At 58.8% G+C, this 48,201-nt stretch carries 36 protein-coding genes; 20 read left to right on the top strand and 16 right to left on the bottom strand.

Annotated features, from left to right (window positions below):
• Nucleotides 1-63 precede the first annotated feature (63 nt).
• Entirely contained in the window at nt 64-468 is a 405-nt protein-coding gene (locus tag FXV83_RS37505; protein WP_148744797.1) for a hypothetical protein, read from the bottom strand.
• Nucleotides 469-779: 311 nt separating this feature from the next.
• Between FXV83_RS37505 and FXV83_RS37500 the strand changes: the two genes are divergently transcribed.
• A complete protein-coding gene (locus tag FXV83_RS37500) occupies nt 780-1,880 on the top strand; it encodes a glycosyltransferase family 2 protein (protein WP_148744795.1) in 1,101 nt (366 codons plus the stop codon).
• On the opposite strand, the gene FXV83_RS37495 is transcribed toward FXV83_RS37500, so the two are convergent.
• Nucleotides 1,870-3,186: a hypothetical protein gene (locus FXV83_RS37495; RefSeq protein ID WP_148744793.1), complete on the bottom strand. Its 1,317-nt coding sequence runs from the start codon at nt 3,184-3,186 to the stop codon at nt 1,870-1,872. The two genes, FXV83_RS37500 and FXV83_RS37495, sit on opposite strands and share 11 nt — an antisense overlap.
• A 141-nt stretch (nt 3,187-3,327) precedes the next feature.
• Here FXV83_RS37495 and FXV83_RS37490 point away from each other — a divergent pair, with 141 nt between their 5' ends.
• The 6 genes from FXV83_RS37490 to FXV83_RS37465 all read left to right on the top strand — a co-directional run bounded on the left by FXV83_RS37490 (nt 3,328) and on the right by FXV83_RS37465 (nt 10,880).
• Nucleotides 3,328-4,452 carry an acyltransferase family protein gene (locus FXV83_RS37490; protein ID WP_148744792.1) on the top strand — a complete coding sequence of 375 codons (1,125 nt, stop codon included), beginning with the start codon at nt 3,328-3,330 and terminating at the stop codon, nt 4,450-4,452.
• Between the two features lie 210 nt (nt 4,453-4,662).
• Nucleotides 4,663-6,012 (top strand): glycoside hydrolase family 16 protein, encoded by a 1,350-nt coding sequence (locus FXV83_RS37485; RefSeq protein ID WP_148744790.1) that lies wholly within the window; start codon nt 4,663-4,665, stop codon nt 6,010-6,012.
• Between the two features lie 181 nt (nt 6,013-6,193).
• Nucleotides 6,194-7,294, top strand: a complete 1,101-nt coding sequence (locus FXV83_RS37480) for a glycosyltransferase family 61 protein (RefSeq protein WP_148744788.1) — start codon at nt 6,194-6,196, stop codon at nt 7,292-7,294.
• 13 nt (nt 7,295-7,307) lie between these two features.
• Complete coding sequence (locus FXV83_RS37475) at nt 7,308-8,864, top strand: lipopolysaccharide biosynthesis protein (RefSeq protein WP_148744786.1); 1,557 nt, start codon at nt 7,308-7,310, stop codon at nt 8,862-8,864.
• Entirely contained in the window at nt 8,861-9,943 is a 1,083-nt protein-coding gene (gene gmd, locus FXV83_RS37470; RefSeq protein ID WP_148744785.1) for a GDP-mannose 4,6-dehydratase, read from the top strand. The genes FXV83_RS37475 and gmd overlap by 4 nt, the downstream gene beginning before the upstream one ends.
• Nucleotides 9,924-10,880 carry a GDP-L-fucose synthase family protein gene (locus FXV83_RS37465; RefSeq protein WP_148744783.1) on the top strand — a complete coding sequence of 319 codons (957 nt, stop codon included), beginning with the start codon at nt 9,924-9,926 and terminating at the stop codon, nt 10,878-10,880. The genes gmd and FXV83_RS37465 overlap by 20 nt, the downstream gene beginning before the upstream one ends.
• 85 nt (nt 10,881-10,965) lie before the next feature.
• On the opposite strand, the gene FXV83_RS37460 is transcribed toward FXV83_RS37465, so the two are convergent.
• Nucleotides 10,966-11,766 carry an FkbM family methyltransferase gene (locus FXV83_RS37460; protein WP_148744781.1) on the bottom strand — a complete coding sequence of 267 codons (801 nt, stop codon included), beginning with the start codon at nt 11,764-11,766 and terminating at the stop codon, nt 10,966-10,968.
• A gap of 417 nt (nt 11,767-12,183) precedes the next feature.
• Here FXV83_RS37460 and FXV83_RS37455 point away from each other — a divergent pair, with 417 nt between their 5' ends.
• Nucleotides 12,184-13,314, top strand: a complete 1,131-nt coding sequence (locus tag FXV83_RS37455) for a polysaccharide pyruvyl transferase family protein (RefSeq protein WP_148744779.1) — start codon at nt 12,184-12,186, stop codon at nt 13,312-13,314.
• 10 nt (nt 13,315-13,324) lie between these two features.
• Here the strand turns inward: FXV83_RS37455 and FXV83_RS37450 are convergent, their stop codons facing one another.
• Nucleotides 13,325-14,992: a putative Ig domain-containing protein gene (locus FXV83_RS37450; protein WP_148744777.1), complete on the bottom strand. Its 1,668-nt coding sequence runs from the start codon at nt 14,990-14,992 to the stop codon at nt 13,325-13,327.
• A 276-nt stretch (nt 14,993-15,268) separates the two neighbouring features.
• On the opposite strand from FXV83_RS37450, the gene FXV83_RS37445 reads away from it, so the two are divergent.
• Entirely contained in the window at nt 15,269-16,087 is an 819-nt protein-coding gene (locus FXV83_RS37445) for a glycosyltransferase family 25 protein (protein WP_148744775.1), read from the top strand.
• Nucleotides 16,088-16,148: 61 nt separating this feature from the next.
• On the opposite strand, the gene FXV83_RS37440 is transcribed toward FXV83_RS37445, so the two are convergent.
• Nucleotides 16,149-17,198, bottom strand: coding sequence for a glycosyltransferase family 2 protein (locus tag FXV83_RS37440; RefSeq protein WP_148744773.1), 1,050 nt, complete (start codon nt 17,196-17,198; stop codon nt 16,149-16,151).
• 110 nt (nt 17,199-17,308) lie between these two features.
• Here FXV83_RS37440 and FXV83_RS37435 point away from each other — a divergent pair, with 110 nt between their 5' ends.
• Nucleotides 17,309-18,505, top strand: coding sequence for a glycosyltransferase (locus tag FXV83_RS37435; protein ID WP_148744771.1), 1,197 nt, complete (start codon nt 17,309-17,311; stop codon nt 18,503-18,505).
• Here the strand turns inward: FXV83_RS37435 and FXV83_RS37430 are convergent.
• A complete protein-coding gene (locus FXV83_RS37430) occupies nt 18,494-19,492 on the bottom strand; it encodes a glycosyltransferase family 2 protein (protein WP_148744769.1) in 999 nt (332 codons plus the stop codon). The two genes, FXV83_RS37435 and FXV83_RS37430, sit on opposite strands and share 12 nt — an antisense overlap.
• 257 nt (nt 19,493-19,749) lie before the next feature.
• Here FXV83_RS37430 and FXV83_RS37425 point away from each other — a divergent pair, with 257 nt between their 5' ends.
• Nucleotides 19,750-20,136 (top strand): hypothetical protein, encoded by a 387-nt coding sequence (locus FXV83_RS37425; protein ID WP_148744767.1) that lies wholly within the window; start codon nt 19,750-19,752, stop codon nt 20,134-20,136.
• 361 nt (nt 20,137-20,497) lie between these two features.
• Nucleotides 20,498-25,756 carry an Ig-like domain-containing protein gene (locus FXV83_RS37420; protein ID WP_148744765.1) on the top strand — a complete coding sequence of 1,753 codons (5,259 nt, stop codon included), beginning with the start codon at nt 20,498-20,500 and terminating at the stop codon, nt 25,754-25,756.
• Nucleotides 25,757-25,945: 189 nt separating this feature from the next.
• Here the strand turns inward: FXV83_RS37420 and FXV83_RS37415 are convergent, their stop codons facing one another.
• Nucleotides 25,946-27,409: a lipopolysaccharide biosynthesis protein gene (locus FXV83_RS37415; RefSeq protein ID WP_187436439.1), complete on the bottom strand. Its 1,464-nt coding sequence runs from the start codon at nt 27,407-27,409 to the stop codon at nt 25,946-25,948.
• Nucleotides 27,410-27,846: 437 nt separating this feature from the next.
• Between FXV83_RS37415 and FXV83_RS37410 the strand changes: the two genes are divergently transcribed.
• Entirely contained in the window at nt 27,847-29,496 is a 1,650-nt protein-coding gene (locus FXV83_RS37410) for a hypothetical protein (protein WP_148744761.1), read from the top strand.
• Entirely contained in the window at nt 29,477-29,869 is a 393-nt protein-coding gene (locus FXV83_RS37405) for a DCC1-like thiol-disulfide oxidoreductase family protein (RefSeq protein WP_187436438.1), read from the top strand. Before FXV83_RS37410 ends, FXV83_RS37405 begins: the two co-directional genes overlap by 20 nt.
• 122 nt (nt 29,870-29,991) lie before the next feature.
• Here the strand turns inward: FXV83_RS37405 and FXV83_RS37400 are convergent, their stop codons facing one another.
• Nucleotides 29,992-31,155 carry a glycosyltransferase family 2 protein gene (locus FXV83_RS37400; RefSeq protein WP_148744757.1) on the bottom strand — a complete coding sequence of 388 codons (1,164 nt, stop codon included), beginning with the start codon at nt 31,153-31,155 and terminating at the stop codon, nt 29,992-29,994.
• 571 nt (nt 31,156-31,726) lie between these two features.
• The gene (locus tag FXV83_RS37395; protein WP_148744755.1) at nt 31,727-32,068 is read right to left on the bottom strand and encodes a hypothetical protein; all 342 of its coding nucleotides are present in this window, start codon (nt 32,066-32,068) and stop codon (nt 31,727-31,729) included.
• Between the two features lie 843 nt (nt 32,069-32,911).
• On the opposite strand from FXV83_RS37395, the gene FXV83_RS37390 reads away from it, so the two are divergent.
• Both FXV83_RS37390 and FXV83_RS37385 read left to right on the top strand, forming a co-directional pair.
• On the top strand, nt 32,912-34,153 hold the full coding sequence (locus FXV83_RS37390) for an acyltransferase family protein (protein ID WP_187436437.1): 1,242 nt from the start codon (nt 32,912-32,914) through the stop codon (nt 34,151-34,153).
• Nucleotides 34,154-34,342: 189 nt separating this feature from the next.
• Nucleotides 34,343-35,233 carry an aldose 1-epimerase family protein gene (locus FXV83_RS37385; protein WP_148744751.1) on the top strand — a complete coding sequence of 297 codons (891 nt, stop codon included), beginning with the start codon at nt 34,343-34,345 and terminating at the stop codon, nt 35,231-35,233.
• A gap of 14 nt (nt 35,234-35,247) precedes the next feature.
• On the opposite strand, the gene FXV83_RS37380 is transcribed toward FXV83_RS37385, so the two are convergent.
• The gene (locus tag FXV83_RS37380) at nt 35,248-36,429 is read right to left on the bottom strand and encodes an acyltransferase family protein (RefSeq protein ID WP_148744749.1); all 1,182 of its coding nucleotides are present in this window, start codon (nt 36,427-36,429) and stop codon (nt 35,248-35,250) included.
• Between the two features lie 424 nt (nt 36,430-36,853).
• Nucleotides 36,854-37,651 (bottom strand): lytic transglycosylase domain-containing protein, encoded by a 798-nt coding sequence (locus FXV83_RS37375; RefSeq protein ID WP_148744747.1) that lies wholly within the window; start codon nt 37,649-37,651, stop codon nt 36,854-36,856.
• Between the two features lie 260 nt (nt 37,652-37,911).
• Between FXV83_RS37375 and pgm the strand changes: the two genes are divergently transcribed.
• The 4 genes from pgm to FXV83_RS37355 all read left to right on the top strand — a co-directional run bounded on the left by pgm (nt 37,912) and on the right by FXV83_RS37355 (nt 42,639).
• Nucleotides 37,912-39,558, top strand: a complete 1,647-nt coding sequence (pgm, locus tag FXV83_RS37370) for a phosphoglucomutase (alpha-D-glucose-1,6-bisphosphate-dependent) (RefSeq protein ID WP_187436436.1) — start codon at nt 37,912-37,914, stop codon at nt 39,556-39,558.
• A 284-nt stretch (nt 39,559-39,842) separates the two neighbouring features.
• Nucleotides 39,843-40,892, top strand: coding sequence for an aromatic ring-hydroxylating dioxygenase subunit alpha (locus FXV83_RS37365; protein WP_148744743.1), 1,050 nt, complete (start codon nt 39,843-39,845; stop codon nt 40,890-40,892).
• 4 nt (nt 40,893-40,896) lie between these two features.
• On the top strand, nt 40,897-41,649 hold the full coding sequence (locus FXV83_RS37360) for a GntR family transcriptional regulator (protein ID WP_148744742.1): 753 nt from the start codon (nt 40,897-40,899) through the stop codon (nt 41,647-41,649).
• A 9-nt stretch (nt 41,650-41,658) separates the two neighbouring features.
• Nucleotides 41,659-42,639 (top strand): PDR/VanB family oxidoreductase, encoded by a 981-nt coding sequence (locus tag FXV83_RS37355; RefSeq protein ID WP_148744740.1) that lies wholly within the window; start codon nt 41,659-41,661, stop codon nt 42,637-42,639.
• A gap of 124 nt (nt 42,640-42,763) precedes the next feature.
• Here the strand turns inward: FXV83_RS37355 and FXV83_RS37350 are convergent, their stop codons facing one another.
• The 5 genes from FXV83_RS37350 to FXV83_RS37330 all read right to left on the bottom strand — a co-directional run bounded on the left by FXV83_RS37350 (nt 42,764) and on the right by FXV83_RS37330 (nt 47,817).
• A complete protein-coding gene (locus FXV83_RS37350) occupies nt 42,764-43,462 on the bottom strand; it encodes a glycosyltransferase family 32 protein (protein ID WP_148744738.1) in 699 nt (232 codons plus the stop codon).
• Between the two features lie 284 nt (nt 43,463-43,746).
• Nucleotides 43,747-44,493, bottom strand: coding sequence for an FkbM family methyltransferase (locus FXV83_RS37345; protein WP_148744736.1), 747 nt, complete (start codon nt 44,491-44,493; stop codon nt 43,747-43,749).
• Between the two features lie 330 nt (nt 44,494-44,823).
• Complete coding sequence (locus FXV83_RS37340) at nt 44,824-46,155, bottom strand: adenylate/guanylate cyclase domain-containing protein (RefSeq protein ID WP_148744734.1); 1,332 nt, start codon at nt 46,153-46,155, stop codon at nt 44,824-44,826.
• Between the two features lie 83 nt (nt 46,156-46,238).
• The gene (locus tag FXV83_RS37335) at nt 46,239-46,517 is read right to left on the bottom strand and encodes a hypothetical protein (protein ID WP_148744732.1); all 279 of its coding nucleotides are present in this window, start codon (nt 46,515-46,517) and stop codon (nt 46,239-46,241) included.
• Between the two features lie 280 nt (nt 46,518-46,797).
• Nucleotides 46,798-47,817: a c-type cytochrome gene (locus FXV83_RS37330; protein ID WP_235940535.1), complete on the bottom strand. Its 1,020-nt coding sequence runs from the start codon at nt 47,815-47,817 to the stop codon at nt 46,798-46,800.
• Between the last annotated feature and the right edge of the window lie 384 nt (nt 47,818-48,201).

The raw sequence follows: 48,201 nt of genomic DNA, 5'->3' as shown, positions 1-48,201 counted from the left end.
CATATTGCTCGTAACAGTTGTGGACTGCATTCCAGCCAGGACTGCTCGTCTGCATCGGCGAACTCAATAGAGTTCGCGATACTCAAATTGAAAGCTGGTTGACCCAGCCGCGACCCCCAGGGTCCTCTGCAGCTTCTGGTAGCCTGCGAGCGGAACAACGATGCAATCGGAACTGCCGGCATAGCAAACCTGAACCCGGATCGATTCGCCGCAAATGTTTTGAACCAGAACAATTTGGTCGATGATCTTGGGATTCATAGTTTGCGGATGCGTCAACGGATTGACCGATATGCAAAGCTTCCCGTCCGGCGTCTTGTGATTTGGAGCGTAAGTGCCTTCCATGGGCCGCATTGAACTCGAAGGCCGAGTCGAAATGCCGGAGCCGCCATACATCGGTGGAGATGTGCGGCCGTAGCCCGAAAGTTGTGCATCGGCCGTCGTTGCGAGGAGCGATGAAACGACCGCCACGCATATCGCCACGAAACCATCTGAGCTCGTCGATCGATCGTCACACATCTTCACTACACATCTTCACTGCTCGTTCTGCATGGATAGCGTTGCAGTTGCGGCAACAGAATGACAAACAAATTGTTCCATCGATCGCGCCAGATCGAAACGTTCCTCTTCCTTGCGATGGAAAGCCTATGCTAGAGAGTGCACTCTTCGTAGATAGAGTGTCTGGTCATTGAACATCTGTCGAATATGATACTGTGTCGGCAGTCATATTGTGTCGGCAGTCATATGATGAGCATCCTCAACGCGAGTATTCTCGGCGTCAAATGCTGAAGCAGACACCAAGACACACTGTGGTGCGGGGCGCTAAACTGGCGAACCTACCGAGCCTTTCCGTGATCATCCCGAATCACAACTACGCCGCTTACGTGGGATCGGCGATCCGCAGCGCACTGGATATACGATGGCCGAAAGTCGAAGTGATCGTCGTTGATGACGGTTCGACGGACAATTCGCTTGACGTCATCAACGAATTTGCAGACGAGGTCGCGATCATCAATCAGGCGAACGCCGGGCAGATGCCGTCTTGTGTGAACGGCTTTCGCAGATCCTCCGGCGACGTCATCATATTTCTCGACTCGGATGATGCCCTGCATCCCGATGTGATGACGGAGATTGCATCCGTCTGGTCGGAGGTCGCGAGCAAATATCAGTTTCAGATGCGCGTCATCGACGCAAAGGGGCAGCCGACTGGAAATGTCCTGCCGCAGTTCTTCTCCCGTCCGGCCTCGGAGGACATCGGCAGGTGGATGACGACGACCGGTGCCTATCCGACGCCGCCGGGGTCGGGAAATGCCTACCCGAGATGGTTTGTCGAGCGTGTTTTCGGCTTTGAATCCGACTTTGTCGACCGGGCGCCGGACAGTTATCTGCTGGCGGCCGCTCCCGCGTGTGGCCATATCGTGACGATCACAAAGCCCTTGGCAGACTATCGCGTGCACGGCCTCAATCACGGGGCCTTCCTTCAACTGGACGATACCCGCTTTGCGAGAGAGATCGACCTCACGCGGCGGCGCTACAAATTCTTTACCGAGATCGCGAGCACCGAGAAACTACCGGTGGCGTCCGATGCGCTCAACAGAAACGTCATATTTCTTTGTTTGCGGACCGCGTCGTTCAAGCTGCGGCCAGATCTCCATCCACTCGCCCAGGACAGCTCATTGCGTATCGCTGCCGATGCGCTTCGGGCCGTTGCGACTCCGCAAGGGTTCTCGATATCCCAGCGCATATCGTTGCTGGGCTGGATTTTGTGCGTACTGATCAGTCCGCGGTACTTTCGACGTGCCCTGGTGAGTTTGCGATACGTGCCTGCCCAGCGGCCGAAATGGTTGCGCGCTTTGCTCGGTCTATTCCGCGTCATTCGATGATCGGGGCAGGGCTGGACTGCATCCGTTGGACGGAAGCTGGACGGCGGATCGACCTCAGGCCAGCGCTTGGCGGCTGCGACCATACGCACAGCATTGCCATCATGATCAGAAATGGAGCCATGGCGAGGTTGCCGCCGCCGAGCTGATAGCAAGCCAGCATCGTCAATGCGAGCATCGAGTTGTCTTTCCTGAAGATCGAGAGGAGGAGATAAAACAGAAAGACTATAAGCCCGATAATTCCATAATCTGCGACGAGCTTGAGAACGGGATTTCCGCTGCCGCCAAAGTAGGCAGGCGACCGCTCCAATCCGCCGGGCCCCGAGCCGATAAGCACTCTGTCGGTCTGAAAGAGATAGTTCCAGGTCTGTAGTTGTGCGACGTAGCGCGCATAGCCGCTCGACTTGGTTGAACTGAATTCGTCCAATCTATTAACGATAGGATCGAAGGGTTCCGGCGCAACGAGGTAGGCAGTTCCGACTATCAAGACAGCCGTCGCTCCAATGGCGATAACGCGCAGCGATTTGAGCGGAGCAATCAGGGGATAGACGCCGAGGGACACGGCGAGCACCAAAAGGCCCGATCCGGATCGAGTCAGGACGTATGAGATGGCGTACAGCGGAAGATAGCTAAATCGCCGCAATAGGAAGACATCGACGATTACACCTATAGCGAGCAATTGGGATAGTGCTCCGGGCTCCATCGGGAAAAACCCGTTCGCGCGTCGATTCAAGGACCCATAAAATTCGACCGCATTTTGGTTGTACGCAGACTCAACGAGGACCGGGTCAAGCGCCGGGATTGCATCCTTGAATGAGAAGATGCGTATGCCGCCGAACTGGAGGGCAATCTGAACGATGGCCAGAACGGCGCACAAGCGAACATAGAACAGGAAAGTGGGAAGGACAGCCTCGTTCGAGAATCTTGTTGAGGGTCCGAATAGGAAGATCGAATTCGTGACAAGAACCATCGCGAGCGACGCCGGGCTGGTCTCCACACCGCGATCAGGAGATTCGGCTGCAGCGACTGCGCTGACGAGAAACCAGATGACGACAAGTCCGAACGCGAGAGTCTGCGGCCCGCGAAGGCGTACAAGACCAACCCACCATCCCCACGCCACGAGCGCAAAGAATCCGAACAACGAAAAGAAGATCTGTCCGGTTCCTACGAGGAGTCCAAAGCGCTGCATGCAAATGCACAGAATGAAGGCGATATGCGCGAAAATGACGCTGTTGCTCTCGTCACTTGACGCTGCTGCAGCGCGCTTGTTAGACGAGCTTCTGGCTGGGAATGTATCGAGGCTCACCATGTTCGGACTCGTCGATCCCTGTTTCTTGGCGCCTCGGTTGGTAGTGTCCGCTTGGGCGGCGCGGGACAACAATCGCGATCGACCTTGGTCTCGCTCGTGAGGCTGTTAACCCTCTATACTAGAGCCGGTAGCAACTTCCACATGGAACACGACACGAGCGCAAGATTTAACCCTTACGTTCATGGCGCCAGAGGTCTGTTTTGCCTCATGGTATTCGTCTATCACGTTGTTCATTCCGGACTCCCGACGTTCGAGTTGTTTGCCAGGGGGCTGTTTGGAGAAGCGCTGCAGACCGGAAAGTTCGGTGTCGAGTTTTTTTTCGGCATCAGCGGAATCGTCATTCTGCCAAGCCTGTATCGAGCATCCTCGGTCGTGACCTTTATCCTTGACCGCTATGCGAGGATTCTTCCGGTCCTCTGGGCGACGGTTATCGCGATTGCGATTTTCGGCTGGGTTTCAGGAAAGGGTCAAAGTCTGCTGCTGGTGGGCGCAAATCTGCTCGCGCCGCCTCCATTTATTGACGTCATTCAAATCAATCCTGCTGCGTGGTCGCTCGGATACGAATTCCTGTTCTATGGCGTATGCGCCGTCGTCTTCCTGATCAGCGGTTTCAGTCGGCCGCTGGCGTTGGCACTGGCCGCCGGTTCGCTGATCTTCGTCGTGTACTACCCCCGCGCGCTCCTGATGATCGGCGGCGTGCTTGTCGCGGAGAAATATCTATCGTCGACGTTATTGCAATCCTTGGCGAAATACCCGGCTATCTTCTTCGTGCTGTTCTTGACTGTCTGGAGAGGCCTCGAGCTTGTCAGCGCAGCGGATTACGTGGGCTTTGTGACGCCGGCGCATCTCTCATTCCATGACTGGATCTCCGCATTTCCATTTGTCGTTCTTGGCGGCCTCTTTGGGACCATTTTCCTGCTGGGCATGTCCCGCGGAAACGGTCCGTTCGGAAGAATGCTCAGTTGGCCGGTCATGCAGTGGTTGGGTACGATCAGCTTCAGTTTTTATCTCTGGCCGCCGCTCGTCATGGCCGGGGTCAAGCTCATCATGTATCGAACGGGTATGGTCGATGCGTTGGGCCACGGGTCGCAACTGGTGTTCTTCCTGGTCTCGCTTCCGCCGTCGCTTGTCGTTGCAACGATCAGCCATCGGTTCCTTGAAGTAAAGGCGACGGGACGGATTCGAAAACGGATTGACAGGATCTCTCAGGCGAAGCCGGCAGTCCGGCCGATCATGGAGGACGCGACAGCGAAGGAGGGAACCTGATCGGGGGAGCAGTCAAATGTTCTTGAGTGGTCGACAAGTCATCGCCTCAAAACGATCGCAAGTTGAACATCTACTCGGGAAAAAGCAGCAGGGCCGTGTGCCTGAGCGTGCCGGCTCGCGACGTGGCAACGTCACCGTTGCCATCGTCTTTGCGCATTGGACCGGCACAGCGTCCCCGCCGGAGCCAACAGCCGAACCGAAAGGATCTCGATGATGATCGCAGTCGCGCGCAGGCAAGTCCTTTGTGTTGCCTCGATAGTTCTTGCGCTCGGATCGGCAGCGCCGGCCTGGAGCGCCGGCTGGGAGCTGGTGTTTTCGGATGAGTTCAACGGCGACAAGCTTGATCGAACCAAATGGGCGACCCGGTACATCTACAACAACGAAACGCTGGACCGGTTCAACGACGAAAAGCAGCGCTACCGCGACAACCACGTGGTGTCCGGAGGTGTCCTGAGCCTGACTGCAAAAAAAAATGAGTCGTCGGACACGTTCGATTCCGCGATGATCAGAAGCCACCAGACATTCTATTACGGCTACTATGAGGCTCGGGTCTTTCTTCCGAATGCGCGGGGATCGTGGCCGGCATTCTGGCTCGAAGCCGATTACGACATCGATGGAAAATTTTGGCATCCACCGGAGATCGACATCTTCGAGTACGTCATCAACGGCGTGGAAGACAAGCCGAACATGCTGCACTCGAACGCCATGAGCAAGGACAAGTGGACGCCGCAGTCCTACACCTACGTGGACAACTCGTTCGTACTCAGGTTTCAGGACATGGTCAGCAAGGAGGACCTGAACAAGGATTGGCATATTGCCGGTTTCGTTTGGGCGCCTGACCGCATTTCGTTCTTCTGGGACGGCCGCCTCATCTACACGCGCACCTACCAGTGGCTCAGGAAGGACGACCAACTGGGGCCGCCGGCGCACATCGATCTTAATTACGCTGTCGGCGGAGCGGCTTGGGCAGGCCGGCACGGGGTCGATGACGCGGCTTTCCCGCAGACGTTCAAGATCGACTACGTTCGTGTGTGCCAGTTCACGACGTCCGAGCGGGGAAGCCGGAAATGTGGTCCGAGCGATGTGACACCCGATCCGAATGATTTTGGATATACGGCAGCGCTCAACGATATGCCGAAGCCAACTTTCCTCAACGTCACGAAGGCGGTAGCGGATAAGAAACCGAATGCAGGGGTATTGTCGCTGACCACGACCGATCCGCTCAAGATCGAAGTTCCGATCAAGATTCCGGATGACTATCCGACAAATCGAACGCTTCACGTATACGTCTTCGACGAAACGACCGGCGCCATCGTCGCATCGGCGAAGAAGCCGCTGCAACCGGTCTCTCGCAAGGAAGGGGAAGGTGGCGCCAGTGTGATCGAATTTGCGCTGCCGGCCGTGCCGCGCGAGGGAAACTACCTGCTGGGCAGCAAACTGACCGCTGACGTTGCCGGCGAGGTTGGCCCCAAAGAAGTCCCCGTTGCCTGCGACACTACGCTGATCCAACCAAAAAAAGCCAGATCTTGCCGTCTATTGTCGCTGCATGTGGGACGCTGATCGGGAAGGGTGGATCCGGCGCAAGTACAACTCGTCGTGATCTGGATCAAGCCGAGTAGCGCTGGTTCGGATCGGCAAGCTGTCCGATGTCGGTCTGAGTTTTGCTTTGGCTGTGGCAGGTGAGCCCCCTTCGTGCGGGCTTACCTGCCACAGTCGGTGTCTTGCAAAGGTGTAATCGTCCATGAACTCCAAGGTTCGGGCCGTCAGGCAAATCCTCCGTGGTGCGTTGCGCGGCAGCCCGAGCCGGCTCTGCGATCATCGCACGTGGCGAAGCGAACATCCGCACACCTGGCTGACTGCAGTCGAAGAAGAGGTGCTAGCGCGGAGGGCGCCGGTTCGATTCGGCAGCCGCGACGCAGGGTTCGGTGAAAGCGTTGACAACAGAATGCCTGAGCTGGGCGTTCTCAGCCTGAACAATGCCCGCATTCTCGGTCCCGACGGTTGGCTCGTGACAGAAGATGGATCGCTGCTCTACGAGAGCACCTGGTACGGATCTTCTTTCTCGCGCCATCCAAGATCAATTGCCTACGGGACGCCGCTGCCGCTGAGTGGCACCTGTCTCGCGCTGGCGAGTGATTTCGGCGGAGGGAACTATGGGCACTTTCTCCTCGACTGCCTGGGACGCCTGGCGCTTTTCCAGAACAGTGGCCTATCGCTCGATGATGTGGATTATATCTATTTGCCCAAACCGACGTCCGAAACAGCAGCCAAACTCGTTCGCCGGCTCGGAATTCCAATGCACAAGTGCGTGTGGGCAGGCCAGGACGATATCCAGGCCGATCTCGTGATCGGCACTTCGTTTCCGGGCTTGCGGCGGAACTATGCGCCGTGGCTCACTGAGTTCTTCCGCTCGCAGGTAGCCAAGTCGCCGCTTCGTCACGACAGGCGCGTATACGTTCCGCGCAAAGGGCAAAGGAAGGTCGCCAACGAAGATGAGCTGATGCCTGCGCTGAAAAAGTTCGGCTTCCAGGTCTACGACTTTGTTGATGTCGAGGATGAAGCGACGTTTTTCTCGGAATGCTCGATTGTCGTTGGCCCACATGGTGCAGGCCTGACAAATCTCGTATTCTGCTCACCGGGGACAAGGGTCCTCGAGCTGATACCCTCAGACCACGTGCATCCCTACTACTACACGATCGCAACATCCGCGGGCGCGGAATATTCTTACATTGTGGGACCCAGCAAGGGAACGCGCCCGCAGGGCGCGTTTGGACCCAGTCCATTCGATTTCGAGGTTGCGCCTGACATCTTCGAGCGCGCGCTGGAAACCATCTGTCAATGAATGAGCGTTGAAAATGGTCGCTGCTGGTGCGCATGCGGGGCTTCCTTTGTCGAAAAATTCAATCGCCATCGGAGCTGCCTGGATCGGCGTGAGCCGGCTGGTAGTCGCCAGTCTCGGCTTCCTGAACACGCTCATATTGGCGAGAATGCTCACGCCGGAAGATTTCGGCCTGGTTGCCGTCGCGACGGCCATCATTGCTATCCTGACGTCGATGACCGAACTGTCCCTGACATCGGCGCTCATTCACCACAAGGATCCAACTGAAGACCAATTCCACGCCGCGTGGACGTTGAGCATGGCTCGGGCTTGCTTGCTCGCACTCCTGCTGTCGTTGCTCGCTTATCCGGTGTCGTTGTCCTACGGCGATGGCCGTTTGGTTCCGATCCTGTTGGTCCTGAGCTGCTCGATTGCGATATCCGGTCTTCGGAATCCGATGCTCGCAATGATGCAGCGTCAACTCGTCTTTTGGCAGGAATTCGTGACGAGCATCAGCCGGGCGCTCGCAACCATTCTGGTCTCCTCCGGGATCGCCATTTGCTTCAAGAGCTATTGGGCACTGATCGCCGGGGCCGTCGCCGCCAATCTCGTCGACGTCGTCGCCTCCTATTTGATCCGGCCGTTCCGGCCAAGATTCCGGATAAAGGGCAGTCGCTCCCTGTGGTCGTTCTCTGTGTGGCTATCACTCGGACAGGCCGTCAGCACGCTGAACTGGCGTTTCGACCAGATCATCATCGGATATTTCCTCGGGAAATCCGCTCTGGGCGGATATGTGCTGGGCAGCGACCTGGCCGCCACGCCGACAAGAGAAGCCACAAACCCGCTCGCAGGAACGCTGTTTCCCGCGTTCGTCAAGCTGAGGGACGACAAAGCCGCCCTGCAGCGAGCTTATCTGTCGGCGCAATCAATCCTGTGTGCGATCGCCTTTCCGGCGGGGTTCGGCTTCGCGCTGATCGCCGATCAGTTCGTGCCGCTTGCTCTGGGTAAGGCCTGGGCAGGCGCGACGATCGTGATCCAGCTTCTCGGTGGCGCAATTGCGTTGCATACGCTCAGCGCGACCGTCCAGCCCCTTGGTCTGGCCCTTGGGCAGACCCGCAGATTATTTCATCGCGACGTTGCGATCCTGATCGTAAGGCTGCCTGTCATCGTTGCCGGCTTGTGGGTAGGAGGAATACTTGGCCTGCTTGTCGCTCGCGTGGCGATTACACTCGGCGGTGTCGTATACAACATGGTCCTCGTCCGCGAACTGATCGACACTTCTGTCTCCCGGCAATTTCTCGTGAATCTGAGGACCGTTCTGTCCACCTGCACGATGATCATTGCCGGTCTTCTGACGAATTGGGCTTTCGTCACATTTTTTGGCCATGAGTCTCACGTCTATGCTCGATTGATCGCCGTAGTTCTCGTGAGCGCTCTTGCCTATGTCGGGTCACTGTTTGGAGTCTGGCGAGCGGCAGGCTCGCCGACTGGGCCCGAGCTTGAGATCCTGCGAATCCTCGTCGCAATCGCCAATAGGTTTGGGAAACTGGGAAAATCGTCAATGACAACCGTGCAGCCGGGTGAGCAATTATGAATGAAAGGTCGAAGCGCCGCGTCGCGCTGATTACGGGTATCACTGGTCAGGACGGTGCCTATCTCGCCGAGTATCTGCTCGGCCTGGGCTACACCGTCCACGGCATCAAGCGGCGATCGTCCTCATTCAACACCGCCCGCGTCGATCATCTTTATCAGGATCCGCATGCCGGCAACGTGCCGTTCCTCATGCATTACGGCGACATGACGGATTCAACGAATCTGATCCGTCTGATGCAGCAGATCCGGCCGACCGAGATCTACAATCTGGCCGCGCAGAGCCACGTCGCGGTCAGTTTCGAGAGCCCGGAATACACCGCGAACGCGGATGCGATCGGAACGCTGCGGTTGTTGGAAGCGATCCGGATTCTCGGCATGGAGAAGGAGACGCGGTTTTACCAGGCGTCCACCTCCGAGCTCTACGGCCTCGTGCAGGAAGTGCCGCAGAAGGAGACGACGCCATTCTATCCGCGTTCGCCTTACGGCGTCGCAAAATTGTACGGCTACTGGATTACGGTGAACTACCGTGAGGCCTACGGCATGTATGCTTGCAACGGCATCCTGTTCAACCACGAGAGCCCGATCCGCGGCGAAACCTTCGTCACCCGCAAGATCACGCGCGGCGTCGCCCGCATCGAGACGGGCCTCGAAGAAATGCTCTATCTCGGCAATATCGAGGCCAAGCGCGACTGGGGCCATGCCAGGGATTATGTCGAAGGCATGCACATGATCTTGCAGGCCGACGGGCCCGACGATTTCGTGCTAGCAACCGGGGAGACCCGCTCGGTGCGCGAGTTCGTGGAGCTCGCCTTTGCCGAAGTCGGCCGCAGTGTCGAATGGCGGGGCAAGGGCGTCGACGAAACCGGCATCGACAAGAAGTCAGGCAAGATCGTGGTGCGGATCGACCCGACCTATTTCCGTCCCACCGAGGTCGATCTCTTGATCGGCGATCCCAGCAAGGCGCGCGAGAAGCTCGGTTGGAAACCCAGGACCCCGTTCGCGCAACTGGTCAAGGAAATGATGGCAGGCGATTTGCTCGAGGCCAGGCGAGAGGTTGCCAATGGTAAGCACTCCGTTTGAACTGGCCGGTAAGACCGTCTTCGTCGCCGGCCATCGCGGCATGGTTGGCGCCGCGCTGGTGCGGCGGCTGGCAGAGGAAAATGTCGAGCTGCTGACGGTGTCGCGGAGCGAGGTCGACCTGCGCGACCAGACCGCTGTCGACAAATGGTTCGCTGCAAAGCGTCCGCAGGCAGTATTCCTTGCTGCCGCCAAAGTCGGCGGCATCGTCGCCAACAACACGCTGCGCGCCGAGTTCCTCTACGATAATCTGGCGATCGCAACCAACGTCATTCACGCCGCGCACGTCAATCGATGCGAGAAGCTGATGTTCTTCGGCTCATCCTGTATCTATCCGAAACTCGCAGCCCAGCCGCTGCGCGAAGAGTCGATGCTGACCGGCCCGCTGGAGCCGACCAACGAGCCTTACGCGATCGCCAAGATCGCGGGCATCAAGATGATCGAGGCGTATCGCAGCCAGTACGGATCAAACTTCATTAGCGTGATGCCGACCAATCTTTACGGTCGCGGCGACAATTATCATCCCGAATACAGCCACGTCGTCGCGGCGTTGATCTGCCGCTTCCACGAGGCCAAGATGTCGGGGGCGAAGAACGTCGAGGTGTGGGGCACCGGCACGCCGCGGCGCGAATTTCTCTTCGTCGGCGATCTGGCGGACGCCTGCATCCACCTGATGAAGACCTATTCGAGCGGCGAGCTCGTCAACATCGGCACCGGCGAGGACATCACGATCGCTGAATTCGCTCGCGTGGTCGCGGCGATCGTCGGCTATTCCGGCGAGATCAGCTATGACACCTCGCGCCCCGATGGCACCCCGCGCAAATTGCTCGACGTCAGCCGGTTAGCGAAGCTGGGTTGGCGGGCCAAGACCTCACTCGTGGATGGGCTCAAGCTGGCCTATCAGGCGTATCTCAGCGAAAACGCGCAGGCGGCGGAGTAGGGAACGCTACCGCTTTGTTGTGCGGGCCAACGGTCGCGTGAGCGCGCGACCGTTGACGGCAGTTGGCGCGATTGCATCGGGGCGATCACTCCGGGGTGAACCAGCAGTTCGGCAGCGCGACGTCGTCTCTGTTTGCGACGTTTCTCCGGTCGAGGTCGTGAGGAAACCTTCTCGCAGGCGCCCGACGAGAAACGCGATCCTTGCGCAAGAACGAGAATTCCATGATCGGGGGGACCTTGAAGTCCCTGTATTCGATCGGTTTGAAGTAATTATTTGGATGGATGTGTACGACGTCGAAGTGCTTGGTGATCTTCTTGAAAACGGCTCCGATGAGTTTGAGACCGATGGGATTGAGAAGTCTGTCCAAGGAATGGAACTCGATAATCATGATCCTGAAGCGGTTCAGGTACTCTGAGTTCGTCTCGATGAGAACCTCGTATTCGCCGCCCTCAATATCCATCTGGAGAATGAGGTCGCCGGTCTGAGGGCCCTTTCTCGACATCCAGTTCTCTAAAGTCATGAACTTGGCGTTGTTTTCGTTCCCGAGGAATTTCTTTTCGAAATCCAGCAGATCATTCTGGATCGCGGGTGCATCCACTGAGAAGTCAGCCAGGAAACACGGTATGCCGCGTCTGGCGAGCCCGAGCTCGAAATCAGAGACGTTGTAAACGCCCGGCGAAAAGCAACCGACGCATCCATCCAGGTCGTCCGGAACCAGATAGCCACCATCAGCCGGTCCGCCCAGTCGAATCAATTTCTTGTCCGTTGCCACAGGGAAGAGGTCCCGGAAGTACTCCCTGAGCTCCTCCTCCTTTGAGGTGCCGGATATCATAAGGTCGTTATCGAGCAGGCGTGACTTCACATAGTCCTTCAACAAACCAATCATGCGGTTGACTCCGAGCTCGCTAACGCATCCGGGTGCCGCTTGCTGCAAGAAGCGGCACTCCGGGTAGGTTCGTTGCCTATGTTCGTTGCGATGAACACATTTGCCTGCCTTAAGACTTCAATAGATTCGATTTTTGTCATGAATATGTGCGGTGCTGTCGGTAATCGGGAGCGTTGCCGACACTGCCTGTGGCTGCTAAGCGGATCTATTCCGTTCTCTGGAATCTGATCTGTTCCGCGCCGGCGAGGGACGCCAGGGGACGCGAGAGGGTGATTGAGGCAGAAGCCGGCTGAGCGCGAAAGATCGAATCTGATGCCTGACGCAGGAGCCCGGCACCGCAAACTGTCCGGCACTCTCGCTGGCAGCACGCAGATGCTGTAGCAAATACCTCGCGGAACGCGGAAGTGGATTTGTCGAATGCGAATTTTGGGTAATGCATCAGAAGCCGTTCGATGCTGTGATGCGACCGGCGGCACCGAAGAGTTCAGGACGATGGCCGAAAATCCCATGAAGGGTTCTCGTACCCTCATCACGGAATTGCAGAGTGAGATCGACAGGGTCATCGGGCCTTATCTGGAAGGCGTCGACGACTTTGCGCTGGTTGACTTCCCGAACCATCCAAATGTGGGAGACAGCGCCATATGGTTGGGTGAAGAGACCTATCTGCAAAAGAAGCTGGGAAGAGCGCCGTCCTACGTGTGTACCTACGACACCTGGGCAAAGGAGGATTTTGAAAGAGCGGTTCCTGCCGGACCTATCCTCATCCATGGCGGCGGCAATTTCGGTGACCTGTGGCCAAGTCATCAGGAGTTTCGTCTCAGGCTTCTATCGGAGTTTCCCGACCGCCAGATCATCCAGTTGCCGCAAACCATACACTTCTCCTCGAAGGCAAGCCTCCAGCGCGCCGCGGACATCATCAACGCTCACAAAAAGTTCCTGATTCTGGTTCGCGACGTGCAAAGTTTGAAGGTCGCCAGAGAGGAATTCACGGCGCCCGTCGATCTCTGTCCGGACATGGCATTTTGCCTGGGGCCGCAGAGCTCGCGAGCGGCAATAACGAGGGAGTTATTGCTGTTGCTTCGAACCGATCACGAGAAGGTAGAGCGGCCGCGTTCTCGTCCGCTTCCGAACTTTGCAGTTGTCGAGGACTGGTTGACGGAACAGCGCGGCTTGGGAAAGTGGTTGTTTCTCAAGGCGCTGCTTGAGACGTCCCTTCTCGCGTTCAAAGGCAGGATGCCATCCGAGCTCGACGCGCGCATTCGATGGTTTCACCTTTTGGCGTCGAACCGTGTAGCGCGTGGAATGAAGCAGGTTGGATCGTCGGCCTATGTGATCACGGACCGGCTTCACACGCACATATTTTGCGTGTTGTTAAATGTCCCGCACTCGGTCCTTGACAACAATTATGGAAAGATCAGCACCTTTGTCGACGCCTGGAGCAAGCCCTTCGAGAAGTTGGGCCGACCATTGAGCACGAGTGTGGACGAGGCGGTGGCAACCTTTCTGGATATATGCAAAGGCGCTCCGGCGTCGCCGAATCAAGGATGACGGTCGAGCATCATCTTCCGTCCAAGCGGCCCGCCGGATCGTGCGCGTCGACGGTGAATGTGGTCGCCCTCGTTGTTGTCTGGCCCGCGTTGTTTGTGCAGGAGATTGTCAGGGGGCTGACCCCTGTTGCCGTTGGTGCGCCGATGATGAGTCCGGTGGAAGCGTCAAAGGAGAGACCCTGCGGTAGTCCTTTGACGGACAGGATCTTCGGCATCATGACGCCGGCGTCGCACTCCCCATAGATATCGTGGCGGTAGCGGTCGCCCACGGCGGCCGAAAGGGGGCCGGTCGTCATTCGTGGGCCGCGATTAATGGAAAGTCGCAGGGGTTCCATCGTCGAGCCATCAGGCTTGTAGCCATAGACGACCACGTGAGACCGCCCGGCATTGCCCGTGCCGGCGGTGAAGTCCGCCCTGATCGTGCGCGAGGCCGCGTCGTACGAAATTCCTGCCGGGAATTGCGTAAACGTCGTCTGCTCCGCCATGCCTGGTTCGGAGCTGTCGTACGGGACGACCTGGACGAATTCGGTGACGCTTGCATCACCCCAGAGGGCCTGGGCGCTCGGGAGCACGACCTTGCCGTTGCCGTCATAATCGACATTAAGGCCTTCGACGGAAACCAGCGGCTTCCAATGCGCGACGCCTGCCGTCCGCCAGCCGCGGATCCAGTCCACGTCGAGATAGGCGGTCGCCGCGCCGGCCCACGCCGCGGCGTCATACGCCTCGCCCGCGAACGTATTATTGAATATGTGTGACGTCAGCAGCACAAATGAGGGCATATTCTTGGTATTGGAGTCCACGCCAACAAACTGGGACCGAAGGGCACCATCGACGTAGAGCTGGGTGCTTCCGCCGTTTCGAAAGACGAAGCTGAAGACGTAGAACGTATCGTCCATATAGTCGAACGGTCCGGCGCTGTTGTCGGTCGAGATTGCCCCCGACGTGTGGACGATATTGCTGAAGTGCATCCCTTGAGAGTTGCACTCCAGATCCCACTCGTTGCCGGTTGGATTGAGCACGGGTGTGACGGAGTAGGTCCAGAATGCTGGATGAAAGCCAGCCGGATTTGTAAGCCTGGAGCTGAACCGGGCACGTATCTCGATGATGACGGCGTTGGTGGTCGGGTAGTATGCAAATGCCCCGGCGGTATGAATCATTGCGGAGAGGTGCGGGCGGACGCCTCCGTTGATGGACCGGTCGGTCGGTGTAAGGAATGCCTGCTCGCGCACTGTTGCCTTGCGCGCCCCGAGCCGCAACACCGAACTGGAAACCGACATGTTGTCGAAACCGACCGCGACGCCGCGGTTACGGTCTTTGTAACCTGTCGCTAGCGGGTCGGCATCAAAGGCTGTCCCTAGCGACGTGGTATTGCCGCGGATGCCTGGATGATAGGCGCCAGTCGGGAAGAACTTGCCGCGAGGGTTTGCCGGACCAATGATATCGAGGGTGTCGAAATCGTCACCCCAGGACAGCGTATAGCCCGCATAGAACCCACTGCCATTCTGGCCGACGACGGCGCCACCGACGATCTGGCTGCTTTGCTTGAAGGGCGTGAAGGTTCGCAGGCGCTGTCGCACACCATCGTTGCTCAGGCCTAGATAAAGTGCTGAGCCAGCAACAAACAACGACGCGACGAACAGTGCTGCCATGGTGCCGTTGATTCGACGCTTTGATGGCATCCACGCCTCTCTTGCCTGACCGTCATGATTTTCGCGGCGTACACATTCACTCGCAAGTGAGGAACCTGCGGTTCGCACCAAGGCGTCCGAATTCGGACCATTCTAATGTATAGCCGCAGATGTCGTGCTGACGGGGATAACAATGTGAAACATCGTCGCGAGCATGGCAGCCCTGGGCGCTTGCCTCCTCCTTGTCAGCAGAGACAAGTTCGCGCTAATCCTTTCGAGATCATATGCAATGCGATTCCAAGTTGACAGCGCAGGACTGACTAATCAATGGGCAGCAATCTCAGAGTTGTGGCGATTAGTTTGGCCGGTTCCCAGCGCCGCGAGCGCGCGAGTGCAAATCTTGACTCACTTGGTATTCCGTGGACCTTCTTTGATGCCCTGCGTGTGCCAGCCAAGGGGCTCCCGCAATATGATGAAGCGCGGGCCATCCGCTTTTGGGGCAGGGGCCTTTCACGAGCCGAGATCGGCTGCGCAGCGAGCCATATGAGCATCATGGCGCAACTGGCGGCATCAGACACCGACGATTCATGGACACTTGTGGTGGAAGACGATGTTGTTCTCGACGCCGGATTCAGCTTTCGATCGCTTCCGGATATCTGCAAGGCTGCCGACATCGGTTATCTGCGGCTGTATGGGCGACACATGGCGCCGTGCAAGCACGTAGCTTGGCTGGATCAGCGGGAATTGGTGCGGTTTGAGCGCGCGCCAATGGGAACGCAGGCCTATCTGATCTCCAGCCGCGCAGCGCGTCGATTCATCGACAGCGTGGCGACGATCCATCGGCCAGTCGACTGGGAGATGGATCGCTTCTGGGCAAATGGGCTGTACAACTATGGCTTGTTTCCATTTCCGTGCCTTGAGCTGACGCTGCCATCGTCGATTGCAAAAGCGGCCGAGACGGTCCGTGAGCCTACTGCGCTCGACAGGGCGGCGTGGTTTGCGTGGAAATCGAAGGAATATGTTCTGCGCTTGTCGGAAAATATTCGCCTTCGCCAGTCCGACAGGCGGATTCGCGTCCGCCTTGCCGGCGTAACCAGTCTTTACGGGCCAATGCCGGAGACAATTCGCAGGATCGAAAGCCTGTGATTGATGCCTAGGCGCGCGATGAGGGTCTGACGAGGCGGGTTGCCTTTGCGCCATCGCGCATTCAGGCGTGCGTGCGTCGGATAACGCTGCCGAACCTCAGGAGCGGCCTCAGGAGTTCTGCTCTGTTGAACCGGAGCATGATCAGCCGGTATGCAAGCCACGATGGACTCAAGAATAACGCAGTGAACCAGACGATATGAGAGGCGGCGGTCCGCCATTGTGTCGTCTCGGTCAGGGCCAGCCATATGCCACGACGCAGAAGCGAGCTCGACGTGTCCGCATCCTCGCTGACATACCTCAGTCCCAATTTACGCGACGCCAGGCGATAGTTGATAAAGACGATCTCGTTATCGATTGGCCTTGCCGATTGCACATGTATCGACTTCCTGTCGCAATGCGCCTTCAGGATATCGAACTCGGCAACGCGAAACCCGATTTGCCTAGGGAAATCGGGAAAGGGCTGCGCGCGGCCCTTCGCGTCGTTCCGGCTGATATTTCGACCATGGAGTCGATATTGCCCCAAGGTTGCCTGCACCGTGACGACGTCCCCGTAAAGAGGCGCAATCGAGTTGAGAGCGCCATCGTATCCGACGGGCGGATTGAGAGGGATGACCTGACGAAGAAACTCTCTGGAATACGCGTTTCCCGACATGACCGGCCAGATGTACGTTCCCGACCGGATAAATTCTGCATGCACGTCCTGTGACGTGTACGACGTCGGAAACGCACAAAATGAGCGTCCAAGAGGCGTGCCAGCGCCGTCGATGAGTGCCAGATTGAATTGAACTTTCGAGAGACCCTCGCGCCAGTGTGCGACGACATTTTCCACTGCTGTCGGCATCAGGATATCGTCCGCATCGAGGAACAGCAGCACATCGCCTGTCGCTTCGCGATACCCAACTTCGAATGCTGCGATGTTGCCTTGATTTGCCTGAAATATGGCTCGAATCCTGTCACCATACCCGGCGATAATCTGACGGGAACCGTCGATGGAGCCATCGTCGACGACAACGATTTCATCCGCTGGGCGCGTCTGATTCAACGCGCTGTCGATTGCCAATCCGACATACCGTTCGTAATTGTAGACTGTTATGACGATGCTAATCTTCAACGTGTGTCGCTCAGGAAATCCGCCAGTGTCACCCGAAGGCTATCAATCCATGCGTTGATGAGCCAGAAGTAATTTCACGGTCCGCAAAGCATGGTTGGTGAGACAATCGCATGAAAATCGCTCTGATCGATCCGTCACTGTTTACCTGGCCGTATGATCTTAAATTAGCCAAAGGATTGACCGATATTGGGCATGCAGCCAGCATTGTCGGGCGCCAGCTTGGGCAGAAGCCGTCCGTCGACGAAGTGCGGTTTCTTGACCGGCATTTTTATCCTGGGATGCAGTCGCGCTTTTTCAAGAAACTTCCGCGCAACGTGCAGCTGGGACTGAAGGGTCTCAGTCACGCTGAATCAATGGCTCGGCTGATCAGGCGCTTCAGGAGAGCACCGCCCGATGTGATCCATTTCCAGTGGGCGCCTCTGGCGATCGTTGACAGCCAGTTCGTTCCCAAGTTCAGAAAGGTCGCGCCAACTGTGCTGACCGTTCATGACTCGAATCCGTTCAACAACAATCCGAGCTCGCGGATACAGCGGATTGGCGCGCTCAAGATTCTGCATTGCTTCGACCATCTTATCGTTCATACGACCGTTGCACGCGATCGCCTATTGGGCGTCGGTATCCCGGACGAGAAAATATCCGTTATCGCGCACGGATTGCTGACGGATCATATCGCCCGACCGGCCGACGAGCCTTCGACCGGGGGCGGGCGCGTTCAAATACTCCTATTCGGCAAGATAAAGCCCTACAAGGGCGTCGACGTCATGCTTCGCGCGCTTGCGCTGCTTCCTCAAGAAGTCAGGAGGCGTTGCGTGGTGAAGGTCGTGGGCTGGCCGGAAATGCCGATGGAGCCGCTGTTTGCGATGGTGAAGGATCTGCAGCTCGAAGAGTATGTCGAATTCGACCTGCGTTTCGTTCCGGAAGATGAAGTCACTTCGCTGGTCGCGCGCGCGGACATCCTGGCTTTTCCGTACCGTGATATCGACGCGTCAGGTGTGCTGATGCTGGCGATCGCAGCGGGACGTCCGATTGTCGCGTCGAACCTTGGAACGTTTTCGGAATGGCTGAGCGATCAGGCAGAAGGGACGCTCGTTCCTCCAGATGATCCCGTCGCATTGTCCCGGTCGCTCGAGCGCTTGATCAGCGATCCTGATTATCGAAACTCCAAGAGTCAAGGAATGCTGGATCTCCGCGACTCCGTGCCGACGTGGACCTCGATTGCACGCCTGACCGAGTCCGCTTATGCGAAGGCGGGCCAGCGTGTGGGCGCAGATGCCAGCGCCCAGGTTCTTGAGGCTTCACGAAACTGAAGGGGTCATCTGCCAGGTGGTCTGGCGGATCGACAGGATGCCCCAGAAAAAGCCCAGCGCCCAGGCGAAATGCATCACGACAGCGGCCGGCAAGGCGAGCAGTCCGCAGATTGAGCGATGCTTTCCTGCAATCATCACTGCGGTCAGTGCCAGTATCGCCAGATAGGCCGCCGGCAATGCCAACAACGCTGGCGCCAACGGAGACAGCAGAATGGCGCAAACCGTGAGTGCAACATGAGTGGGCACTAGGAACTGACGCAATCGCAACGATCCGGGATGCCGTCTCACGGTTCTCGATCGACCGCGACCATAGTTGAAGTATTGCTTCGCCAGGCTCACGAAACCTGATCGCGGTCGATATGAAAGGCGGATGTCCGAATCCAGAAATATCCGGCCGCCGATTGCACGCAGCCTGCAGTCAAACTCTGCATCTTCATTATGAGTGAAGGTTTCGTCGTAACCACCCGCCCTGCGGAACGCGTCAACGGTCATGGCCGCATGATGTCCGTGGTCGACAAAGCCGCTTTGCGTTCCGCCGCGATGTGCCGATCCGCCTGAACCGACCTTCGTGTCCGAGACCCACGCGACGGCTTTCTGTAGGCAGCCGTCGCCACGCGAGTCCATGGGGACCACGACCGAATCGGCTTTGCGCTCGTCCAGGGTCTTAAGGAGGCTCGAAACATAATGAGCCGGATATTCGCAATGGGCGTCACACCGCACCAGGGCCTGCGCACCCGTACCGTAGACCTGGACGGCCAGATTGACGCCGGCGCTCTGTAGCCGCTGGGGATTATGCAGCAGATTGACGCCGTCAATTTCGCTGGCGAGAGCGCGGACAATGTCAGGCGTCCCATCCGTGCTGCCACCATCTGCAACCACTATTGTGCGGTCTTCGAGGAGACTGTCCCGCGCCAGGTTACGGACAACCGTCTCGATGTGGGACGCCTCGTTCAACACCGGTATGACGATCAGGACTTTCCTAGACACGGTTTAGCTGCCCACTTGCGTTTTTTGTTCAATCCGTTGGCAGGCGCGGGAACGCTAATTGTTGATGCACGCCAAGGGACAAGCAACAGTCGGCCAAAACAATGGCCAACTCGTGACCTCTCGACTTGGCCTCTTGGTGTCTCGGCAAATGAGCGAGTATGACGACTGAGGTGCCTTAAAACCGGCGATCTATTTTGCGTATCTGCTGTGTACCCGATCGCCTGAAGATCGGAAGCGAACTCGAATGGGAGCTATAAGTGAGAGTTGCTGTTGCCGTCTTCGCCTCATTGCTTGCCGTATCTCATCCTGCATCGGCTGATCCGATGACGCTGGATTTTTCTTGGCACGGGGCGCAGGGCTGCGTCACGCTCTTCCCAAATCCCGAGATCCGTCTGCGCAACGTTCCTGCAGATGCCACGTTGATGTCGCTCACGCTGGCACAAGGCACTCGGGAAATGGGAGGCCAGGACGTCCCGGTTCCCGCTAATGGCATTCTGCCATCGGGGAGAATCCGGACATTCGGTCCTTGCAAGCCCGGTCTATATGAATGGACTGCCCTGGCGAAATCGTCGACTGGGCAAGTTCTGTCGGAAGCGCATCAAGAGCGGTTCTATCCCGCTGGCGAACCCGCGATGGGACAATAGTTTCGCAGCTAGGCGCCGCGCCAAGGACGCGATTGCGTTTGGCCGACGTCTGGCAAGCTCGAGTAGCATTGGTGCCGGAAGTTTCGCGATTGGAACCGGAGCCGAGCGCCGCTTCCAGCGTCCCGCATAGCAGCACTGATTTCTCGACATTGGAACAAAACGACCGCTCGTCTGCGTTGAAAGCGAGTTGTGTTGAGCTGATTTCACCCGCCCCCGTATTGACACGTCCTTGAGTGATAGGTGCTCCACCTGTCACTAGTTTTGTTCTCCATGCTTCAAATTGTGTCGAATCCATAAGGCCCATTTGAACGTGGTTGTCGTTGGCTGTCGTGCAAGGAGCACGCAAGGGAGCACGCAATTCATGACCACAATCAGCGGCACCGCCGGTGCTGACGTCCTGTTTGGCGGCAGCGGAAACGATCTTCTGACCGGAGGAGCAGGTCAGGATACTTTCGTCATTTCGAAGGGGTATGGCTCCGATACCATCACCGACTTTCAGGCGGGCGTCGGCGGCGACGTGTTGCGGGTGCAGAATTACGGCTTTGCGACGTTCGCCACGTTCCTGGCCGCAGCCACGCAAGTGGGCTCCGATACGATCGTAACTCTGTCGTCGACCGAGACGCTTACCCTGCAAAATGTCGCGCTTTCGACTTTGGTTGCAAATAATGTCGCGCTGGATAATCCGCTGCCGGCAAGTGGAACCGCGTGGAACTGGGCGGGTACTGTCCCCGCAGGCGGCACGCTGACCACTGGTGCCACAAATGACGGCATGGAGGCCGGCGGCACGGGCGTGACCCTTATTGGCGGAGCCGGGGATGACACCTATTACGTCTACGACCACAACACCAAGGTCGTCGAGCAGGCTGGAGAGGGTATCGATACGATCCGTGTCTGGAACATCAATGGATACAGCCTCGTCAATGCGCCGAACGTCGAGAACCTGGTCCTGACGGATAGCGTTCCGTCTCCCGCCACCGGCAACGATCTCAACAACATCATCATCGGCAACGCCGGCGATAACATGATCGACGGCGGGCGGGGCAACGATGTGCTGACTGGTGGCGCCGGTCGTGACACCTTTGTTGTGACCACGGGCAACGGGAACGACATCGTCACCGACTTTCAGGCGGGCGCGGGCGGGGACATCCTGCAGCTCAACAACACGGGCTTCAAGACATTCGCCGATGTCACGGCGGCGATGAAGCAGGTCGGCACCGACGTTGTCCTGACGATCGCCAGCGGCGAGACAATAACGCTCGAAAACACCAGCCTGCAGAATCTCAAGGCGGCCAATGTAAATATTGTCAGTCCCCTGACAGGATTGGTCCAGACCTTCAACGACGACTTCAACACGCTTTCCGCGGGGCAGGATCCCAGCCTGACCTGGCGAACAAGCTATGCCTGGAGCGGAGCAGCAGGCTACGGGCTGGCTGGCGAGCAGGAAGTGTATGTCGATCCCAGCTTTTCCGGGCTGCCGGCAACCCAGGCAACAACGTCGCTTGGGCTGAATCCGTTCTCGATTCAGGACGGCCATCTTGTCATCACCGCGCAGCCCTTGCCTGCAAGTGCAACGCCCTACACAGGCAGCGCCATTTTCTCGTCGGGCATGATCTCGACCCAGAACAGCTTTACCCAGACCTACGGCTATTTCGAGATGACGGCTACGTTGCCCAGCACGAGCGGCGCGTGGCCGGCGTTTTGGCTGCTTCCCAGCACTGCCAATAACCTCAAGACGGAAATCGATGTGCTCGAGGCCTTTGGTCAGGATCCTGACCAGGCCCATTGGGCCATTCACTCACCGTACGCGCCCGCGACGAATGGGGGTTGGGCAAACACAGCCAACCTGACCACCGGAGAACACACGTTTGCGCTCAAGTGGACGCCTTACGACCTGACGTTTTTCGTCGATGGGAAGGAGGTCGCACAGCAGGCCACGCCAGCCGATATGAATGCGGCGATGTATATGATCGCCAATCTCGCGATGGGCGGGAGCTGGCCGGGCAACGCCGCTCCAGGATCGACGGCAACGATGACCATCGATTCAATTAAGGCCTATCAATTGCCGGAATACACGCTCGCGAACTACAGTCTTCTCGTGAGCGGCACCCCGACCAACACGATTGCGGGAAGCGCGGCTGCGGACACGTTGACTGGCACTTCCGGCAATGACCTGATCGGTGGCGCCGGAGGCGCCGATACCATGACCGGCGGCGCCGGCGATGACACCTACGTCGTGACCGATTCGGGCGCGAAGATTGTCGAAGCCTATGGCGGAGGCATCGATACGGTAAACTCTTCGGTGACGTACGCGTTTCCCAGCTACGCCGAGAATCTGACGCTCACCGGTTCAGCGGCCGTCAATGCCACGGGCAATATCCAATCCAACATCATCACCGGCAATTCCGCGGCCAACGTCATCACCGGCGGGCTCGGCAATGACATCCTGACCGGTGGTGGCGGTGCGGATACCTTCGTACTCAACTCCGGCGACGGTTCGGACATCATCACCGACTTTGCGCCGGGATCGGGCGCCGGACACGACATTGTCCAGCTAAACGGCTTTGCCTTCACCTCATTCGCCGACGTGCAAGCGGCGGTGAGCCAGGTCGGAGGCGACGTCTATCTGAAGCTGACGAGCCAGGATACCCTGGTGTTTCGGAACACGACGATCTCGGCGTTCACCAGCGACGATTTCCAGTTGCCCGCAACGCTGCCGGTCGGCGGCACGATTACGTCCTGGATCAGCGGGAAAGCGAGCAGCCGCATGGTGTACGGCACCGCGGCAAACGACAAGCTCTCAGCAGTAAATATCGATGACACGCTCGTCGGAGGGAACGGTGACGATACCTACGTTATCGGCAGCGCGACCCAGAAAATCGTCGAGAATCCAGGGAGCGGCATTGACAGCGTGGAGGCCTGGACGTCGTACACGCTGCCGGCCAACGTGGAGAACCTGACGTTGATGATGGGCGGGCTCGCCGGTGTCGGCAACCAGATGGCAAACCGCATGGTCGGCTCGAGCGGTGACGACATCCTCGATGGCGCCGGCGGAAACGACTGGCTGTTCGGAGGAGCCGGGAACGATACGTTCATTTACCACCCAGGCGGCGGCAACGATACGATCGCAGATTTCCACGTCCCGACGAGTACAACTGCCGAACACGACAAGCTGATCCTGAAAGGCTATGACAGCGGCGCCTATTTGACTCATGTGAACGACGTGTGGACCGTTCACTACGCGGGTGGAGCAGATACACTGCGCATTGCCGGCGTCACCAGCTTGGCGTCGTCGGACTACTCGTTCGTCTCTGCGACGAACGCGCCGGTGACCATGACGCCCCTCGCCGTGCCGACGATCTCGGTTACCAACGACAGCGGTTCGATCGTGTCGGGCCTCACCAACACAAATCATCTCGTCCTCACTGGCCACGCAGAGGCAGGTGTAACCGTCGAGGTATTCGACGGGGCCAATCAGATCGGCACAGTGATCGCGAACAACAACGGTAGCTGGAGCTTTGCGACCGGAACGCTGGTCGACGGCGCCCATGCCTTCGCGGCTGCCGCAATGGACGGCGTCGGCAATCTCAGCGCGCTCTCGGCCGGGGCCAATGTCACCATCGACACGGTCGCCCCCACTGTGCCCAAAATCGCGTCGTTCTCGCCCGACAGCAATATTGCTGGCGACGGCGTCACCAACGCCAACCAGTTGAATCTGACTGGAACAGCTGACGCGGCGAGCGCAGTGCAGGTCTTCGACGGTGGCACGTTGATCGGAACCGCGCTCGCCGACGCCAATGGAGTCTGGTCCTTCGCGACGGGACCGCTGGCGGATGGCAACCACATCTTCACCGGCACGGCCGCGGACGGCGCCGGCAACGCCAGCGCTTCCTCAGGCCCGCTAAACGTCACGGTCGATACGCGTGCGCCGGCTGCGCCTGTCCTGACCTCGGGCATGCCAGCCGCTTCGAATGCCATAATCGTTTCCGGAACGGCGGAGGGCGGAAGCACCGTCCGGCTGTACGAAGGCTCGACTTTGCTCGGCACAGGCGTGGCGGCGCTGAGCGGGGCCTGGAGCATCACCGCCGGGTCGCTCACGGCAGGCCAACACAGCTTCACCGCGACCGCAACCGACATTGCTGGCAATTTGAGCCAGCTCTCGAACGCCTTCAGTCCTGTCATCGGCACGGTGATCGAAGCGGCCGGCTCGACAACGCTCACCAAGGTGGGAAGCAACTTCTACCTTTCGACGGCCGGGTCATCGGTGCTCTTGAAGAATGGTGGGACGGCGGTTGTCGCAGGGCAGCTTGGCCCATGGACGCCGGTCAGTGCGGAAGCATCATCGAGCGGCTATCTTGTTGCATGGAAGATTCCCTCCACCGGCCAGTTCACGATCTGGAACACCGACGGCAACGGCAATTTCGTATCCAACTATCTGAACAAGGTATCTGGAACCGACCCGGCTCTGGAGTCCAGCGAGCCCCTATTCCACCAGGATCTCAATGGCGATGGTGTGATTGGTCTTCCGCCGCCTTCCACCACAACAAATACCACCACGACAGCTTCCGTCACGACAATCGAGGCGTCGGGTTCAAGCAGCCTGGTTCTGGTCGGCAAGAATTACCTGCTCGACTCAATGGCCAGCGGCAGTGGACCGACGCTGAAGTATGGTGGCGTAGCAGTCGTGCCGGGGCAGTTCGGCGTGTGGACACCAGTGGCGGTGGAGCAGACGTCCGGCGGTTATGACGTGGCCTGGAAGATTCCAGCCACCGGCGAATTCGCGGTGTGGACCACCGACAACAACGGCAATTACATATCGAACCTGCTGAACAAGGTCTCCCCGACCGACCCGTCGCTCAAGGCGGTCGAGACGACGTTTCACCAGGACCTCAATGGCGACGGCGTGATCAACACGTCATCGACCGTTCTCGATATTTCCGGGAAGGTCGTATTGAACCTCGGCAACATGACGCAGGCCGCAACGATCGAGGCCGGCGCCACACTCGAATTGTCCAGCGCCGCTTCCGGGTCGATCACCTTCAAAGCGTCGACAGGCAATCTGGTGCTAGACCATGCGGCGCAATTTACGGGAACGCTGCTCGGTCTGACGGGCGATGGCACTGCCACCAATTCCAACCATATCGACCTGAAGGACATCGCGTACGGAGCCGGGACATCGGAGTCCTTTTCCGGCAACACAGCCGGTGGCGTGCTCACCGTGGTCGATGCCCAAAATCACACGGCACATATTTCGTTCGTTGGTGACTACACGAGGTCGACCTTCAATCTCTCCAACGACGGAACAGGCGGCACGCTGGTCATCGATCCTCCGAAAGCTAGCTTTGATTTCGCGCCTGTTCCGGCATCGCAGCCTCCTGCGACCACTCCGGCCGTAACCGCGGCGCGCGTGGGACACGAAGGATTTGTTTTCGAGCAATCTGCCACCTCGAAGGGCGCCTATGAGTTCGTCAACGAGACGTCCCATGAATTGTTCAGGTCAGCGCCCCTCGTGGAGACCAGTCGCTCAGATGCCGACCTTAGCCTTCATCAGGCCGACCTCGTTCACGCGGCGGCTCCCATCGATGCCCATCTGGCGGAATTGCACAACTTCACCCTTCGCTGAAGGTCTTTGAGAACCGGACGACTGCGAACGTCAACAGTCAGCCGACCTGATCAGATCGTCAGTGCGAATTCAGCAAGGTGAACTCAATCGCTGCTCAGCGCGCATTGGTATGACGGCTGTTAAGGTCCGGTTGGCTGAAAGCCGCCGGGCTTGCGCCGGTTCCTGCAATCCGGGGAAGTTTTGCCTAGCCTAGATTTGCGGGGCTGCCCTTCGATAACCGTAGCGCAACAGACGCCTCGCGAGTGCCCTTTTCTGCGCAAAGAAGCTGATGGCCACGAGATATGACGCATAGGCAAGCGCCAGCAGCGTAGCCAGTCCAGCCAGAGAGTTTCCATCCAGCAACGAGATGGTCGAAATCCTTGTGATGGCCGCCGCAACGAGACAACCGATCCAATGCGGACCGGTCGTTTCGATCAGGCGCCTCGTCGTCACGGGGCCATTGCGACCGATCAATGTCGCGTAAAGCGGCAGCACGATGGCGCAGTTCACCAGCGTATATGCCATGGCAACTCCAAGGGCGCCCCAGGGAAGGCCGACGACGAATGAGGTCACGTTGATCAGAGCGGTCCAAACACCCAGCCTGAAGTACTCCCGGCCACGGCCTTGACTGAGAAACAGCCAGGCTGCCGTCGCGGTCGCCACTTGGATCAAGCCCGCAACGCCAAGCCACGAAAAAATCGGGGCTGCACCCACCCAATGCTCTCCAAGGACAATTCTGAAGAGCGGCTCCGAGAGCAGGATGGCGAAAACGATTCCTGGCTGACATACAAGCATGACCATGGAAAGGGCATCGTCGTAAGTGCTCAGGTATTCTTTCTTATCGAGACGAAGCCGCGAAAGAAGCGGGACGATCACCTGGCCGATCGGGTTGTGCAGTTGAACGATCGGGAACAGCAATAGCTTATAGGCCCGATCGTAAAGGCCGAGTTCGTCGCCGCCGCGGAATTTTCCGATAAGGATATTGTCCGCGTTTCTCGAGAAATAGTTGACCAGATTGAACCCGGACACGTGCAAGCCGAACCTTGCCATGTGCCGCGTCTCGCCGTCCAGGTGAGGATACCCGGGACGATAGCCCGAACAGGTCCAGATCCCAGCTGTCGAAACCAGCGTGAGAACGAGCGTGGACAGGTAAAGCGCCCAATAATTTCTCAAGATCATCACGGCAACGATCCCCGCGACGATGGACGCGGTTGTCGCTGCGACATCCAAGACTGCCAGGGACTTGAACCTGGACTCTCTGGCAAGCAGGGCGGCGGGAACGGTTGACAGGCCTGCAATGAAGCTAAGCCCTGCAATTGCGACGATAAGCTGTTGAAGCCTGGGATCGTCGTAAAACAGTGAAAGCGGATATGCGCTCAACGTCAGGGCGAGGGCCGACGCCGCGGAAGCCAGCACCGACAGCCAGAACAGCGCATCGATCTGGCCCTTGGCGATTTCCGGGCGTTGAATGATGGCCTGTCCGACGCCGAGGTCCTTGATGAGCCCGAGGAACGTTGCGGCGGTCGCGGACATGGCAAGTAGGCCGAAGTCAGACGGTGCAAGATTTCGCGTCGAGAATATCGTCAAAACGAAACCGGCCGACAGTTTCCAGGCCTGAGCCCCACCCGTTATGAGAATGTTGGTTGCGGCCCGCGACTTGCTGTCTCTGTCCAACGAGTTCACCCGCGATCTCAAACAGTTCTTCCTCGGTCTTGCGGCTGCCTGCAAATCCCGGCGGGAAATCTATCGCTCTCAACTATGACGGTTCCGACCGTCCCGGCTTTTAGCTCGGCTTTGACACGAACGGAAGATCTGATCGAGCTATGTGGGATCGGCGGACTCTGAGGCGATTCTCGTCGAGGGAGGCGTATGAGCAACTTCGAACGATTGCTTGAAAGTTCACCAATGTCGGTATGGAGACGCGCAGTCACACATCAATGCCCGCAGTTTGTCACATTTCAATTCGTAGTATTCAGGTTCCCGCAAGATGATTTTGTGAGCACTCCCACCGGGGAAGGCCAAGCCTGCGCTTGCGATGCTTGCAGGACGCAATCGATTCGATAATGTTCGGTTGATCTGCGATCGCGCAGTTCCGGAGGTCCCAGACGGGGATGGCGCTATACACCGTTGCATCACGGCAAGGAACCCGGTCTGGCATCTCGTCGCTCGCGGGACCTCTCTTCCTCCTTGCAGTAGCCGTCGTTCTTTCTGCGATTTCGCGGCGGGCCGTCACGCATCTCGCGCGCTGGTCTGACATTTACGCGTTTGTACTGTTTTGCGGGGTATTTGCCGGCGCGCTCGCCTTCAACTCGATTCGCTATCGGGATTTCTCGCCGCCATTGCGGATCACCGCGTTCGCGATCGGAATGGCGATCTTCGTGCAGTTGCTGTTCGATTCACTCGGGCCCTTCGCAGGCCCTGCCAATATCCTTTTCGGTTCGGGCGACAGGATCCTGTTCTTTCGCTACGGCGCAGTGCTTGCGGTTGTAGCCGGCATCGCCGCGATCTGGCGTCCAGCATTTCTCCTGCCGCTGTTCTACTTCTACCATGCGTGGCGCGAGCTGGTCAGCGTCGTGTCCGGCATCTTTGTGACCGAGACCGATTATCTTGGCATGCTCGACGTCGGCAACTTCTGCGTCCTTGGCGTGCTGGGCACGATCGTCCTCACCAGTGCCTGGGCAATGGATCGCGTGCCGCAGTTGCGGACTGTGTTCGCTTCCGCAGATGGCGTGAAAGAGCTCCGCGATCGCGCCTACGGCCTGATTTGGGCGTGCGCCGTCGGGGCGCATCTCGGCAGCTATTTCTGGTCGGGAATCGCGAAGCTGCAGGCAGGCGGCGAGAAGCCGTGGACCTGGCTGCTTGCGAACCCCACGCAGACCTCGATCCTGATGGGGCTCGAACGTGGCGACGCCCCGCTCGGCCTATGGCCGGGCGCGTTGCAGACGATCTGGGACGCGATCGTCAGCAACCAGTTGCTCTTCAACGTCTTTGTGCTGGGTGCGCAGCTGCTGTCGCCGCTGGCCGCGATCTCGACGCGCGCGTTGTCGTTCTTCTGTCTGTTGTTCGATGTCTTCCACGTTGGTGTGTACTTCACGCTCGGGGCGCTGTTCTTCTTCTGGATTGCGCTCAACCTTTTCATCGTCGCCGCGGCGCGCAGGCTGCCGCGCGACGGATTCACCCCGGCCATGAAGGTTGTGATGGTCGTGGCTATCATCTGCGGTCGATTCTTCTTCTACACCAACTTTCTCGGCTGGTTGGACGGGCCGAAGCTGGCAAGCCCGCGATTCTTCGTCGAGACCCGGGATGGCCGCCAGATCCTCGCCCCGTCGACCTATTTCGGCATCTACTCGTACATGATCGGGACCGGAACCATGTACATCCCCGAAAACCATTTCCGGGCTCGCGTTGGCGGTAACAACCACGACCTTGCGACTTGGCACGACGCGACTACCTGCGGCCCGGAGGTTCTTCCGCGTCAGGACACAGGAGTAGCCATAGACGCCGTGGAGAAACTGGTCCGCGAGACGGACCGCTTTTTTCGCGTCTATCCCTGGGTCAAGGACAACAACAGCTTCTATGCCTATCCCCATCACATGCTCGCTAATCCATGGATGTACCGCGAATTCAACAAGCTGAGCATGGACGACATTGTCGCCTATCACTACGTAGTGGATTCGGTATGCCTCGGCCTTGCGGAAGGCAAACTTGTGCGCAACGTTCGGAAGCAGACGGACTATCGAATTGACCCAAGATGGCGATGACGAGATCTGGGTTGTGTATGACGGTGAATGCCCCTTATGCAGCCGTTATGTTCTGTTATACCAGTTGCGGGAGCAGGGGCAGCGCGTCCACCTGATCGACGCGCGTTCGGAACATCCGATCGTGGGCGAGATCCGCGCGCACAACCTCGATCTAAATGAAGGCATGGTGGTTCGCTGGCGTAGGCAGTATTACTATGGGGCCGAGGCAATGTATCTGCTGGCAACGCTTGCCGGCGAAGCGACATTTTTCAACCGGGTCAATCGGCTCGTGTTCTCACGGCCGCGCCTCGCACGGGCACTTTATCCGACGCTCGTGCGTGGAAGGAAACTTCTCCTTCGGCTGCTCGGCCGCAAGCTGATCGGTGAGCTCTGATCAGTGCGTGCTCCAGAACAGCGCGTACCGGTCTTCCAAAAAGTTCATCAAGTGGAACGATGGAGCCCGGTGACGATTCGAGAAAAGGACTCCGCCCGATGTTTCGGAAGCGATGGTTAGGGTTATCGCATCGCGGCCTGGTAGGCCGGGGAGAAGCGCATCAGACCGCAACTGACAATATCATCCGACGATTGGTAGATCCGGCTTTTCGGATAGGTGAGTTCGAATGACTGATCCTGAGCGAGCCGCTCCGCGTAGCGTTTATACTCGACCGATCCGCGGTAGTAATTCCCCTCGCGAACGGCGGCGGCGACCTTGTCTGTGAAGTCGTGGAGAAACTTGAAATGGAGCAGGGCGCCCGTGACGTCGCCTGGCTTGCCGCGCGGGGCCATCAGGTGACCGGCGGCGATATAGCGACGGCCGGGCAACCAGCGCGCGAGCGGCACCTTAGTAAGCAGCGGTGGCTCCCAGCGCGTGATGTTGACTGCAGGCAGAAGCCGCGCCAGTCCGTAGGGCTCAAGCAGCCGTACGAGCGCGTCGTAGAGCGCGATCTTCAGCGGCATCGACTCATCATAGAACAGTCTCGCTCGCGCTCCGCCAATCAGGTAGTTCGTCGGAAAGCCGCGCCGACGGCGCTTCACGTAGGTATCTGAATCGAAGTAGGGGCAGAATGCGACAAGGCTCTCCCCGGCGCGGTAGCGTTCCGAGCCGCCGAGCACGCGTGGATACATATCAATCATCTCCGCAGTCATGCAATCCGCGCCTGCGCTCTCCAGGTAGCGGCACAGCCATCGAAGATCAAAAGTTTCGCAGCCGGGGTAGACAAAGAGCTCGTCGGCGTCGAGCGTCAGCGCCCACCGTCCCGGCGCGAATTGGTCGAGCACGGCGCTGGTCCAACGCGCGCCACCACGTGATTCTGCAAACGGCTCGCGGATCTCGAATACGTGAACATCTGGCTGATCGAGGAGGAATTCTCGCGTGCCGTCGTCCGAATGATCATCGATCGCGAGGAAACGTCTGACCCCGAGTCGGCGATGGTGGCGCAGGAAATCGGGTAGTCGCAGCATCTCATTGCGGAGTTTGCCGACCGCCACGATCTCATCGGCACCGATATCGAGCGGCCGGGTATCGATCCGGTGAATGACGGGACCGGGACGCTGCTTCGGCCGCAATCGTGTTGGCATCGAGAGAGCTACAGCCGCTTGATCCGTTTCGATCGACTCTTGCAATGCGTCCCATGGGCCGCTACGGCGTCCTGCTGCCGCTGCTCTCGCCAGCAGTTCCATCTTGGATCCTCCAGTCAACCAAACACATTGGCGCAATCTTAAGACAGGACACGACAAAGACGGCGAAGATAGGTGCCATCGACGGCAGTCATATCGGTTCAGCGAATCTGCATTTCATAAGTCCATTGGCGAGGCCATCTGTGCGCTTCTTCTGCACAATAGAGAAATATCGGCCGGGGATTTCACAGGCGCCGGTTCCAGATCCGCCTCGCCATTGTCATCAATCCCCGAACAGCGTGAGTCACTGCTGACGTAATGCTACTAGTTCATTGAGGAGATCGAGCCCAGGTGGCATTCAGTGTGGAATGCGACGTGCGCTGACGTGACGCGGGACAGGCTTTCCGCTGACGGTTTCGAGGTGTTCGCAAGCCGACTATGACCGGCGGTGCACCGACTGCAAAATCTCGACAGGATCACAATGAAACCGGTCGACGGGCAAACCGACGGCTCTGTCGACGTGGAAAATACCATCTATGGCACGCGCGACTAAACGAGCTTGAGGCTTATCCGGGGCACGTCGCAATGCGACGAAATCCTCGGCATGCGTGCCCACTGTCGCGCCAGTGATTGATTAGAGCGCGACTCGTGATTCAGGCAACGGCGGGGATGCCTCCGACTGTACTTGATCGAGCAGCGAGAGGTTCTGGCGAAGCAGATTGGTTAGCAGGGTCGCGAAATACGCCACCTGCATGACCACGGCGCTGACGACAAATAATATCACACCGGTCACCAAACCCTGCTCAGTGCCCAAATACCACGCTGGAACCATGATTAGCATCGTTGCGGGAATGAGGACCAACGCGCGAAAAGTGCGTCCCAAAAGAAGTCCCGCCACGCCGCTTGCTACCAACAGCAAGATCAAAATTCCGTCCTCCTCAATTGCGACAAGAATGTCCTGGACAGGGGGCACCATCGCATTTCAACCACAGAACTGTTGAAAAGATACCACTTTCTAACTGTGCCTGCTAGTCAATTGGTGGGTGGGCCACTTTCGCCCAAAATGGGCAGTGGCTCACTCGGGAACATCCTCGGCGTGGCTCAAGCAGCCGGTCGGCACCACCACCTGCAAAAGGCGAACTCGCAGACATGGCGAAAGACTTTTGATCAAACCGACTCGGAAGTAGAGGGGGCCTAGACGTCCTGCCTCCGGCGCTGCAGGAGTGCGACCAACTCCTCGAGGCTCTGTTCGAAGTTCGCGGGCTGCAAAGATCCAGCGTCTGGCTCAGGCCGATGAGCCTGGACCAGATGCAAGTCTCCGCCAGCAGGACTCGCCGGGTTTTCTGGCTTGCGGTCGTGAATGGATATGTCCTGAAACGAGCGCGTGATGTCGTGGTTCGTCCGTCGCCTTTCAGCCATTGGCGATTCAGACCCGGCATGTCGCGTCCTCGTGCGTCCATCAGAAGATGATTGCCTGGGTCTGAGCGCGGGCGAAATGTAGGGTTGTAATTGCAGGTACTCCGCGTGTCGCTTGCGCGAGATTAGCTCGCGCGTGCCATAGCCGGCAGCGAAGCCAATCGCGACCAGAACAAATATGATAAGGAGCCCTGCCATCAAGCTATACGTACGCTCTCACAATTATGCCCCAAAGCCAGCCTGCTGCCGTCTATATCCGGTAATTGACTATTTGAAGGCGCGTTGTTCGCGCATTCGTCCTGGGCCGCGCTCGTTCAGTATCGTGTCCTGATGATTAATGTGGCAGCACTGTCGATTGACAGGCGGTTCAATCTGGCCAGTATCGCAAGTAGCAAACCACGAAATGCTGAGATCGCCCATCTTGTTATTACAATCTCCAGGTTCCGCCGCCATCGCAGAAAGCGGCGCGCAGAAGATCGGGGCCGTCAACGGCCTTCGTGGACTCGCCATTATGATGGTGATCGTCTTTCATCTGTTTGTCCCGTTTACATCCAGCACGCCGTCGTTTCCCGGCGAGCTCGATCCCAATGGTCTCCTTGCCGTTATCGCGAAGCACGGCTTCTTGGGCGTAAATATCTTCTTTGTGCTCTCTGGATTCGTTCTGTACCTTCCCTATCGCACAAAAAAGAGGGCGATCAATCGGCTAGCGGATTTCCCGGATTTCTATTGGCATCGCGCTGCCCGATTGCTTCCCCTTTACTATATCGTCGTCCTCGTGACGGTTGCACTCCATGCCAAGTCTCCCGCTGGATCGCACGGCTGGTATATGGAGCTTGGCGGACTCCTATCGACACTTTTCATTTTTGTGCCGCACGGGTTTATGCCCCCCTCCAATCCCGTGTTGTGGTCCGTCGGTGTTGAAATCTGGTTTAGCCTTTTGTTTCCGCTGTTGATCCTTCTGATCGCGCGGTGGAGCCTCGAAAGGCTGGTGCTGTTGAGCGTGGTCGTATGCTCAGCCTTCGTGGTTGTCGGAAATCTTATCGCGGTCGACCGGATCGGCATATTTCGCCCGTTTGTGGGCGGCATCTTCGGGTCGTGCTACCAATTCATTTTCGGAATGTTGGTTTGCGATCTTTATGTCAAGTCCAGGGACAGCGCCTCGCTCAGGCAATTCTATTCGCATGGGCTGCTGCCCGGGGGGCTGCTGATGATTGCGGCCATATTTCTCAAGGATCATGGCCCCTGGGCCGTGAGCATTCTCTATACGACGATATTTTGCGCCGGGTTTTCCGTGGTGTTGCTTGCGGTGCTGTGCGGGGCATGGTCGGCAAATCGTGTATTCGAAGCATGGGCAATTCAAGTCGTCGGATGCATGTGCTACAGCATCTATGCATGGCATTCGATCATCATGGTCGAAATGATCCCGCCGGATACATCTTCCTTGAAAGACACGCTTCGATTGTCATTGCCGTATCTCGCAATAGTGATCGCGCTGAGCGCTTTGAGCTATCGCTATATTGAGTTTGGTCATCGGCGCGATTGGAGAGCTCTGTTCTTGTTGCGCAACTCCAAGTCCAACGAGCTCACTGGCGCACGACGATCCAGTCGCGATCATGCCGAGTCTAAGCCCGTTGCCTCGTCCTGACAGACCTTGCTACAGCCCCTCGACTTCGATCGAAGAAGGACGCGCAGTTCATGTGCTGGCATCCGAGTTAGTGTGATTTATCGAGGTCCGAGCAGCCGAGGCGCAACTCCGGCTGCGCAATAATTCTTCGCAAGCGCTTTAGTCATGCAGTATCTTGCTGCGTGTGGTTCTGAGGTGTACACGTGAAACATGATCGACGAAACGCATTCCATTCGAGCTCGCGGAATGATGGCGACCATCAAGGCGCAAGGCGCCGAGATGTGCTCGCTCAAGGACCAGGACGGCCTCGAATTCATCTGGCAGGCGGGGCCGGCCTGGCCGCGCCACGCGCCGCTGTTGTTTCCGATCGTCGGGCGTCTCGCGAACGACGAGTTGCGGCACCGCGGCAAGACATACCGCATGACCCAGCACGGTTTTGCGCGCGACAGCCGCTTTGCCTGGGCGGAGCGCGGCGAAAGCCGCTGCACGCTGGTGCTAGGCGACAGCGAGCCGACGCGCGCGCTCTATCCGTTCGCGTTCCGCCTGACGGCGACCTATACGCTTGATGACGCTGGGCTCGACCTTGCGCTCACGATCGCCAACACCGGCGCGGAGACATTGCCGGCCTCGCTCGGCGGTCATCCCGCCTTCAACTGGCCGCTCCAGCCCGGACTATCGAAGGCGAGTTACGCGCTGACCTTTGCCGAAGAGGAGTCATCTCCTGTCTGTCGTCTCGATAAGGGGCTCTTGCGCGCCGCCACAGAGCCGAGCCCCGTCAGGGGCACAGTGCTTCCCTTGTCCGAGTCCCTGTTCACCGACGACGCCATCATCTTCGAGTGCATCAACAGCAATTCTGTCCGCTACGCGGCAGGGCAGGGTGTATCCAGCGGCCCCTGGCTGAAAATGTCATGGCGGGGCTTTCGCGAACTGGGCGTCTGGTCGAGGCCGTCGGGCGCGCCGTTCCTCTGCATCGAGCCCTGGCGCGGCTATGCCAGCCCCGCAGGCTTCGACGGCGAGTTCAGCGACAAGCCGGGGCTGATGCATATCGCAGCTGGAGCGGAACGGCAGTTGTCGTTCCGGATCGAGGTCGGATCTTCCTGAGAGCCTGACCGCAATCACGCGCCGGCACTGCGGCCGTCCAGCACGATACCTGTCACGGCTACGGCCTCTGCGCGCGGCGCGGTCTTGGTCGCTGAAGAGGTCAAGCGATGCGCGAGATCCTGCGTGCGACGCTCGATCAGGTGCCACGTCACGCGCGCCACGACATAGCCGAGCGCCGCGATGACGACATAAGCAAGTAGCAGCGAGATCAGCCCGTCCGCGAGCGGCCAGACCTGGCGCAGGCCGTAGATCACAGCGAAGTGCGACAGATACATGGAATATGAATTGCGGCCGAGCGCCTCGAGCGGTCGCCAGCGGATCGCGAAGCGGATGCACCCGGCGACGCCCGCGCCGAGTACGAGGTTGATCATCAGATAGTTGAATTCGTGCGAGCCGGTGGCGCGGTCGGCTGCATAGGACAGTGCGACGAAGGCGGCGAAGATCGCCGCGTCCGATTTCGCAAAGCCGTCGCGCAACGAGAAGAACAGCGCACAGCCGACCAGGAAGACCGGGAGCTGGTTCAGAAAGCTGATGTGCAGCGCGTTCCAGACGAAGGCCTCGTTGCCGGGGCCGTAATAGGCCGAGAACAGCGCGAACGCCCATGGCTTGAACAGGCAGACATTGACGAGATGCAGCACGATCGCGAGCGCGAGGTAGAGATGGCGGCGCGATCCGAAGGCGGTGATCACGAGCGGAAAGACCAGATAGAACGTCATCTCCGCTGCGATCGACCAGTCGCCCGGAACAACGCTGTTGACGCTGTCCGGCCAGAAGCCGTGCAGGAACGTCGCAGTCAGGATCACCTGGAGCGGCCTGATGCCATCAGGTGCGTTGTAGCTCGGTCCCGTGCCGTTGACGACGAGGTAGACCGGGATCGCGAGCCAGAACAGCGGCGCGATGCGCAAAAATCTCCGGACGTAGAATTTGCGGGTCGGGTTCGATTCCGATGTGCGCTGCGTCCACATCAGGCACATCGTCATGGCGCTGACGAAGTAGAACACGTTGACGCCGACCCAGCCGCACATGAAGCCGAAATCAATCGCCCGGATGCCGGACGGAAACGACTGGGAGACGTGGATCGCCATCACGCCGGCGATGCCGAGGCCGCGCAGGAAGTCGAGCGTGTGCGAACGGCCGAACGGCGTGACTGCGCCTTTGTCGGTTCGACCCGCGGCCGACCGGGCCTGCCCCTGCATCAAATTGCTCCGTGCTTTTGCGACCGCCTTGCCCTGCGAGGCAGGACCATAATGGGGCCAACGCGGATTCCGAAGCTGAAGGCTTGGTTTACGTTAACCAGCGTTTGAAGTTGCGCCGCAACGAGCGGATTTGGACGCCCTCGGCGCGAATTCCCGGGTGGGCGATGCGCCGAACGAGAAGTGTGGGCCAATTCATACTTAATACTTCAATACCGTGACCAATATTGTTTGGGCATCACAACACGCCTAGTTCAGCCGCTGAAACCGACGACGAACCGAATGGCGAGGAACGCAGACAAGGCCAGGGCGGCGGTCGCCGAGATTGCGAACAAAACCCTCAAACTATTGTGCATGATCTCTATTCCGGTTCAGGCTTCAAAAATAGCTATTCGTTCTATGGATGCGTCTAGCGGCCGACGATATTTCAACGTGATGCAACTCGTTTCCATCTCGCTTCGATGCGAGCCTTGATGAGGCCGATCCGGGCCTCATGCGCAGCCCAGTATGCCCGGCTTGCTGCTGTCGTACCTTGACGGTAGCGCGCATAAACGTCCTTAGGCTTAGTCTCCGCTTTCTGAGTGCGAGCTGATTTCGTCGCCGGCGCAACCGCTACCGCCGTTGGAGCTGAAGCTGGGATGGCTACAGCCTCGGCTCGCCCGACTGCGGAGTCCATGGCGAGAAGACGATTGCGGGCGCGATTGCAATAGACTTGCGAACGCGGAGTCATGGACTCCTCGCCATGGCCTGCCCGATATTTCATCAGGGCGCGACAGAGGTCCCCGCCGGCCAGGCGCCATGCACGGCTGAGATAAAGCACGCCGTAATGGATATTGATGGCCGGTTGCGCGAGTTCTGCGCCATTTCCGCGAAAGCCGAGCATCGCAGCCGTTTCGGGCCGCACCTGCATGAGGCCGATTTCGCCGGCGCTGCCGATGACGGTCGGGTTGTAGCCGCTTTCGACAAAGACAACAGCCTCTGCAATGTCCGCAGGCAGATCGGTCTTGGCAGTTTCTCGTTCGATGATGTTTCGGATCGCGGCTCGAGATGTCGGCGTCTCTCCGGCGCCGAAGTCTCCATCGTGACTGGCAATTGTCGAGGTCGTCTCGGCGTCGTTTGGAGGCTGGTCCTCTGCATGCGCGCACATCGATGCCAACCAAAGCACGACGACCGCAACGTGCCGCCATGTTGCGTTGAGGTTAAGGCGTGCCGGATCCCACAACATGAGGCATGTCATATATCTTGCGAGTTAACAACCGATTTGCTGAGAGCCGTGGCTGCTCCCGGCCGGGTTGGAAGGTGCGCCGCTTACCATTCTGGGGCGCTCGGCATGCGATGAATTGGCATCGCGCGCCTCGCGCCGCAGGATGACGGACATCTCGCCCAAGGAACGGCTTGCCCATCGCGCGTGTTGTGCCCTTGGCGCGGGCAGGGCCGATGCTATGGTATCCCGCAATCTCTGCACGACAGGACGAGGATATTTCAGTGGCTGATGTTGATCCCGCGGCGGGCAAATTGGTCTCGCCGGACGCACTCACCAACGTTCCGCGGCTGGTCACGGCTTATTTCGCTGGCAAACCGGATGCGGCGGACCCGGCGCAGCGGGTGGCGTTCGGCACCTCCGGCCATCGCGGCACCTCGTTCAAGAACACCTTCAACGAGGGCCACATCCTTGCGACCACGCAGGCAATTTGTGACTACCGACGAGAAAAGGGGATGACCGGTCCGCTGTTTATCGGCATCGACACCCACGCGCTGGCCGAACCGGCGCTGGCCAGCGCCGTCGAGGTGTTTGCAGCCAACGGCGTCGATGTCATGGTCGACAAGGACGGCGGCTACACGCCGACGCCGGTGATCTCGCACGCCATCCTCACCTACAACAAGGGTCGCACCAGCGGCCTCGCCGACGGCGTCGTCATCACGCCGTCGCACAATCCGCCGGAAGATGGCGGTTACAAATACAATCCGCCGCATGGCGGCCCGGCCGACACCGATGCGACCTCCGTGGTCGAGAAACGCGCCAACGCCTATCTCGCCGATGGCCTCAAGGGCGTCACGCGCACGGATTATGCCAAGGCGCGCAAATCCGCGACGGTCCACGCCTACGACTTCGTCACGCCCTACGTCGCCGATCTCGGCAACGTCGTCGATCTCGACCTGGTCAAATCCGCCGGCATCAATATCGGCATCGATCCACTCGGCGGCGCCGCCGTGCATTACTGGCATCCGATCATCGAACGCTATGGTCTGAAGGCCACCGTCGTGAACGAGGCGATCGATCCGACCTTCCGCTTCATGACGGTGGACTGGGACGGCAAGATCCGGATGGACTGCTCCTCGCCCTACGCGATGGCGGGCCTGATCGGGATGCGCGACCGTTTCGACGTCGCGTTCGCCAACGACACCGACGCCGATCGCCACGGCATCGTGACGCGCACCAGCGGCTTGATGAATCCGAACCACTATCTTGCGACCGCGATCTCCTATCTGTTCGCGCATCGCCCGAGCTGGAGCAAGGATGCCGCGATCGGCAAGACCGTGGTGTCGAGCTCTATTATCGATCGCGTTGCCAAGAAGCTTGGCCGCAAGCTGGTCGAGACACCCGTGGGCTTCAAATGGTTCGTCGACGGCCTCCTCGGTGGCGGCTTCGGCTTCGGCGGCGAGGAGAGTGCGGGGGCCTCGTTCCTGCGCCGCGACGGCACGGTGTGGACCACCGACAAGGACGGCATCATCCTCGGCCTGCTCGCAGCCGAGATCATGGCCAAGACCAGCCGCGACCCCAGCCAGCTCTTTGGCGATCTCACCGCCGAATTCGGCGTGCCCCATTACGCGCGCATCGACGTCGCCGCCACTGCGCCCCAGAAGAACAGCCTCAAGTCGCTGACGCCGGAGCAACTCGGCCTCAAGGACCTTGCCGGCGATCCGGTCCGGGCGACGCTGAGCAAGGCGCCGGGCAACGGCCAGCCCTTCGGCGGCATCAAGGTCGAAACCGATTTCGGCTGGTTCGCCGCGCGTCCGTCCGGAACGGAGGACGTCTACAAGATCTACGCGGAGAGCTTCCGCAGTACGGAGCACCTGAAGCAAATCCAGCAGGAAGCCCAGGCCGGGCTGGCGAAGGTGTTCGCGTCGTGAGACGCCGACGCGGGCGCCTGCCCGCGCGCATTCGCGCAGCCGTTGCAGCGCCGTCATGGCCGGGCTTGTCCCGGGCGTCCACGTCTTGGGCTCGGCACGAAGAGCGTGGATGCCCGGGACAAGCCCGGGCATGACGGGGTTTGCGGAGCGTGTGCCGGAAAAAATCAATCCTGTATACTCGAAACTAGATTAAGGTATTTAGATAAGGCTACTTTAGCCTTGAACCATTCGATCTCCCCGCTATTGTATACATAACGTATGCATAAGCCCTGGGAGCGAGACCGATGCCAAAGCCCTTCCCGATGAATGCCTGGTACGCCGCCGCCTGGGATTCCGACGTCAAGCCGGCGCTGCTGCCGCGGACGATCTGCGGCAAACACGTTGTGATGTACCGCAAGGCCGACGGCTCGGTGGCCGCGCTGGAAGACGCCTGCTGGCACCGTCTGGTGCCGCTCTCCAAAGGCCGGCTCGAAGGCGACACCGTCGTCTGTGGCTATCACGGCCTGAAGTACAATTCGCAGGGGCGCTGCACCTTCATGCCCTCGCAGGAGACCATCAATCCGTCGGCTTGCGTCCGCGCCTATCCCGTGGTCGAGCGTCACCGCTATATCTGGCTCTGGATGGGCGATCCCGCGCTCGCCGATCCCGCGCTGGTGCCCGACATGCACTGGAATCACGATCCCGCCTGGGCCGGCGACGGCAAGACCATCCACGTCAATTGCGACTACCGCCTCGTGCTCGACAACCTGATGGACCTCACCCACGAGACGTTCGTGCACGGCTCCTCCATCGGCAATGATGCGGTCGCCGAAGCCCCGTTCGACGTCACCCATGGCGAGAAGACGGTGACGGTGACGCGCTGGATGCGCGGCATCGAGGCGCCGCCGTTCTGGGCCAAGCAGCTCGGCAAGTCCGGTCTCGTCGACCGCTGGCAGATCATCCGCTTTGAGGCGCCTTGCACCATTGCGATCGACGTCGGCGTCGCCCCGACCGGCACCGGCGCGCCGGAAGGCGATCGCTCGCAGGGCGTCAACGGCTTCGTGCTCAACACCATCACGCCGGAGACAGAAAAGACCTGCCATTACTTCTGGGCCTTCGTGCGCAACTACCGCCTCGGTGAGCAGCGCATCACCACCGAAATCCGCGAGGGCGTTTCCGGCATCTTCCACGAGGACGAGCTGATCCTGGAAGCGCAGCAGCGCGCGATGGACGAGAACCCGGACCGGGTCTTCTACAACCTCAACATCGACGCCGGCGCGATGTGGACGCGCAAGTTGATCGACAAGATGGTGGCCAGGGAAAACCCGCCGCAGCATCTTCAGGCCGCGGAGTAGGGACATGGCCGAGCGCGAGGTCGACCGCTCCGTCTCGCAGACCGTGAAGGCGCAGCTCGCGCTACGCGACCAGATCCTGTCGGGGTCTTTGCGTCCGGGCGAGCGCATCTCCGAGCTGCAGGCGGTGGAAACCACCGGCGCCTCGCGCACGCCGGTGCGCATGGCGCTGGTGCGGCTGGAGGAAGAAGGCTTGTTGGAGGCGATCCCCTCCGGCGGCTTCATGGTGAAGGCATTCTCGGAGCGCGACATCTCCGACTCCATCGAGCTGCGCGGCACGCTGGAAGGCCTCGCCGCCCGCTTCGCCGCCGAGCGTGGCGTCTCCGCCCGCGAGCTCGAGCCGCTAAAGGAGTGTCTGGCCGCGATCGACGAATTGCTTCGCCAGGTGCCGATCTCGATCGATGCCTTCTCGTCCTATGTCACGCTGAACGCGCGCTTCCACGCGCTGCTCACCGAATTGTCGCGCAGCCCGCCCTTGATCCGCCAGATCGACCGCGCCTCCGCGCTGCCGTTCGCCTCGCCCAGCGCCTTCGTGATGGCGCAGTCGGCGCTGACGGAAGCGCAGCAGATCTTGATCATCGCGCAGGAGCATCACCGCGTCGTGATCGACGCCATCGAGAACCGCGAAGGCGCCCGTGCCGAAGCCGTCATGCGCGAGCATGCGCGGCTTGCGGTGCGCAACTTGAGGCTCGCGCTGCGCAACCGGACCCATCTCGACCTCTTGCCGGCGCTCGCGCTGATCAGGACCGCAACCGACTAGGGGAGTGCCATGCGCTTCATCGAAACCTGGACCCCGGCCACGCTGGTGTCGACCCGCGATCTCGCGCCCGGCATCCGCGAATTCCTGATCCTGCCGGATCGGTTCGACGGCGCCGCCTATCCGGTCGGCAGCCACATCAATGTCAGCATGACCATCGACGGGCTGCCGGAGACGCGATCCTATTCACTGGTCGGCGAGGCCTCGTCGCGTGGCCTGCGAATCGCGGTGCGCCGTGCCGAGGATTCCCGCGGCGGCTCGCGCTACATGTGGCAGTTGGCGCCCGGTGCGCGCCTCGACATCACGCAGCCATCGTCGCTGCTCGCGGTCGACTGGACGCGTGAAAGCTACTGCCTGATCGCCGGCGGCATCGGCATCACGCCGATCCTCGGCGCGGCGCAGGCGCTGGCCCGGCGCGGCGCCGATGTCGCTCTGCATTATGCCGTGCGCTCCCGCAATGAAGCGGCCTATCTCGATGACCTCGCCGAGACACTCGGCGAGCGGCTGGTTGTCCATGCCAGTGACGAAGGCCGCCGGCTCGAGCTCGACGCACTGTTCGCCTCACTGCCGCAAGGTGCGCTCGCGCTGCTCTGCGGTCCGATGCGGATGCTGGATCCAGCGCGCCACGCCTGGATCGCGGCAGGACATCCGCTTCCCGATCTCCGCTACGAGACCTTCGGCTCCAGCGGCACGCTGCCGACCGAGACATTTCGCGTGCGTTTGAAGGACTCCGACGTCGAGCTCGAAATCCCCCGCGAGCGCTCGATGCTGGACGTGCTCAACGCCAGCGGCCATGAGGTGATGTACGACTGCAAGCGCGGTGAATGCGGTCTGTGCGCCATCGACGTGGTCGAGGTCGACGGCGAGATTGACCACCGCGACGTCTTCTTCAGTGACCATGAGAAGCAGGAGAACCGCAAGATCTGCGCCTGCGTCTCCCGCGCGAGAGGCACCATCACCGTGGACACGCTGCTGCGGGCGGATGCGGTCTGACAGGGCCCGGGCAGGTAATGCGTATGCTTTGTCCGCTCTGCCCTCGGGAGCGGACAGGTTTTGTTGGCCGAGCGAGTCCGCTAAGGGGCCACAACCGGACAGAAAGTCGACCGCGGTCTTGAAGCTATTGCCAGCTTCCGGCAGCCCCATGCACGAAGGAAGCTTCTTCCAACATTCCCTTGCTCATTCCTGCTTGGAAGATTTGACTTCCAGGAACGACCCGAATGTCCTTGTGTTGCTTCAATGAACCATTTTGGGTGATGATCTTTGAAATAGCATTTGGCCCGGTGACACCAAAGACCAACGGATAAACTGATTTTCCTAGCAGCTTAGCCACCACTCGCCTTGCAAATCGGCCCGCTTGCGCAGTTGGAGACTGCACGGTTCGAACGTTCTGGGTAATTCCATTGAGGATATCTGTCCAAACGGGATGCTTCGGCTCGCTTGCAAATAGGCAGTTGTGCACACTATCAGTGATCGAACGATCGTTGGGCCAAGTCCATTCCCGCTCGACAAAAATGACTCCCGCGTCAAATTCAAATCTCTTTCTGAATAGAACGTCAGTGTCGCAGTAAACTCCACCATAGTGATCCATCACGAGGTATCGGACAGTGTCGACAACCCAAATGAATTTGGACATCTGGGAGACCGTGCTCTCATAATACTCAGAATAGTTTTTCTTGATGAATTGCAGTATGTCATCGTCGTCGTGGATCAGTATTTTGTAGTCGGGATAGAAGGCTCTTATGACATCGACATTGCCCTGCGCGGTCGAAGACAGTTTCTTACTCTTGCTTGTGAGGTGGAATATTTTAGGGATCATGGCTTACCCTATACCAATCGTTCGCGGCTCTCCTGCACGTTTTCCGGTCACATAAGCTACCTACAACTATCTTCGTTCCCTAGCGCTGCCCGACGGCCGTCCTTCAACTTGGTCACTGCCAATCAAACTTCCCGTTTCCCGTTTCTCGTAAGCCATGCAACGTCCTCCTTTGATGGGAAGGTCAAGTTCCTCTCAGCCGGAATGTCCTACTTCTACATTCGAGGAGTTGCCGCCGATGGCAACCCCGGCATTGCTCCTAAAACGGCTGCGGCTATTTCGTAATTTCAAGCGAATGCAATCTCGATATCGGGGGCAGATGGATTGTTCGGGGCGTCGAGAGCAGATGGGAGACTTACGACTTTAGCCCCGCCCACGCTGTTTTTGGACAGCGTTAGCTCAACAACGAGGGGCGTTCCCTCGCTGATCGGAGACCAATTGTTGGCGTGAATATGCAACAGATTAAACTTCAAATCATTCACAAAACTCACAATCCGATCAAGATGAAGATCAACCTCGTGGAACTCGATAACGACGCTAGAAATTCGAGTCCGATTGCGCACGATTGAATCGAGACACCTGTATTCACTCCCTTCAATATCCATTTTCACGAATACATTCGAAGCAGTAATCCGCGAGAAGACGTCATCGAGCGTACAATGTATTCCTCCGATCGGAAGGCCAACATACTTCGCAACATGTCGCCTTTGCCCTCTGAAAAACAGCCGGAACGCTCGCAATTTCCATAGAAGCCCTAATGCCAATTTCGGCTTAAAGTCCAACAACGCCTTAACCGCTTTTTTCATAAAGAGCTTCGCGTTGGTGGAGGCATCGTATGCGTCCAAAGGAACATCATTGATATTCACAAAATCGCTCTCAAATCTCCAATCGCAATTAACACCAAAAGACAAAAGGAAATCGGAGCGAACAACATCTGAGCGAGACACCAGATATCCGCCGTCGCCCTTGCCCCCCAACCTAATTAGATCCTGGCAAGCCGCGGGCTGCAACGTTGCAGGCAATCTAGCTTTCATGGAAAACCTCTGTAGCTGAAGACATGCTCATTCGCCTGGTCGCTACTGCCGCCACTTCGCTGATGGGCCATGAGCCGCGCGCGCCCCTAGTTGAATCATGACAGCGCAACCTTAAACTAAGGCCAAAATGCGATCGACCGAATGTCGGTTGAGGGTCAATCGCGGCGGTTTCCCGCTGAGCGACCGACTTCCGGTCCTCCCCGGCGTCCGGACATGTCGCTGCACTGCGCCCGCTGACGCGATGGGCCCACAAGCAGACATGCTGACGCGCTCGCAGCAGTACGGTAGGGTAACAATGCGGACCATCGCATCGCTGACTTCCAGACGATTTTATGCGACCAGCTCATTCATGGCGCCGACGATTCGCACGGCCAGCGGTTCCGCGCGGCCGCGCACGTTTACCTCGCGCACGGGAAACCCGCTCATTTCGACGCCGGCGGTGGCGGCGACAATGTCGGACACAACGAGCTGACAGCCATAATCTTTGGTCAGCTCCTGGAGGCGCGCGGCTACGTGTACCGAATCGCCGATTGCCGTCAGGACGAAGTGATCCCGGTAGCCAAGCTCGCCCAGGATAACGTTGCCGGCGTGGAGCCCGACGCCAATTGCAATTGGTTCCGACAATTCGTTAGCCAATGTTCGGTTCATGTCGGAGAGGCGGCTATGAATCAGTTGCGCGGCAACCAACGCTTGGGAGCAAGCTTCATGCGGTCCCGCGTGTATGCCGAAGATCGCCATCATGCCATCGCCAACGAATTGGTTGGGCATGCCGCCGGTATCGACTACCGCGCCTGCCACGGCGTCGAAGAAGTGGTTCAGCAGGAACACCACGTCATAGGGGAGCCGCTTCTCGACCAAGGCCGTTGACCTGCGGATGTCCACAAACATGATCGCGACGAAACGTTCAATGTCCGAAGCCTCGGAATAATCACGTCGACGCATCTCGCTCGCGCCGATGTCTGGCGGCAACAGCGGAAGCACCGCGGTATCACTGCGCGGACGCAGTTGACACGCCAGACGTACACTCGGACCAGCGCGCAAACGATCCAACAACGCTTGCTCGGAAGCGCTTGGCGGCGGCAACGTATCGACCCCACGCAGTACGCGGATGCGGCACGTTGTACAGCGACCTCGTCCGCCGCAAATTGCAGCGTGCGGAATGCGGGCGCGGCGGCTGGCATCGAGCACGGCACAGCCCACTGGCACGCGAACGACGCGGCCGCCGGGATACGCGATGTTGATCAGGCCATGATGGCGTTCAACCAGCCAGCGCGCGGCCCATGCGACAAACACGAGCGCCAGGAGCACAACATAGATCCAGTAGAGCTGGACTTCGAGATCCCAGCTCGGCCCGTTCACGCTTGGATCGCGCACATGCCCTTCGCGAACGGTCATCTGAAGCCATTCCGGGTGCAGTTGCCATTGTGCAAGTACTTCGCGCGTGCCCTGCCAGATCCCGAGCAAAGCGAGCACTGGTAGGAGTGTGGCGGATGTAAGCAATAACGGAGCAAACTTATGATAGTTAGATCGCGCACGCAGCCAGTAATGCACGCCGAGGCAACCGTGCGTCCAGGCGACCAGGAGCACGGTAACTTGCCGCCACCCCCAGAACGGAACAAAGGAAAAATAGACGGTGAGCACTACGTCGTAACGGCGCGTCACGTCGAACGCTGAATATACATACCGCCCCGCCGCAAAGTGATGCAACAAGAGGGGTAGAATGGAGAAACCTAGAACAAGCCGTACTAACTCGCCGACGCCGATAGGAAGCTCCGGCGCGCATAAAGAGCATAGAACGCGAGCGTAAAATGGACTGTGAACGCGCCGTAGAGAGCGATGGTCCCGGGCATACTGTGCCAGACGAAATCATGAATTCGAGTAGCTGATTGCATTGCCTCGAACGAGACATTGCCGAGCGCGTGCATGCTAAGGTGCAGCGCGAGATAGGAGAGCATGATGAGACCAGCTGCGAGACGGAGTTGCCGGATCGTCATCTGGTCGCGGAAAATGGTGGAATCTATCATCTTACGCCTGTCCCGCCCGGTCGGGACGCAGCATCGTACCACTCTTCATCTGTGTTCTGGAAGGGCGCGAACGCGACTCGATGTCCGCTTGGGGTCTACCCGGTAACCCTCAGAAGGAGCAAAATATTTCTCACGCCCGCCGAGACGGTGAAGTCGCCCCGCCGAAAGTGCGGCATGCTCACGTTTGACCTGACAACTTATTACATGCGCCAGGTACTACGGGAGAGATGTGAACTGGCAGGGCTGTAGGGACAGCCACACTCGCTGCGCCTGTTTGGCCTCATGGCTCCCGAGAGGCCAGATAGGCGGCGAGCGAGACTAGATCTTCTTCGTCCAAGTTGGCGACAACCCTAACCATTAGGGCACTCCACGGCCCGGTGCGCTCTCCGTGCTTCATATCGTAGAGTTGGCGGACGGTGTAGCTTGGCGAGCGACCAGCGATACTCGGTATGGGACCGAGGCCCTTAAGATCACTGCCATGGCATATTCCGCACTGAATGGTCTTGCCGACGCCGCCGGTGGCAACCAGCGCCTCTCCCTTCGCAACACTGCCGACCGGCGCGTACGCAGTAAATTCAGCACGAGCGTCGTAAGCCTCGAACTGACTGAGCTCGTCCGGCACTTCGACAATACGTTGGCCAATTGGTTCCTGCCCTCCATCTTTTGACACGGCGTAGATCAACCAGTCGACATAGGTCTTTGGGACAGCGTTAGATTCGATGACCTTGATGAGCTTTTTCGGCTTCAAGGAGGAGAAATATGCTGCGGCCTTCGCCACCTCATCGTCAGTTATGGCACGGGAAACTGAAAGCATTAGAGTCACTGGAAGCCGATGCGGCACCGAGCTCCTTCTTGCTCCACTCCTGAAATCAACCATTTGCTGCATGATGTAATCAGCAGGAAGCCCGGCGAGGCTTGAGTTTTCAGGACCACCAGACCCATCCGCCCGATGGCAGTGACCACACGCAAGTACATCTGGCTTCCTTCCATACGCGACAACTTCGGGCATCGGGGGATGATCGTCGGGGTGCCAATCCTTTGTGAAGAAGCGATCACGTATTTGACTAACACTGAACGCGGCCGAACTGTCTGGTACGTGCCTAAGCTTGCCGTCGTCCGGCGGGAGCTCGAAACCCGGAGGTGTGAGGGGATACGCCCACGCTGGCGGCGGCCCATCGGCACTGCACGCACGGTTTGTGGCTTCTGAGGCGGCCGTCAGTACAAGTACTCCGGTTAGGAGAGGCAGGCGGGCTATCATCGCCCGGAACGAAAAAAGCGCTATTGCGTAGTGAGATTTCATGACGTCTCTCTCCTACTTGCTGCTGATCGCTGACGCATACGAGCGTGCAGTTACAATGCCAATTACCGCCGTGGCCTGCATGCGAGGTTCGTGGCAGGATGTCCACGGGTCAGGTAGCGGTCTTATCGATGCCGCGCCGTATTCTACTGAAATTAGTGGCTCGTGGCTCGTCTGTCGGTGCGTATTGCCGTAGACTTATTAGGTTGCGCCGTGGTCGTTCGGCGATTTCATGTTTCGCCAGAGTTGTGGGATCCCAAGCATGATCAAGATTCGCAGGCCGGGCAGTGTATCTCGAGATGCTGCGGCAGTATGGCGAAGCATACATATCGCGTGCTTCGGTTTGCTTTCAGCAAATAGTGCTACATCCGCTAATGGGATGGTCCG

It is taken from the genome of Bradyrhizobium hipponense (genome assembly GCF_008123965.1).
Taxonomy (GTDB): Bacteria; Pseudomonadota; Alphaproteobacteria; order Rhizobiales; family Xanthobacteraceae; genus Bradyrhizobium; species Bradyrhizobium hipponense.
The sequence above is the reverse complement of the archived record's forward strand: the minus strand, read 5'-3'. Positions and strand labels throughout refer to the sequence as shown.

Bases quoted from the DNA above. Each gene is read 5' to 3' on its own strand.
- FXV83_RS37500 (WP_148744795.1), top strand. From the start codon at position 780: ATGCTGAAGCAGACACCAAGACACACTGTGGTGCGGGGCGCTAAACTG.
- FXV83_RS37495 (WP_148744793.1), bottom strand. From the start codon at position 3,186: ATGGTGAGCCTCGATACATTCCCAGCCAGAAGCTCGTCTAACAAGCGC.
- FXV83_RS37490 (WP_148744792.1), top strand. From the start codon at position 3,328: ATGGAACACGACACGAGCGCAAGATTTAACCCTTACGTTCATGGCGCC.
- FXV83_RS37485 (WP_148744790.1), top strand. From the start codon at position 4,663: ATGATGATCGCAGTCGCGCGCAGGCAAGTCCTTTGTGTTGCCTCGATA.
- FXV83_RS37480 (WP_148744788.1), top strand. From the start codon at position 6,194: ATGAACTCCAAGGTTCGGGCCGTCAGGCAAATCCTCCGTGGTGCGTTG.
- FXV83_RS37475 (WP_148744786.1), top strand. From the start codon at position 7,308: ATGGTCGCTGCTGGTGCGCATGCGGGGCTTCCTTTGTCGAAAAATTCA.
- gmd (WP_148744785.1), top strand. From the start codon at position 8,861: ATGAATGAAAGGTCGAAGCGCCGCGTCGCGCTGATTACGGGTATCACT.
- FXV83_RS37465 (WP_148744783.1), top strand. From the start codon at position 9,924: ATGGTAAGCACTCCGTTTGAACTGGCCGGTAAGACCGTCTTCGTCGCC.
- FXV83_RS37460 (WP_148744781.1), bottom strand. From the start codon at position 11,766: ATGATTGGTTTGTTGAAGGACTATGTGAAGTCACGCCTGCTCGATAAC.
- FXV83_RS37455 (WP_148744779.1), top strand. From the start codon at position 12,184: ATGCGAATTTTGGGTAATGCATCAGAAGCCGTTCGATGCTGTGATGCG.
- FXV83_RS37450 (WP_148744777.1), bottom strand. From the start codon at position 14,992: ATGCCATCAAAGCGTCGAATCAACGGCACCATGGCAGCACTGTTCGTC.
- FXV83_RS37445 (WP_148744775.1), top strand. From the start codon at position 15,269: ATGGGCAGCAATCTCAGAGTTGTGGCGATTAGTTTGGCCGGTTCCCAG.
- FXV83_RS37435 (WP_148744771.1), top strand. From the start codon at position 17,309: ATGAAAATCGCTCTGATCGATCCGTCACTGTTTACCTGGCCGTATGAT.
- FXV83_RS37420 (WP_148744765.1), top strand. From the start codon at position 20,498: ATGACCACAATCAGCGGCACCGCCGGTGCTGACGTCCTGTTTGGCGGC.
- FXV83_RS37410 (WP_148744761.1), top strand. From the start codon at position 27,847: ATGGCGCTATACACCGTTGCATCACGGCAAGGAACCCGGTCTGGCATC.
- FXV83_RS37400 (WP_148744757.1), bottom strand. From the start codon at position 31,155: ATGGAACTGCTGGCGAGAGCAGCGGCAGCAGGACGCCGTAGCGGCCCA.
- FXV83_RS37395 (WP_148744755.1), bottom strand. From the start codon at position 32,068: ATGGTGCCCCCTGTCCAGGACATTCTTGTCGCAATTGAGGAGGACGGA.
- FXV83_RS37390 (WP_187436437.1), top strand. From the start codon at position 32,912: ATGCTGAGATCGCCCATCTTGTTATTACAATCTCCAGGTTCCGCCGCC.
- FXV83_RS37385 (WP_148744751.1), top strand. From the start codon at position 34,343: ATGATCGACGAAACGCATTCCATTCGAGCTCGCGGAATGATGGCGACC.
- FXV83_RS37380 (WP_148744749.1), bottom strand. From the start codon at position 36,429: ATGCAGGGGCAGGCCCGGTCGGCCGCGGGTCGAACCGACAAAGGCGCA.
- FXV83_RS37375 (WP_148744747.1), bottom strand. From the start codon at position 37,651: ATGTTGTGGGATCCGGCACGCCTTAACCTCAACGCAACATGGCGGCAC.
- FXV83_RS37365 (WP_148744743.1), top strand. From the start codon at position 39,843: ATGCCAAAGCCCTTCCCGATGAATGCCTGGTACGCCGCCGCCTGGGAT.
- FXV83_RS37360 (WP_148744742.1), top strand. From the start codon at position 40,897: ATGGCCGAGCGCGAGGTCGACCGCTCCGTCTCGCAGACCGTGAAGGCG.
- FXV83_RS37355 (WP_148744740.1), top strand. From the start codon at position 41,659: ATGCGCTTCATCGAAACCTGGACCCCGGCCACGCTGGTGTCGACCCGC.
- FXV83_RS37350 (WP_148744738.1), bottom strand. From the start codon at position 43,462: ATGATCCCTAAAATATTCCACCTCACAAGCAAGAGTAAGAAACTGTCT.
- FXV83_RS37345 (WP_148744736.1), bottom strand. From the start codon at position 44,493: ATGAAAGCTAGATTGCCTGCAACGTTGCAGCCCGCGGCTTGCCAGGAT.
- FXV83_RS37335 (WP_148744732.1), bottom strand. From the start codon at position 46,517: ATGATAGATTCCACCATTTTCCGCGACCAGATGACGATCCGGCAACTC.
- FXV83_RS37330 (WP_235940535.1), bottom strand. From the start codon at position 47,817: ATGAAATCTCACTACGCAATAGCGCTTTTTTCGTTCCGGGCGATGATA.